Source organism: Microbacterium aquilitoris (assembly GCF_031932285.1).
Classification (GTDB): domain Bacteria; phylum Actinomycetota; class Actinomycetes; order Actinomycetales; family Microbacteriaceae; genus Microbacterium; species Microbacterium aquilitoris.
Genome location: NZ_JAUZVT010000002.1, coordinates 1 through 57,671, shown reverse-complemented (window position 1 = coordinate 57,671; position 57,671 = coordinate 1). Strand labels below are relative to the sequence as shown.

Here is a 57,671-nt window from a genome sequence, read left to right as displayed (position 1 = left end):
ATGACGGGGATCGCGATGCCGTCGCCCTGAGTTTTCCCGATCCGATCACCGAGCTCAGCCTCGAACACTGAAGGGTTGATCACGCGGATGAACCCCTCACCGAACGTGCCGTAGCCGTACTGCTCCCAGATCTCGACGATCTCCGAGGGAACTCGGTCGCGATACGCGGCTATGACTTCCTGCGAGACCGGCGAGTGCGCGACGAAATCTTCGATCTGGACCATGGTTTTCAACCTATCTGAAGGTGACATTCATGTAGACATCGGAGAGGTCCGCCCCCGGATGAGATTGGATGAACCGGACGACGGCGGCGTCGATGTCACCCACGCGAGACCGCCATTGAGACCCCAGCGACGAGTTGATGCGAGCGTCGCCGACACCGGAGATGTCAGTGACGTTGCCCCCCGCGATGCCGTCCAGCCTGTGAGTGGCAGCTTGCGTCGCAAGCCATGATGACGCATTCTCCGCAGCTTCGGATCGGCTCTGGCCCTGCTCACGAAGCTCCAAGATCTTTGCCTTGAGCGCAGCCGCGCGAGCGTTCTCCTGCGCCCGGAGCGAGTCGGGCGTGCGGCCGTTCTGCAGGTATTCGGTGCGGTTGCGGAGCCAGTCGGACAGCGGCATCTGCTGCAGGGCGTCCATCTGCTCGTTGTACTGGCGGTCGTACTCGACGGGGTCGTGCTTCCTGTTCCGCTTGAAGGGCCGCAGCGTGACATCGAACGTGTCGATGTCCTCGATCCCGTCGCGGTTGCGTCGCTGCTTGCCACGCAAGCCTCGCACCATGTCGCCGAGCTGCCGGCCGTGGACCGGGATGTCGTCCAGCGCCCGCAGCATCGGCTTGATGAGTTCGTCTCCGACTCGAGCCATGTGTCAGTCCCCCGTGATGTTCAGTCCGGCGAGGTCGGCCATGAGCCGGTCCATCAGCGATTCGATGTCGGCCGCGCGCAGATCGAGCTCCTCCTCGGATTGCTCGAGCGCCTGCAGGTCGGCGTAGAACTCGTCCGGGTTGCCGGCCACGGCCTCGACGACCGGAGCGTTCAGCGCGGCCATGACGACGGCGGGTAATTCATCGGCGAGCGGCTCGATGACGGTCGGCAGGATCTGGTTCAGCGCCTGCTCGATCGCGATGTCGACCGCGGCGTTCAGGAGCTTCTTCTTGATGATGAGCATAGGGCCGGCACCGACCGCGGTGACCGGGTTCGTGAGCATGCCGACCAGCGCGATCATCGTCGTCGTGACGTCGGCGATGACCTTGATCTTGAGTCCCAGCACGACGCCGGCGGCGATGTCCATCCCGGGCGGAACAGGCCCCAGCAGGTCGACGAGTTTCTGCAGATTCTGCGACCGGTTGGTGTTCCACGCCGACACGAACGCAGGCCCCGCCTGGCCCCGCATCGCCGCGGCCAGGTCCCCGTTCACCTTCCGGTCGATGGCCTGCAGGGAGTCCTCGAGGTCGTCCCGGAAGTGGGAGACGATCTGCGCACCGCGTCGCAGTTCGTCCTCGTCGACGTCGGGCCATTCGAATCCGAGCTTCTCCATCACCCAGATCAGTTCGTTCGGCAGCATCATGCCCACAGCGCATCACCTCCCTCTCGAGAGTAGAAAAGACTCGTCGCCACGTACATGGGGAGAAGTCCCCGTTTCGATCGAGGGTTATGCCCCCAGCGTCGCGCCCGCGGCATCCGCTGTCACCGCTTCGCGAGCCGCGGCACGCGTCGTCGGCACGCTGACGACCGGTTCCGCGGCAGGCGCGACGTCGGCGACGAGCGGCATCTGCACGGTGACGGCGCGACCCGCCTGCACGAAGATGCCGCGGCCGACGGGGAAGTCCGACCGCTTGACACGACCGAACGGCGTCTTGAAGATCGCCTCGCCGTCGTACGTGTCGGGCTTGAGCACGATGCCTTGCCTGCCGGCCTTCCACTCGCCGAGGACGCCGATGCTGCCGCTCGCGCGGGAGATCTCGGCCTCGCCGATCAGCATGTGCTCGCTGTCGTTCATGGCCTGCAGGAGCGCTCGCATGGGGCGGTCCGCCGGTCCGTCCGAGAGGTGGGGCATGTCCTCGATGACGATCAGGATGCGACCCTCCGACAGCTCCCGCGTGACGAGTTCCGTCAGCTCGGTCGCGAGCTCCTTCTCGTCGTCGGGGCGCGTGGCGCTCTTCACCCATGGACGGAAGTCCTTGAGCTCGGACCTGCGGCTGCCGAAGTGGTACATCTGCACGCCCGGGTCGAAGCGCTCCATCGCCATGACGAGCGACTTGAGGCCGTTGGTGCGACCGGATGCCGGGGGCCCGGAGATCACGAACGAACCGATCGGCTCGAAACCGTGCGCCGACAGCGTGTCGTCCGCGACGCCGAACACCGGCATCCCGTCGACCCGTGCCGGCATGTCGGACGCCGGCACCGCCGTCGGCAGCGCGCCGATCTCGGGCAGATCCCGCACGCCCTCGGCGCGGAGCTTCTCGCCCAGCAAACCGAGCGCCTTCGTCTGCTCCACCGCGTTCGAGGTGCCGCCGAGGACGGCGATCTGCGCTTCGTGGCCGTCGATCACCGCGCGACCGGGGGCGGACTGCTCGTCCAGCACGTCACGCGGCGTGCCCAGCAGCATGTACTGCGAGGGGTCGCCCATGCGCAGCACGACCTTGCGCGGGATGTTCGAGGCGACCGCGCTCGGTACCGCGTTGCCGCGGTCCGCCGTCAGCACCGTGTGGACGCCGAGCGTGCGGCCTTCGCCGAGGATCCGCATGAAGGTGCGGTAGAACGGCCCGCGCCCGGGGGCGACCTCCCAGTCCTTCTTGAACTCGGGGAAGTTGTCGATGAGGAGGATGATGCGCGGGAGGTTCGGATCCGCGATCTCGCGGTATTCCTGCAGCGTCGCCGCGCTCGCGGCCGAGAACGCCGTCGCCCGCCGGTCCATCTCGCTGTCGAGGGTGCGGAACAGACGCTGGATACGCTCCACGTCGGACCCGTCGACGACCGATCCGACGTGCGGCAGCGCCGACAGCGCGCCGAGGGCACCGGTGGCGAAGTCGAGGCAGTACACGTTCACGCGGCCGCGGTCGGGACGCATGCCCGCGGCGGTGCCGATCGTCTTGAGGACGGTCGACTTGCCGGACCCCGACGTGCCGTAGACGACGAGGGAGCCGTCGCGATCGGGGACGAAGGCCGCCGACTCCTGCATCTGCTTCTCGGGGACGTCCATGAGGGCGATCGGGATGCGGGTGTCGCCGCCGTTCTCGAGATCGGCCAGGTCGACGAGCGGAGAGAGGTCGTCGAGCCACGGACGTCGCGGGAGCGGCAGCTCGGCGAGCTCCCGCGCGGCGACGAGCGTCGAGACGATGCGCTTCTGGTCGTTGGGGCCGAGGTCCTCCTCGTGGGAGTCCGACTCGGCGGGGCGATCCGGCTCCCACTCGGGGGCCGCACCGAAACGCAGCTCGGCCACGCGCACCTCGGCGACCGTCGTCTCCTCCTGGCTGGTCCACCCGCCGGTGTACGCGGACTGGAAGGGGACGAGCCGGCCGGGACCGGTCTTCGCGATCGCACGACCGGGGACGGATGCCGGGAAGCTCGCCGCGACGTCGTCGTCGACCACGTCGCGCGAGTCGGCCTCATCCGCCATTCGGAGCGCGATGCGCAGGTTCGTGTTGGCGCGGAGGTTGTCCTTGATGACGCCGGCGGGACGCTGGGTCGCCATGATGAGGTGGATGCCGAGGGAGCGGCCGCGCTGGGCGATGTCGACCACGCCGTCCACGAACTCCGGCATCTCAGATGCGAGCGCGGCGAACTCGTCGATCACCAGGACGAGCGAGGGCGGGCATTCGGGGTCCTGGCGCTTCTCGAGTTCGAGGAGGTCCTTGGCCTTCTTGCGATTCAGCAGGTGCTCGCGGTGCTGCAGTTCGGCCCGGAGGCTGGTGAGCGCGCGTCGCACGAGGTGAGGGTTGAGGTCGGTCACGAGGCCGACGCAGTGCGGCAGGTCGACGCAGTCCGCGAATGCGGACCCGCCCTTGTAGTCGACGAAGAGGAACGTGACGCGGTCGGGGCTGTGCGCCGCCGCCATACCGAGCACCCACGCCTGCAGGAACTCGGACTTGCCCGAGCCGGTCGTCCCACCGACGAGGGCGTGCGGGCCCTGCGTCCGGAGGTCGAGCGCCATCGCGTCGCTCGGGCCCTGGCCGATGATGGCGCGGAGCGTGCCCGCCTTCTTGAGCCGTGGCCGCGGCGTGGGCGTGCGGTCGAGGATCGTGTTGTTCTGCCGCCAGCGCTCGATGGCGGCGTTCGGGTTCTCGGCGATGGCCGGGTCGATGAGCTGGAGGAACATGACCGCGTTCGGGATGTCGGATGCGTCGTGCACCACGGTGCTCGCATCGACGACCGGAGCCAGCCGCCGCGCGAACATCTCCATGTACGCGTTGGAGACGCCCTCCACGGCGACGTGCTCGAAGCTCTCGCCGTTGCGCACGAGACCGACCCGAGCGTCACCGAGATCCGACGTCAGTTCGATGAAGCTGCGGCAGACGGCGGGAAGGGATTCCACGGTCTCCGAGATGAAGATGGCGTGGACCCCGTGGTCGGCGCCCCTCTCGAGCACATCCGTCAGCCGACCGCGGTCGACCGGTGCATCCCCGGTGACGAACACGATGACGGACACGGGAGGTGTCTTGGTTCGATCCTCAGCGGCGCGAGCCACATCGGTGCCGTAGAGGAGCGGGTTCCAGTCGTCCTTGAAAGGTCCGCGGGGCGCTCCGGTGCCACCGCCTGCGGCGCGCCGCACGTACTCCTCGAGCGAGTTGAGAAGGGCCGCGCCGCTCGGGGCGGAATCGGCGAGCGCCGCACCGCGGAACGGGCTCCGCTCGGCGGATGTGTGCGGCAGCCATTTGAGCCATTCGAGCTCGGGGGTCCAGGAGGAATCCGAGAACGCCACCGTGACGACGTCGTTCGGGGCGTGCAGCCCGAAGACCTGCACGGCGACGCCGCGCATGACGTCGGCGACGAGGGCGCGTGGGCCGGCGATGCCGATGGATCCGGCAGTGGGGAAGGTCTCGAAGACGGGGACGTTGTCGACCGTCGCGTAGCGCAGCCGCAGCCGATCGACACGGTCGATGTACTCGGGGAGTCCGTCGGGGGTCTCGGCGTCGTCGATCCCGTTGCGAGCCGGAAGCGAGCAGGTGCCGAGACGCAGCGCGAGGAAGTTCCAGTGCTCGGGACGCCTGGTCCACAGGAGCGGACCGAGGCGCATGGCCTCTTCGAAGACGTCGGCCACGGCCGGCACCTCCGCGTCGCGCGCTGCTTCCTCCTCAGGCTTGCCGCGGAAGAGATCCTCTTCGAGCTGCTCGAATTGACGCTCGAACAGCAGCCGCTCGTGGTCCTCGCTCTTGCGGCTCTGCACCGACTGGTTGATCAGGTTGCCGAACGCCATGAGCGGGGTCATGACGATCAACAGCAGGGAGCGGGGGTTGCCGTTGAGCGCGAAGAGGGCAGCACCCATGAGGATGGGCGCGACCATGATCGGCCACGGGAAGATCTTGCCGATCTTCTCGGTGGGCAGGCGCGGGGGCTTGAAACGGGTCCCCGGGTACCGCACCTCGACGCGAGGGCTGCGGTTGAAGAGCAGGCCTCCGCCGCGCTCGATGACCGGATCCTCGGTCGCCGCCCCGTCCCACGAACGGGTCAGGTACACCGCGAGGGTCGTGTTGCCGATGACGAACGGACGACCGTCCTCGACGCGGACGCGCTGCACCTCGACGCCTTCGACGAGCACGCCGTTGGCGGAGTTCAGGTCGACGACCTCGGCGTACGTCCCGACCTCGAGGCGGGCATGCCGCTTGGAGACCAGCGGGTCGGCCAGTACGACGTCATTGCTCGGGTCGCGGCCGATGGACACGTGACCCGCTGACAGCGCGAACTCCTGCCCGGCGAGCGGCCCCGCGAGAGCTCTGAGGATGCCGACCGTCTCGCCGCGACCGGCCTTGATGTACCCGGCCCCGTAGTTGACGATGGATGCCGCGAATCCCGACCCGATGGGCGCTTCACCGATCGGCAGGTCGTGCGGCAGCTCCACGGCGCGCGAGGCCGTGGGCGGCGCGACCGACAGAGTGAGGACGTCGTCCTCTGCGAAGGTCGTGGTCCGCATCGGATCGGACGCCGCGATGTAGCGGGCGACGTCGCCGACCGTCGCGGTCGAGTCCGCCGTCACGACGATGTCGACGGGGTCGTTGCCCTGCCGGTGCAGGGTGAGCTTCAGCCGCATGAGTCTTCTCCGAAGGGATGGGGTCGCGTTCGTTCGACGGGGGCGGGCAAGACGATCACAACACGACGATCTCAGCGAGGCGGTCGCCGAGACGGACGGTGTCTCCGACGGCGGCAGGCAGGGCGACACCGGGGACCGCCGGCGTCTCCGCACCCGCATGGATGACGGCGCTGCCGTTGGTCGACCCGCGGTCGATGAGCTCGAGGCCGCCTCGCGTCGGGACGAGCAGTGCGTGGGTCTTCGACAGCGACCGGCTCTCGTCGGTCAGCCGGGTCGGTTCGGCCCCGGGGGTGGACGCGGGGTCGGGATCGCGTCCGACGAGGAGCGCCGCCGACAGGACGACGGTCTCCCCCGTGTCGAAGCGAAGGCCGATCCGGGACGCGGGCGCAGGCGCAGGTTCCGGCCGCGACGGCGATACGGGCGCAGGCGCGACAGCCGGAGCCGGGGCTTCGGCGGGGGCGGACGTCGGCACGGCGACAGCCGCCTCGGGACCACCGACCGGTTCCGCGGGTACGAAGGTCCCGCGATCCGGCAACGGGGTGCGTCGCGATTCGTCGACACCGGGGGCGGCGTCGATGACCGGGGCCGATCCTGCCGCAGGCGCAGGCGCGGCATCCTTCCCCGCATCGGGGGTGCCGTCCTTCGACCGAACGACGCCGAGGACACCGGCGCTGATGCGGTTGCCCGGCCGGTACTCGGGAGTGGTGCCGGGACGCGTCGAGGTGGCCAACGAGGGGCGCTCGGCGCGCTCGCGCACGGGTTCCGCCTTCACCGCCTTCCGGGCGATCCGCATCCGCTTCTCGTCGTACGGGTTCAGCCCGAGCTTGACGTCGACGAGCCACATCCGTGCAGCGCGGTCGTGGAAGCCCCGCCCGCGCTCCGTCGAATCGAAGGTCGGCGAGGCGAGGATGACGGCCGTGCCGATGACCGGGATGATGCCGGCCGCCCCGACGATGAGAGCACGGAGGAGGACAGGACCCGCGCCGGGTCGCTCCAGGGTGCGGACGTTGACGCTGCGAAGTCCCATGAACCCCTTGCCGATCGTCAGTCCGCGGCGCGCCTGCAGGATCCACTGGACGATCGTGAGCGCGAGCGAGAGAGCGACCGAGACGGCCGCCATGACAGCGGCCAGCACGAAGTCGGGATGGTTGACGAGGCCATAGGGCGAGATCGAGCCGGTCGCGAGCTTCATCAGCAGGGGCAGCGCCCCCAGCCACAGGGGAAGCTGCAGCACGACCCAGACGAGCATGTCGATGACGTACGCCATCGACCGACGGCCGAACGGGGCACGGATGAGCCCCAGGGCCGCGGCGTACGCCGGATCGGGCCGTCCGAGGGCGTCAACGCCGTCGGGTCGGTCCTCGGGCTGATCGATCTCCCAGATCATGCCTGCGAGGAGTCCGGTTCGTCACCCGGCACGAAGTAGCGAGCGGGTGACAGTCCGGTCCGGATCACCGCATCGCCGGCGGCGTCGAGGAACTCGGTCATCGTCGCGACGCTGAGGGTGCCGGCGGGGTCGGCGATGATGACGTTGTCGACCACGGGGAGCAGTGTCGCGGTGCCCTGCGGCCATGCCGCGAAGGTCGTCGTCACGCCGGACTCGAGGACCTGGATCTTCGCGGGAGCGATGTGAACGTCGGGTCGCTGCAACGCGGCCGTCTGCACGTCGTATGCGCGCACCGAGAACAGGCGCAGCACCCGCTCGAAACGCATCTCCAGCTCGGGCAGACGCTCGCGCCACGGGAACGGCGCCCAACCGTCGTCGGTCAGGACGATGGGGTGCGCGCTGACGAGCGGCTGCTCCGCTTCGTACAGCTGCTCGGCGACGTCGAGAACGCGCCCGATCGCGGTGTCGTCGTCCGCGCCCACGATGATGACGCGATCCCGCGCATAGGGGAACGCCACCGGCGCCCCGGACAGACCCGCACCCGCGAGTCGCGAGGGGTCGAGAAGCATGGCGGCGGCGAGCGCCTCCTCGGTGATGACGAGTGAGCTCGCTCCCTCGACGGGGCTGTCGCCCGCAGCGGAGATCGCCCAACGCACGGCATCGCGGAAGTCCGCATCCGCCCCGTCGGTCTCACCCTGGGTGACGGGGGCGTTGCCGTCGCGGTGATCGAGCCCGACGAACACCTCGCCGCCGACGTACTCCACGCGGGGGTGGGCGGCGCCGGGAGCGGTCTGCGACAGCACGCCGAGCTCGCTCGCACCGTAGATCCGAAGGGTCACATCGGTGGCGATTCCGTCGACAGCACTCATTGGTCCAGCCCTCTCATCAGCTTGCTCACAGACTAAATCCTCGGTCGTGCTCGAAAAGTCCGACGACGTCGTGCCACGACCATCGCACGTCGATGTTCTTCACCGGTTTGCCTGCACGCGGCTCGGACACCCACGACGCCGGGACGACGTGGAGCGCGAGCGATGCCGTGCCGGCATCCGCTCTCCCCGCCCAGACGAGCGAGAGCCCCACCTCATGCGAGTACGTCCAGCAATCCACCCGGGTCGCCCCCGCCGTGCGGAGGGCGTCGGCGTATGAGCCGATGCTGTCGCTTCGCCGCTCCACGAGCTCGAGCACGCGCCAGTTGCCGGCCCAGTGCATGCCGGCGGCGAGCATCTGCTCGGCGAGGGCATCGATCTCGGCCGTGTCGACGGTACGGACGGATGCCGTCGGGTCGCCGGACCACGCGAGCGGCAGGATCTTCGCTCGTCCGCGGACGAGGACCGGCGTGGACGGGGTCGCCCACCCGTCGACATCCGCGCGGAAGACCGCGGCCGGAAGCCCGTCGGGCGCCTGCAGTGCGGTTCTCCCCTCGTAAGGGAGAACCGCGCCGCCGACGGCGGACGCCGGCCCGAAAGCTTCGGACCGGCCCCGCCAGAGGTCGGTGTCATCACGCATGAGGGTGTCCGCCTACAGCTCGAAATGACGCGGGGTACCCGGCCAATAGGACGGGTCGAATCCGCCGTTGTTGAGGCCGGTGGCCGTCTCCGGGATATCGATCACGGCTTCGGGGATACCGCTGGGCAGGTAGCCCCCAGGAATCCACTTTTCGAGATCCGTTCCACCCTCGTTGCCCGTGGGGACCGTGAGTCCGTCGAGTTCGTGCGGCGCGAAATCGCGAAGCTCCACTTCCGCACCGACGAAGAAGTCCTTCGGCAATCCCAGCGCGTCGCTCAGCTTGACGGGGTCGCCATCGGCCGCGCGGATGACGTCGCCCAGCTTGTCGGTCGGGAACACGTAGGTCGTGTTCCTGCCGTCCGGCCCGGAGTTGTTACCCGGCCCATAGCCGTCGAGGCTGGGCTTCTTGTAGATGCGGGTCGCACCGTCGGAGAACTGATCGAGATGCTGACGGATGTACTCCGCGTCGAGGTACTCGGACGGATGCGGTCGCTGCCCCTGAGGCACTTTGACGACGTCGCTCGGCGTCCAGTCGCCCTTCCACCCGTTCCGGAGGGCCTCCGGGACATCGGTGGCATCGAGATCGGTCACGCGAGCGGTGTTGTCCCCCTGCCTCTGACCGTGCTTGCGGAACATCTCGGCGAGCTGCCGAACGTGAACGGGAACCCCGTCCAGCGAGTTCTTGAGCGGCCGGATGACTTCTCCGATTCCCATGTATCCCCCCTGCTGAAGATGCTAACCACGCCCGTTGGAGGGCACATAGGTCTTGCGTATCAACCGGCTGCCCGTCTAGAAGGGCCCGCTCCATCCGACATCGACCTCCGGCACCCGCCGTGCGGGCCGCGCGTCGGAGACCCAGCCCAGCGGAACGACGTGCAGGGCGGCAGCCGACACGGGCTCGGGAACGGGGGCACCGTGCACGACGAGGACGAGAGCCTTGCCCTCCGTCGCCCACCACCCGGCGAACCGCGCTCCCTGACGTCGGAGCTCTCGGAGGTAGGGGTTGGCGGGAGGAGCTTTCTCGAGGTCCGCGACGATCCCGAAACCGTAGCGGAACTCGCATGCCGATCGGATGCTCGAACGCAGGTCCTCGGAGCGGCGTCGCAGGGCGCTGCCAGGCGCACTGGCCGCGGGCGGCTGCCACGACAGCGGGATGATCCATGCTTCCCCTCGACGGATCACGGGCACTCCCGGGAGCAGTTCCCCCTCCTCGAGCTCCGCTCCAGGACGAACGAGAAGCTCCTCGGCGGCGCCGACGATGCGCTCGCCCGTCATCAGGACGCCGTCACCGTCAACCGCCACGCCGGCGGCCACGCGCGGGTGTCCGGTGATCCACCCGCTTCCTCCCGACGGGGCGGCGGTCACCCGGCGATCTCCGCCCGCGACCAGCGAAGATCGGCCGGCGCGCGCCCTGTCGGCGTCCCACTCCGCCCCGAGACCCACCTCGCCGGGACCAGATGGACGGCGAGCGCCAGGTCACCGGCATCCTCGTCGCCCGAACGCACGACCACGACACCTGTCTCGTTCAGCGTCCACCACTGGGCGGTTCGCGCATTCGCGTCACGAAGGGATGCCGCGTATTCCGCGACCGGGCCGTCGCCCCGCTGGTCGAGCGGGAAGGCGATCGGCCGTCCCGCCGCATACTCGAGCGCGCCGGCAAGGTCGGACGCCAGGTCGTCGACGCGCCGCTGCTCCTCGCGGGCGTCAAGGCCCGACTGCCGAGGGGATGCCCCCTGCACGAACACCGGGAGGATCTTCGCCGCGTCGCGCTCGATGACCGGCACGAGCGACGGCGTCGGCTCGAAGGCGGTGAGAGCGGTCACGGTGCCCAGGACCGTCGACGCGGAAGCGGGGAGACTCCACCGGCCGGGAACGGCGAGAGGTTCACCGGCGGCGATCGCGGCCCGCACGTACTCCTCCGCGGCCTCGATCGCGTCCAGATCGAAACGGCTCACATCGGTCGGAGCGGATGCCTCGATCAGCGCCGACCACGCACCGAACTCGGGGACGTCGATACGCTCCTGCTCGCTCACGGTGATCTCCGCGAACACATCCTCGTCGATCGGCGATGACCGCTCGATGCGCGCGACCCCGTCGGCGTACCCGTGCTGATCGACCGTCAGGAGCTGCGAGTACGGGACTCGACGCTTCGGGTCCCCTTCGGGGTAGAAGAGGTCGAGCGTGCGTCGCCGGAGAAGGCGGCCGGCCGTCGCCTCCCACACGACCTCGCGGATGGGGGTCTTGTAGGACGAGTAGAAGGTGACCGTGAACCGCTGCTGCCCCGGCAGGATGTCGAGGTACCAGGTCGGCGGGGAGCCGGCATCCGTCACGGCGAGCCGACGGCCCTGCTCGTACTGCTCCCGCGCGTCCTCGTCGGTGAAGAACGGGGCGTCGCCCAGGGCTTCCAACCGGAAGATCTCGAACCGACGGGGGTAGCGGACGTCGCCGGAGGCGGCTGCCACGCTCACAGCCCGAACGGCGTGTACGTGCCCCACGTCCCGCCGGCGGACGGGTCGCCCTTGACGGCGTCGGGGTGGGTGCTCAGCACCGCCTCGGGGATGCCTTCAGGCAGATAACCACCCGGGATCCACGCCTCGTTCGCGCCCGCCTCGTTCCCGCGCGGCATCCGGAGGTTGCCGTTGACGATCTCCTCGTAGTTGAAGTCCGCGCGGGTGATGTCGACCGCTTTACCGTCGGCGTCGACGAAGAAGTTCTCGCCGAGGCCGAGCATGACGCCGAGCTTCTTCGGGTCGCCGTCCGCCTGCGTGATGATGTTGTCGATCTCGGAGGTCGGGAAGACGAACGTCGTGCCCTGGTTGCCGGGGCCGTAATTGTTCAGGCTCTCGGTCCGGTAGAACCGGGTCGCACCGCCCTCGAACCGCTGCAGGTGCTGCTGGATGTAGTCCGCGTCGAGGTACTCCGCCGGATAGGGGCGGTTCGGCTTACCCGAACCGACCACGCGGTCCGGGGTGTGCCAGGAATCCTTCTTCCAGCCGTCGCGCAGCGGTTCGGGAACGTTCGTCGCGTCGAGGTCGTCGACCCGACTGGTGTTCCGGTTCTGCTTCTGCCCGTGCTTGCGGAACATATCCGACAGCTGCCGGACGTGCACCGGCACACCGTCCAGCGAGTCCTTCAGCGGACGGATGACTTCGCCCATCTTCATGATCTGTTCAATCCCGTCGAATCGTTCATCGCCAGTCGTCTGTGTGCGGCGGCATCCGGCTCGGAATGCGAGGTCACCGAATCCGGCACTGTCAATCGCCTCCGATGTTCAGGCTCGCGAGGTCGGACATGAGCCGGTCGGTGAGACCCTCGACGTCGGCCGCGTGCTGCTCCATCTCGCCCTGAGCGGATTCGAGCGCCTGAAGGTCGGCGTAGAACTCGTCGGGGTCGCCGGCGACCGCTTCGACGATCGGCGAGTCGAGCGCCGCCATGATGACGCCCGGGAGTTCGTTCGCCAGCGGCTCGATGACCATCGGCAGGACCTGGTTGAGCACCTGCTCCACCGCGATGTCGACGGCCGCGTTCAGCAGCTTCTTCTTGATGAGGAGCATGGGGCCGGCGCCGACGGCGGTCACGGGGTTCGTCAGCATGGCGACGAGGGTGATCATCGTAGAGGTCACGTCGGCTATGACCTTGATCTTGAGCGCGGTGACGCCGCCGGCCGCGATCTCGACACCCGGCGGGACGGGCCCGAGGATGTCCATGAGCTTCTGGAGGTTCTGGGAACGGTTCGTGTTCCAGGCGCTGACGTAGGCCGGGCCCGCCTGACCGCGCATAGCGCCGGCGATGTCGGTGTTGACCTTGCGGTCCATCACCTGGATCTTGTTCTCGAGCTCGTCCCGGAACGTCGAGATGATCTGGCCGCCGCGGCGCAGTTCGTCCTCGTCGATGTCGGGCCAATCGAACCCGAGCTTCTCCATCACCCAGATCAGCTCGTTCGGCAACATCATTCCCATAGCGGAACCTCCCGCCAAGAGAGTAGGTGATCAGAGCGATCGATTTCGATGGGGAGAACTGCCCTCCCCCTCACCCGCTATGATTCGTGGCCAACCGACCCGCTCAGTGGAAGAAGTGCCGCTCGCCCGTGAAGTACATCGTCACGCCGGCGGCCTGCGCGGCGTCGATGACCTCCTGGTCGCGCACGGATCCGCCCGGCTGGATGATCGTCGTGATGCCGGCATCCAGCAGAACCTGCGGTCCGTCGGCGAACGGGAAGAACGCATCGGATGCCGCGACCGACCCGGCGGCACGCTCGCCCGCACGCTCCACGGCCAGGCGGCACGAGTCGACGCGGTTGACCTGCCCCATGCCGATCCCGACCGTCGCCGAGTTCTTGGCGAGCACGATCGCGTTGGATTTCACGGCGCGGCAGCTCTTCCACGCGAACGAGAGGTTCTCCAGCTCGCTGTCCGCGGGGCGCTCCCCCGAGACGAGCTGCCACGAGTCCACGAGCGATTCGATCTCGTTCGGGAAGCGGTCGGCATCCTGCAGCAGGAGGCCGCCCGAGACGAGGCGGACGTCCATGGGCTCCTGACGCCAGTCGGCGGGGAGCTGCAGGACCCGGAGGTTCTTCTTCAGCCGGAACACCTCGAGCGCCTCGGGCTCGAAGTCGGGCGCGACGATGACCTCGGTGAAGATGTCGCGGAGGTTCTCGGCCATCTTGAGCGTGACGGTGCGGTTGGCGGCGATGACGCCACCGAAAGCCGACACGGGGTCGCACTCGTGCGCGCGCAGGTGCGCGGAGGCAATCGGGTCGAGCGCCTGGGGTGCGCCGATCGCGATGCCGCACGGGTTCGCGTGCTTGATGATGGCGACCGCCGGCTTGACGAGGTCGAACGCGGCGCGGAGCGCGGCATCCGCGTCGACGTAGTTGTTGTAGGACATCTCCTTGCCCTGCAGCTGCGTCGCCTGCGCGATGCCGTGACCGCCGACGCGCGAGTAGATCGCGGCGCGCTGGTGCGAGTTCTCGCCGTAACGGAGGGTCGCCAGGCGCTCGGCCTTGATCGTCAGGTGCTGCGGCAGGTCGCCCTCGGCGTCGAGCGTCTCCTCGGCGAACCAGGTCGCGACCGCGCGATCGTACGCTGCCGTGTGCGCGAACGCGCGGGCGGCGAGCTCGCGGCGCTGCGCGAGGGTCGTGCCGCCCTGCCCGAGGGCATCGACGATCGCGGGGTACGACTCGGGCGAGACGGCGATCGCGACGTTGGCGTAGTTCTTCGCCGAGGCGCGCACCATCGCGGGGCCGCCGATGTCGATCTGCTCGACGACGGCATCGCCCTGGGCGCCCGAGGCGACCGTCTCGACGAAGGGGTACAGGTTCACGACGACGAGCTCGAAGGGCAGGATGCCGAGCTCGCCCAGCTGGCTCTCGTGGTCCTCCAGGCGGAGGTCGGCCAGGAGCCCCGCGTGCACGCTGGGGTGCAGCGTCTTGACGCGTCCATCGAGCGACTCGGGGAAGCCGGTGACCTCGGACACGTCCTTGACGGCGATGCCGGCGTCGCGCAGGAGCGCTGCCGATCCGCCCGTCGAGACGATCTCGACATCGGCGGCTGCGAGAGCCTGACCGAGCTCGAGCAGCCCGGTCTTGTCGCTCACCGAGACGAGCGCGCGACGGACGGGCACGACGTCGCGTGCGCGGTAGAGGGACGGGTCGATCTGCGGGCCGGCCATGCGGGAACTCCTCGAGTCGGGGGCGTTCGGGTGTCGGTTCAGGGGGTGGTGCGGGTCAGGAGGTGAGGGCGAGTTCGCCGGTCGCGATGCGACGGACGACGTCGATGAGCAGGCGCCGCTCCACCGGCTTGATGCGCTCGTGCAGAGTGTGCTCGGTGTCGTCCGGGAGCACCGGGACCCGCTCCTGCGCGAGGATCGGACCTGTGTCGACGCCGTCGTCCACGACGATGACGCTTGCACCGGTCTGCGATGCTCCCGCGGCGAGCGCATCGCGGACGCCGTGGGCGCCGGGGAACTCCGGCAGGTACGCGGGGTGGGTGTTGATGAGCCGAGGAGCCCACGCGGCGACGACGGCGGCCGGCAACAGTCGCATGAGGCCGCTCAGCACGACGAGGTCGGGCTTCCACACGCCGAGGTGTGCGAGCAGTTCGTCGCCCCACGCCTCGCGACTGTCGAACTCCTGGAACGGGACCATGAACGTCGGTATGCCGTAGGCCTCGGCGTGGGCGAAGCCGTCGGCCTGCCGGTCGGCTCCGACGACGATCACGCGGGCGGGGAAGTCGGGCTCGCTCGCGGCGTCCAGGAGAGCACGCAGATTGGATCCCGTGCCCGAGATGAGAACGGCGACCGTGAGCACCGGGTCAGTCTAGCGGGGCGGTGGGGAACTCGTCGGGCGAGACCGCCCCGGCGGACTCACGACGCGTCTGCGCCGTCGACGTCGGCGTCGCGGGCGTGGACACCGCGGGCGCGTCGCGCGGGACGGATGCCGCAGCCGGCCGATCGGAATCCGCACGGCGCGGCGAGAGCAGCATGACGGCAGCACCCACTCCGACCTCGACCGCGGCGACGAGGGCGACGAGCCACGGTTCGGGTCCGACCTCGGCGAGCCGGCCGGGGCCGATCGAGCCGCGCGCGGCTCCGGCGAACACCCCGACGACGAGCCCGGTCCCGACGACCGTGACACCGAGGGCGACCAGGCGCGGGCGGAGGGGCTCGGCATCCGCCGTCGATCCGACCAGCAGCGAGGCGCGTGCGACGGACCCGGCGACGACGCCCAGTCCGACGACCGCCAGCGCCAGGAGCAGGAGCCAGGGCGAGGTCGAGTCGGGGATGACGCCGAGCACGGGGATCCCCGGCACGACTCCCAGGCTGGTGGCGGCCGGTGACACCGCCGTGCCGCTGCCGATCGCGAATCCGGGACCGACGGCGAACCCGGCGAACCACACGACGAGGGTGGGCAGATAGAAGAGGCTCCCGAGGGCGAGGACGATCACACCGGGCAGATCGACCTGGGCCGCCTGGGTGAGCGAGATCACCTCTCCGCCGCGGACGAAGAAGAGGACGGCGAGCACGAGGGCGCCGAGCCCCACGATGCCGGCCGCCGCCATCACGATGCCGCGGGCACCGGCATCCACCGCGTTCTGGACGTCGTCGGGAAGGCGCTCGCTGACGGCGTCGACGATGCCGTCGTCGCCCTCGCTCCATGCCCGGACCAGCGCGCCGAGCAGGGCGGGGACGGCGAAGACGAGCGTGGGCCCGGCGACCGCTGCGCCGAGATCGACCGCGGCGACACCGGTCCGCCCGGTGAGCGCGATGATCGTCGAGAGCACCGCGACGGCGACCGTTCCTGCGGCGACACCCGTCAGCCATGCCCCGGACCGCGCGGCACGACTGCCGGAGCGCCACGCCGAGATCGCGGTGAAGACGGCGAGCAGCGTCGGGGCGAGCGACACGGTGAAGTCGGCAGCGCCCGAGGGCAGGCCGCCGAGGGCGACGAGCTCCGCCGGAAGCGACACCGCGACGGGCGCGAAGTGGCCGAGCTGCCAGATCGTGGCGGCCGCCGGCCAGAGCGCCGCCCAGTCGGCATCCCCGCTCACTCCGAACACCCAGACGAGGGTCACCGGCGCGAGGACGACGCCGACACCGACCGCGACGGTCACGAGGGCGTCGACGGCGGCGAGGAGGGAGACGAGGAGGCGATTCACAACGAACCGACCTTACCCGCGGTCCGCCCGGGCGCCCGGCTCCCGCACCGGAGGCACGAGCGATCGGCCGCCCTCAGCGGGTGCCCCGGCGACCCACTACCCTCGGAGGGTGAACAGCACGACATCCCGCGCGTCCCGCGGTGCCGCAGCCCCGGCATCCCCCTCGTTCCTCGACCGCTACTTCGACATCACCGGCCGCGGCTCGACCGTCGGCACGGAGGTCCGCGGCGGCATCGTCACCTTCGTGACGATGGCCTACATCGTCATCCTCAACCCGATCATCCTGTCGACTCCCGACGTCGCCGGCACGGTCCTCGACGGCACCGCCGTCGCGACCTCGACCGCCCTGACCGCCGGTGTCATGACGATCCTCTTCGGTCTCGTCACGCGCCTGCCGTTCGCGTTCGCGGCGGGGCTCGGGATCAACGCCTTCCTCGCCTTTTCGGTCGTCGGCCAGGTCACGTGGGGCGAGGCCATGGCGCTCGTCGTCATCAACGGTCTGATCATCGTGCTGCTGGCCGCGACGGGCCTGCGGAAGATGATCTTCGATGCCGTCCCCGTCCAGCTGAAGCTCGCGATCACGGTCGGCATCGGCCTGTTCATCGCCTTCATCGGCTTCGTCAACGCCGGCTTCGTCACCGCGACGGGCAACGCCTCTCCCCCGCTCGACCTCGGCGTGGGCGGCTCGATCACGACGATCAGCACCGTCATGTTCGTCGTCACGCTCTTCCTCTCCGGCATCCTGATGGCCCTCCGCGTCAAGGGTGCGCTGCTGATCGGCCTCGTCGGCGGCACGGTCATCAGCTACATCGTCAACGCGATCTGGCCGACGGCGCTGGGCCTCAAGCTCGACGGGCTGAAGATCGTCGCCCTGCCCAACTTCGAGCTCGTCGGCAAGATCGACTTCGGCTTCGACTGGGCGAAGATCGGGATCGTGTCGGTCGTCATGATCGTCTTCACGCTCGTGTTCTCGAACTTCTTCGACGCGATGGGGACCATGACGGGCCTCGCGAAGGAGTCGGGTCTCGCGAACGACAAGGGCGACTTCCCGCGCATCAAGTCGGCGCTGATCGTCGAGGGCGTCGGCGCGATCGCCGGTGGTGCGACCTCGTCGTCGTCGGCGACCGTGTTCGTCGAGTCCGGCTCGGGCATCGGCGAGGGAGCGCGCACCGGGCTCGCGAACGTCGTGACGGGTGTGCTGTTCCTGCTGGCGATGTTCTTCACGCCGCTCACCTCGATCGTCCCCGGCTACGTCGCCGCGGCGGCGCTCGTGCTCGTCGGTGCGCTCATGCTCGCGCAGATCAAGAACATCGACCTGTCGGACTTCAGCGTCCTGCTGCCGGTGTTCCTCACCGCGACCGTCATGCCGCTGACCTACTCGATCGCCAACGGCATCGGGGCGGGCTTCATCAGCTGGGTCGTCGTGAACGTCTTCGCCCGCAAGGCCAAGCAGGTCCACTGGCTGCTGTGGATCGTCGCAGCCGGCTTCGTGATCTACTTCGCGCGCGGCCCGATCGAGGCGCTCATCGGCGCCTGACCGCGTTCGCTGCCCCGAGGTCCCGATCGGGCCGGTTATGCCTCGCGCATTCCCGGCCGGATCGGGACCTCGGTCGTTGCGATGGAGTTCCGGGGACGACGAAGGGGCGGATGCCGCAGCATCCGCCCCTTCGCTCTGTCTGGCTTAGAGCGCCTCGATGATGGCGCGCATCAGGTCGGCGGTCTCGGACGGGGTCTTCCCGACCTTGACGCCGGCGGCCTCGAGGGCCTCCTTCTTGGCCTGCGCGGTGCCCGCCGAGCCCGAGACGATGGCGCCGGCGTGGCCCATGGTCTTGCCCTCGGGAGCGGTGAAGCCGGCGACGTAGCCGACGACCGGCTTCGTCACGTGCGCCTTGATGTAGTCGGCCGCGCGCTCTTCGGCGTCGCCGCCGATCTCGCCGATCATGACGATGGCCTTGGTCTCGGGGTCGGCCTCGAACGCCTCGAGGGCGTCGATGTGCGTCGTGCCGATGACCGGGTCGCCGCCGATGCCGATGGCGGTCGAGAAGCCGAGGTCACGGAGCTCGAACATCATCTGGTACGTCAGGGTTCCCGACTTCGACACGAGGCCGATCGGTCCCTTGCCGGTGATGTTCGCGGGCGTGATGCCGACGAGCGCCTCACCGGGGGTGATGATGCCGGGGCAGTTCGGACCGATGATGCGGGTCTTGTTGCCCTTGCTCTTGGCGTAGGCCCAGGCCTCGGCGGTGTCGCCGACGGGGACGCCCTCGGTGATGACGACGAGCAGCGGGATCTCGGCGTCGATCGCCTCGATCATGGCGTCCTTCGTGAAGGCCGGCGGCACGAACGCGATGGAGACGTCAGCGCCGGTCTTCTCGATGGCCTCGGCGACCGAGCCGAAGACGGGGAGTTCGACCTCGCCCTCGTGCGGCTTCTCGTGGGTGACGGTCGTGCCGGCCTTGCGGGCGTTGACGCCGCCGACGACGTTCGTCCCGGCCTTCAGCATGAGGGCGGTGTGCTTGGTGCCCTCACCGCCGGTGATGCCCTGGACGATGACCTTGGAGTCCTTGTTGAGGTAGATAGACATGTCTGTTGTCCCTGTGTCTCGGTAATCTTCGCGCGGCTCAGGCGTTCGCCAGCTCGGCGGCCTTGTCGGCGCCCTCGTCCATACCGGCGGCGAGCGTGACGAGCGGGTGATTGGCCTCGGCGAGGATCGCACGACCCTCGTCGACCTGGTTGCCGTCGAGGCGGACGACGAGCGGCTTGGTGGCCGCGTCGCCGAGGATCTCGAGGGCCTTCACGATGCCTTCGGCGACGGCGACGCACGACGTGATGCCGCCGAAGACGTTGACGAAGACGCTCTTGACCTGCTCGTCGCCGAGGATGACGTCGAGACCCGACGCCATGACCTGCGCGTTCGCGCCGCCACCGATGTCGAGGAAGTTGGCGGGCGTGACGCCGCCGTGGTTCTCGCCGGCGTAGGCGACGACGTCGAGGGTCGACATGACGAGCCCGGCGCCGTTGCCGATGATGCCGACCTGGCCGTCGAGCTTGACGTAGTTGAGGCCGGATGCCTTCGCCTTCGCCTCGAGCGGATCTGCGGCACCCTTGTCCTCGAGCTCTTCGTGCTCGGGGTGGCGGACCTCGCTGGCGTTCTCGTCGAGCGAGACCTTGCCGTCGAGGGCGACGATGTCGCCGGCGCCCGTGCGGACGAGCGGGTTCACCTCGACGAGGGTCGCACCCTCGCCCTTGTAGACGTCGTAGAGCTTGACGAACACATCCGAGACCTTCTCGACGAGGTCCTCGGGGAAGTTCGCGGCCTTCGCGATCTCGACGGCCTTGGCCTTGTCGATGCCCTGCAGCGGGTCGACCTCGACGCGCGCGAGCGCCTCGGGGCGCTCGACGGCGAGCTCCTCGATCTCCATGCCGCCCTCGACCGAGCAGAGGCTCAGGTAGGAGCGGTTCGAGCGGTCGAGCAGCACCGAGAAGTAGAACTCCTCGGCGATGTCGGCGCCCTGGGCGACCATGACGCGCTGGACGACGTGGCCCTTGATGTCGAGGCCGAGGATGGCCTCGGCTGCCGCGTAGGCCTCGTCGGGGGTCTTGGCGACCTTGACGCCGCCGGCCTTGCCGCGACCTCCGGTCTTGACCTGAGCCTTGACGACGACCACGCCGCCGATCTTCTCGGCAGCCGCCTTCGCCTCCTCAGGGGTGTCGGCGATGATGCCGGCGAGCACCGGCACCTCGTACTTCTCGAACAGGTCTCGTGCCTGGTACTCGTAAAGGTCCACTGCAATCCTTCGCTGGGCGACGGCGGGGTTACGGGCGCGGAATTATCTCGATGTCGAGAGATCGCCCGGTCGAAAAGCCTACTACCCGCGCCTGAGTGCCCCGCGCTCCGATCCCCTCGTTCGGCAGGGTCGGGCTCACTCCCGCAGCACCCTCGCCCAGATCTCGCGATGGCGCTCGACGTACGCGGTGACCCTCCGCCAGTGGTCCCCGTGCCCCTGCACGAACATCGACGACCACGGCTCCGTTCCGGTCCCGTGGGAACGGCGGAGGAGCTCGTGCATGGCCGCCGTGCGCTCGACCATCGCCTCCGGCAGCCCGTGACGCAGCGCGGTACCGGCGCCGTACCCGTCCACGAGGGCAGCCAATCCCCGGGCGGCGTCGTCCGGCGGCACCGAGGTGTCGTTGAGCGCGAAGGACTGCGCGGCGTACGCGAGGTCCCACAGCCGGGTGCTGGGGGCTGCGGCATCCCAGTCGATGAACACCCACCGCTCCCCCTGCACGAGATTCCACGGTGCGAGGTCGTTGTGGCAGACGAGCTCGGCCCCCGGGGCAGCGATCGCGCTCTGCCACACGCTCCCCGCGGGGACGACGTAGGCGGCGCTCGCATCGTGGATCGCGCGCACCATCATCCCCACGCGGTAGAGGTCGTCCGGCGGCATCGGCCCCCGCTCGATCGCGAGCTCGCCGGGGACGAACTCGATCACCTGGCGTCCCCCCTCGTCGCGTCCCCGCGGCTCGGGCGCATCGATCCCGGCGTCGCGGAGTGCGCGGACGTATGCCGTGACGCTCGCCGTCGACGCCGTCCAGGGCTTGCGGACGGTGTCGCCGATCCGGACGACGGCACCGCTCGCGTTGCCGCCGGACAGTGCTTCCTCGTGCGGTGCTTCCTCGTGCGGCATCCGTCAGATCCAGCCGCGTTCGCGCGCCGCGATCGCCGCCTGCTGCCGTGTCGCGAGCCCGAGCTTGCCGAGGATCGACGACACGTGGTTGCGGACCGTCCCAGAGGACAGATGGAGGGATGCCGCGATGTCGGCGATCGTCTCGCCGCGGGCTCCGGCGCGCAGGACGTCGAGCTCGCGGTCGGTCAGCGGCGAGCGCTCGTCGCTGAGCGCATCCGCGGCGATCTCGGGGTCGACGTAGCGGCGCCCGGCGGCGACCTCGCGGATCACGGCGGCGACGTCGCCGGCGGGACGGGACTTCGGCACGAAGCCGTCGACGCCGGCGCTGAGGGCGCGCCGCAGGACTCCGGGGCGTGCGTGCCGGGTGACGACGACGCAACGGGCAGGGATCCGCTGGCGGATACGAGCGGCCGCCTCGACCCCGTCGATCCCGGGCATCTCAAGGTCGAGCAGGCAGACGTCCGGGCGCAGTTCGAGCGCACGGGAGACGGCCGTCTCGCCGTCGGCGCACTCGGCGACGACCTCGAGGTCCTCCTCGAGCGCGAGGAGCGTCGCCAGAGCCGTCCGGATCATGTCCTCGTCGTCGGCGATGAGCACCCGGATCATCCTGTCCCCTCCCTCACCGATGCCACCTCGGCCGGAACCGTGACGACGACGTCGAACCGATCGTCGCCCCGACGCGATGCGACGTCACCGCCGGCCACGCCGACCCGGTGCGCGATGCCCTCGAGCCCCGCGCCCGACCCGATCGTCGACCCCGCCCCGGGGTCGTTCGCCATCGTCAGACGCCACACGTCGCCGACCCGCTCGAGCCCGAGCCACGCCCAGGTCCCACCGCCGTGCTTGAGCACGTTCGTCGTGCACTCTCGGATCACGGGTCCCAACAGATCGGCGGGCGCGGATGCCGCGTCTGCCGCGACGTCGAGCGTGACCGTCAGCCCGGCGGCGCGCAACAGGTCGGCCGCGTTCGCGAGCTCGTCGGGCAGTGGCACGCCACGAAAGCGTCCGGCGAGCGCGCGCGTGCCGTCGCGGGCCTCGTCGACGGATGTCCGCGCCAGCGCGATCTGGCGGGCGGCGGCATCCGGATCGCGGTGGATCATGCGCTCGGCGAGTTCGAGCTGCAGTGCGATGACCTGCAGGTGGTGCCCCTGCAGATCGTGGAGTTCGCCGGCGAGCCGCAGCCGCTCCTGCACGGCGGCGAGGCGGGCTTCGGTGCGGCGTGCGCTGTCGAGCTCGAGGACGACGTCCCACGACCAGAGCGACAGCGCCTGCGTCATCGGGAGCGCGACGGAAAAGAACACGAGCACGAACGCGTCGCTCCGAGGCATCGGCCCGGCCTGCTCGAGCAGCCAGAGCACGACGAGGGCGACTTCGAGCAGCACGACACCGCGCCACCGGATGCCGGGGCCCCAGCGGACGAGGCAGAGGGTGGCGCCGACCAGCGCGGCGCCGAGCAGCGGCGACCCGGCCACGACGCCGAGGACGGCCGAGGCGAGGACCGCCGCGACGACCGGGAGCGAGAGGAACCGGCGCCGCCAGGACGGGCGGTCGCCGTCGTCGAGGTCGCCGTCCCTGCGATAGCGCGTGAGGAGCAGGATCGTGCAGGTCACGACGATCACCGCCGCACCGACGTAGGCGATGAGAGCGACGGGGCTCCGCCATCCCTCGCGGGCGACGAGGACGACGAGCCCCCACACGACGACGGTGCCGAGGAGGAAGAAGACCATCGACGTGGCGATGTACCACCCGGTCGCCGTCACGCCTCGTGCGAGCGACGCGGCGGTCCGCGTCGGGGTCGGGTCGGGCGTGGTCACACGGCCACAGTACGACCATGACGAATGTCACCCCTCGGCCCGTCGAACCTCCCGCAGGAAGGTGACGGGGCGGCACTGCCGCGCTCCGGCCCGGGACGGTGGACTGGGGTCACGGCGATACGAGATCCGGTCGCCGACTCCGAGAGGACACCATGTCGAACCCCGTCTCCGACCTCGTCGCCGGCTTCCAGGACCTGGTGGCGCAGATGCCCGACCTCGTGCAGCCGCTCGTCGTGGCCCTCGCCGGTGCGGTCCCCTTCATCGAGGGCGAGGGCGCCGCGGCGATCGGGATCGTCGGCGGCATCCATCCCGTCGTCGCCGCCGTCGCCGGCGCCGCGGGCAACTTCCTCTGCGTCGCGATCGTCGTCCTCGCGACCGCCCGCGTCCGCACGGCCGTGACCTCCCGCGCGGGGGCACCCGAGAAGACACCGTCGGCGCGCTCGGAGAAGTTCCAGAAGGCGTACCACCGCTACGGGACGCCCGGCGTCAGCCTCCTCGGTCCCCTCATCCTGCCGACCCAGTTCACGGCGGCGGCGCTCAAGGGGACGGGCGTGCCGACCCGGACGGTGCTGTTCTGGCAGGGCACGGCGATCGTGCTGTGGACGACCGTCGTGACGCTCATCATCACGGGCGTCATCGCCGCGGCATCCTGATTCAGTCGACCGGCCGGAGGCCTCTGGTCGCGGGGCCTTCGATGCGTTCTCCGGATGCCGTGAAGCGCGACGCGTGCAGTGGGCAGTCCCACGTGCACTCGAGGTCGTTCCACTCGAGGATCCCGCCGAGGTGCGGGCAGACGGCGCTCACAGCGCGCGTCTCGCCGTCGGTGGTCGAGATGGCGACGGGCCGGCCCGCGCGCTGCGCGACGACGCCCTCCCCCTCGGCAGGCTGCGGCACCGGCACGGCCTGCGCTTCGGCGCCCGCCCACCCCTTCGCGGCGGCGAGGCCGACCTTCGCGTTCTCCGCCGCTCCCTGCGCGATGTCGGCGGGCATCGTGAGACGTGTGCCGATCTGCGTCATCCACCGCGGGCGTTCGCTCATCTTCTCGCCGCGCAGCTCGCTGACGATGCGCAGCGCGGCCGCCGGCGCGTTCGTGAGTCCCCACTTCGCATAGCCCGTCGCGAAGCGCACGCGCCCGAGCGTCCGGGGCATCGTGCCGATGAAGGGGATGCGGTTGTGCGACGTGTAGTCCTGCGCCGACCAGCGGTGGGTCTCCTCCCCCACGGGCAGCGTCTGCTGCGCCCAGCGCGACAGCTCGTCGAGCATCGCGCGCTCCGACTCGGCCCGCCCGACGGGGTGCCCCGCGCCTCCGACGACGATCTGCGCGACATCGGCCGGGCCGTCCTCGGGGAGGATCGTGCGCACCGAGCGAGTGGGCTCGTCGGCTGAGAGGTACATGCCATCAGGCAGCGGCGCGGTGAGGGTGAACGAGACGCAGGCCGACCGCATCCCGCTCACCTTCGCCCAGTAGAGGCCGCGGTCGAGGATCGGGATGCCGGTGGCCGCCACGACCCGCGACGCGAAGATCGGCCCCCGATCGGTCTCGACGCGCGGCTCGGGGAAGACCTTGACGCCGCTGACCTCGACGCCCAGATGCAGCGTGCCGCCGGCGGCGACGAACGCGTCGGCGAGCGCTGCGAGCATCCGCATCGGGTCGACCGCGCGCTGGCCGTCGAGCGCGACGGCTGCCGCCATGGGCACGGCTGCGACGCGCAGCTCGTCCTCGCCGACGAGGCGTACGGCGAGCCCGGCTTCGCGGGCCGCCTCGTACTCCTGCGCGACGGAACGCCGCCCCTCGCCGGCCTGGGCGTAGGTGTAGGCGGTGCGCGAGGTGAGCGGCACGCCGAGGTGCTCTGCGGTGTCCGTCATCCACGCGAAGCCGTCGCGGTTGGCGTCGACGTAGGCGCGGACGAGGGATGCCGGGTGCCCCGACCGCAGCGTCGAGAGCGTCGTCCCCTGCAGGAGCGACACCTTGCCGGTGTTCGATCCCGAGGCGAGCTCGCCGATGCCGCCGCGCTCGAGGAGGGCGACGTCGACCCCGGTCCGCGCCAGTTCGTAGGCCGTCGCGAGGCCGGTGAGTCCGGCGCCGATCACGACGACGTCGTGACGTGCGCCGGGCTCGAACGGGGTGTCAGCGGACTCGGTCGGGTGCTGCTTCCACAGGGAGGACATGGGGCGAGTCAAGGCGAGCCGACCGGATCAGGCACAGGCCTTGACAGGACGACCTTCGCATTAGGCTTCCCTCCATGGCCGACGACCTCCGTCCCACGGGCAGCACAGTGGTGGCCGCCGCGCTCGCGCTGTTCGCGGAGCACGGCTACGAGCAGACCTCGGTCGAGCAGATCGCCCAGTCCGCGGGGGTGTCGCGGTCGACGTTCTTCCGGCAGTTCGGCGGCAAGGACGACGTCGTCTTCGCCGACCACGAGCTGCTCCTCGACCGACTGCGGGCCTACCTCTCCGAGGCGCACGAGAACCCGTGGGCGGCGGTGTGCGAGGCGTCGGTGCAGATCTACCGCCACTTCGCATCCGATCCCGAGATCGCTCGCCGTCGATACGCCGTCGTACGCCAGGTGCCGTCGCTTCGCGACCGCGAGATCGTGACGGTCTTCCGCTACGAGCGCGCCTTCGACGAGTACCTGCGCCGCTCGGTCCCGGGGCTCGACCCCGTCGACGCAGTGGCGTTCGCCGCCGCCGTGACCGCGGTGCACAACCACGTGCTGCGCCGCCTGCTGCGCGGTTCCACGCGGGTCCCCGCCGCCGTCCTCGAGACCGCCTACGACGAACTGCTGCGCCGTTTCGGCGTGCACCCCGACCCGGAACCCGCCGCCGACGACGACATCGTCGTGGCGACCTTCCCCCGGCGGATGCCGCCCGCCGAGGTCGCCCGTCGGCTCGGCGCCCTGCGCGACTAGCCTGGAACGGCGTTCCACCTCGAGTGGAACCGAATCCCAACCGGGCGTATCCTGGCGCGATGACCTCTGACCTGCCCGGCGGCGCGTCCGGCCGCTACGACGTGCTCGGACGGCTCGACACCGACTACTACGCCGTCTTCTCCGACATCCCCGACGCCGACCGCGACGTGTGGCAGCGGACGCAGGGCTTCGTGGACGAGGTCGGCGACCGGATGCGGGACGCGTGGGATGCCGCGGAGTACCCGCTCGACATCGCCCGACGCTTCGGCGAGCTCGACCTGCTGAACGACGGCATCGACCACCCGCGACTCACGCGCTTCTCCCCCCTGGCCGCGGGCCTCGTGAACATGGAGATCTCGCGCGGCGACGGGTCGCTGGGCACCGTCCTCGCCGTCCAGGGCGGACTGGCGCTGCGCACCCTCGCCCTCTTCGGCAGCGACGCCCAGCAGGAGCGCTGGCTGACCCCGGTCGCGCGCTTCGAGGTCCCGGCCGCGTTCGCCCTCACCGAGCCGGACCACGGCTCGGACTCGGTCTCGCTCGAGACCTTCGCGCGCCGCGACGGCGACGAGTGGGTGCTGCGCGGGGCCAAGAAGTGGATCGGCAACGGCGCCTCCGGCGGCATCACCTTCGTCTGGGCCCGCGTCGACGACGAGGGCGACGAGCACCACGGCAACGTCCGCTGCTTCCTCGTCGAGCAGGACCGCCCCGGCTACACCGGGACCGTCATCGGCGGCAAGGCGTCGTTGCGCGGCATCCACCAGGCCCACATCGCCCTCGACGACGTGCGCGTTCCCATCGACGCGGTCCTGCCGGGGACGCGGACCTTCAAGGATGCCTCGACCGTCCTCTACGCGACCCGTTCCGGTGTCGCGTGGTCGGCGCTCGGCCACGCGACCGCCTGCTACGAGGCGGCGCTGCAGTACGCGCAGCAGCGCGTGCAGTTCGGCAAACCGCTCGCCCGTTTCCAGATGGTGCAGGAGCGCCTCGCGCACATGCTCGAGGACCTCACCGCGATGCAACTGTACTGCCGTCGCCTGGCCGACCTCGAGGCATCCGGCGGACTGCGCCCGACGCAGGCGTCGCTCGCGAAGTTCCACAACACCCGCGCCGCGCGCCGCGTCGCGGCGACCGCGCGCGACCTGCTGGGCGGCAACGGCATCCTGCTCGAGAACGGCGTCATGCAGCACATGGCCGACATCGAGGCGATCCACACGTACGAGGGGACCGAGTCGGTGCAGGCCCTCCTGCTCGGGCGGGACATCACCGGCGTGAGCGCCTTCACCTGACCCGCAAGCCCGTTCCGCAGCGCCTGACCGGCGGGCAGGATGGGCGCATGTACGAGATCCCCGCGCCGATGCTCGCGAAATCCGTCCCCGCCGTCCCCGATCCGGCCAAGACGGCCGGCGGACTGCTGTACGAACCGAAGTGGGACGGGTTCCGCGCGCTGATCGGGTGGGACGGCTCGGAGGTCGAGATCGGGTCCCGCGGGTCGAAGCCCCTCACCCGGTACTTCCCCGAGCTGGTCGACGCGATCTCGCGTCTCGTGCCCGAACCGTCCCTGCTCGACGGTGAGATCGTCGTCGCCGACGGCGAGCCCGGGTCGCAGCGGCTGCAGTGGGAGCAGCTGTCGCAGCGCATCCACCCCGCGGCATCCCGCGTCGCCCTCCTGAGCGAGACCACCCCCGCGATGTTCGTGGCGTTCGACCTGCTCGCGCGGGGCGATCGCGACCTGCGCGACGAGCCCTTCTCAGAGCGGCGCGCACAGCTCGAGGATCTGCTGCGCGATGTGCCGCATCCGATCCATCTGACCCGGACGACGACCGATGCCGCCCTCGCCGAGCAGTGGCTCGCCGAGTTCGAGGGGGCCGGGCTCGACGGCGTCGTCGCCAAACCGCTCGCCCTCCCCTACGCCCCGGGGAAGCGCACGATGTTCAAGATCAAGCACGCGCGGACCGCCGACGTCGTGGCGGTGGGCTACCGCGTCCACAAGAGCGGTGAGGGCGTCGGGTCGCTCCTGGTCGGCCTCCACGACGACGACGGGAACCTCCGCCAGGTCGGCGGGGTCGCCGCGTGGAGCAACGCGCGGCGACTCGAACTGATCGACGAGCTCGCGCCGCTGGTCGTCCGGGGCGACGACGGCGACGCGGTCACGGGGCAGTCGGACCGCTCCCGGTTCACCGCGTCGAAGGACACCTCGTTCGTGCGCCTCCGCCCCGAGCGGGTCCTCGAAGTCGCCTACGACCAGCTCGAGGGCGACCGGTTCCGCCACACGGTGCAGTTCCAGCGATGGCGTCCGGACCGGGATGCCGCGTCCTGCACCTTCGACCAGCTCGAGACCGTGTCGGCCTACGACCTGGCCGACGTGCTCGACTGAGTCAAGGGGCCTCGCCCGGAAAGGCGGATCGGTAGGGTCGCAGCATGGGCCTCTTCTCGTCATCTCCCCGCTCGGTGCGTCTCGACGACGGACGGCCCGTCCGCATGGCCGCGACGGGCAAGCCCGCGAGCATGTGGTCCGACGGCTTCGGCACCCTCGCGACTCGGTCGTTGCAGGTGATCATCGTCGCCGTCATCGTGACGGCCCTCATTCTCGGGATGCTGCAACTCACCGTCGTCGTGATCCCGGTCCTGCTCGCGCTCATCATCGCCTCGGCCGCCGCGCCGCTCATGGCATGGCAGCGCCGCCATGGCATCCCGTCCGTGTTCGCGACCGTCCTGACGCTGCTGGCGTTCGTCGTCGTGCTGGGCGGAATCGGCTGGCTCGTGGTCAACGCCGTCCGCGATCAGTTCGACGACCTCTCCACGAAGGCGCAGGCCGGGTTCCAGAGCGTGCTCGCGTGGGCGGAATCCCTGCCGTTCGACATCGACCAGAAGCAGATCGACGAGTGGGTCGGCACAGCGACCGACTTCCTCACCAGCGCACAGTTCGGTTCCGGCGCCCTGGCCGGCGTGAGCGCGGTCGCGAACTTCCTGACGGGGCTCGTCCTCATGATCGTGACGCTGTTCTTCTTCCTGAAGGACGGCCCGAATCTGTGGGAGTTCCTCATCCGTCCGTTCCGCGGATCGGACTACGACCGCGCCGTGCGCGTCGGCCATAAAGCCGTCCAGACCTTCGGGGCCTACCTCCGTGGCACCGCGGCCGTGGCGGCCGTGGACGCGATCGGCATCACGATCGGTCTGCTCATCCTGCAGATTCCGCTCGCCCTCCCGCTCGGCGCCCTCGTGTTCGTGCTGGCGTTCATCCCCATCGTGGGCGCGACCGTCGCGGGCATCCTGGCTGCGTTGGTCGCCCTCGTGACGAACGGTCTGGTCGCGGCGATCTGGGTGGTCGTGATCGTCGTGGCGGTCAATCAGCTCGAAGGCAACTTCCTGCAGCCGTTCCTCATGGGTCGGTCGATGAAGCTGCACGCGTTCGCGGTGCTGATCGCCCTGACGATCGGCACCGTCCTCGGCGGCATCGTCGGCGCGATCCTCGCGGTTCCCCTCACGGCGGCGGCCTGGGGCATCATCCAGGTGTGGGACGGACCGAATACGCCCGCCCGCTGGGCTCGACGTCGTCCCCCCGTTGAGGAGAAGGTCGACACCGTCACGGCCGGCTGACGGCGCTCAGTCCTTCTTCGCCCTCGACGGCTGCACACGCGGCGGCTCCCCCGGCATCTTGGGGAACTCCGGCGGGAACGGCAGTTCGCCGAAGCCTGCGTCGAGGTCGCGCTGCCACCACTCCAGCAGGGTGTCGATGCGTCCCGGGACGGCTTGCAGCTGCTCCCAGGGGTCGCCGATCGTCGCGAGTCGATCCGGCACCGTCCGCACCGTGAACGCGGCAGGGTCGACGCCGTCGGCGAGTTCGTCCCACGTGATCGGGGTGGCGACCGTCGCGCCCGGAAGTGCCCGCGGACTGTAGGCGCCGGCCATCGTGCGGTCCCGGTTCGCCTGGTTGAAGTCGATGAAGATGCGCTCACCGCGTTCTTCCTTCCACCAGTTCGTGGTGACCTTGTCCGGCATCCGTCGCTCGAGCTCGCGTCCCGCGGCGATCACCGCGTGCCGCACGTCGAGGAACTCGTGCGACGGCTCGATCGGGCAGAAGACATGGATGCCGCGATTGCCGCTCGTTTTGAGCCACGACTCCAGCCCCGCCTCGCGGAGGACCTCCCGCAGCGCGGGCGCGACCGCAGCGGCATCCGAGAAATCCGTGCCGGGCTGAGGGTCGAGGTCGATGCGCAGCTCGACGGGGTTGTCGGTGTCGGCGGCGAGAGACGCCCACGGATGGAAGACGACCGTGTTCATCTGCACTGCCCAGACGATCGCGGCGGCCTCGTTCAGGACGACCTGGGGATGCCGCCGGCCGCTGTTGTACGTGCAGACGACCTCGTCGACGAAGTCGGGCGTGCCCTTGGGTGGGTTCTTCGAGAAGAAGCTCTCGCCGTCGACTGTCGCAGGGAACCGCTCGAGCGAGACGGGCCGGTGACCGTTGGCGCGCAGGAACGGGTCTGCGACGGCGAGGACGTACTCGGCGAGCTCGTGCTTGGTGATCCCGGGCTCGGGGAACACGACGCGGTTGGGGCTCGAGAGCGAGAGCTCTCTGCCTCCCGGCAATTGCAGGGTGATCCGCTCCGACGCCATGCGCCCACCCTAGGGGCGGGCCACCGGCACGACCAGGGGCTTGCCCCGCGCGGGCTCAGTCCTCGTCGGCGGCCGCCGCGGCGTCGACGGTCTCCGCGGCATCGGCGATCGTGACGAGCGGCTCGAGCTGCTCGCGTTCGAGCCGGATCCACGGGCCTGCGGCGTCGACGAGGAAGCCGCTGAGCTCGGGCTCGCTCCTGAGCGCCTCCCCCAGCTGCGCCGCCGTCAGCGGCATCGGCTGATCCTCCCGGCGGAGCGTGAGGATCTCGAGCGGGTGCGAGAAGACCTGGAGGTAGCGGGTCCCCTCGGCGGACCGTGCCTCGGCGACGCCCATGCTGCCGTCCGGTCGGGTGCCGGCTGCGATCCACGCGCCGCGGGTGACGAGCGCATCGACGACGGCGCGAGCGGTCTCATCGGTCCGCGGGCCGGCGAGGAGGTTCTTGATGGTGAACTCGGGGTCGGCCTGATCCATCGCGCGCGAGATGAGACCCGTCGGCAGGACGATGCGCCGGCCGGGGCCTGCGTGGTCGAAGACGATGCCGTCGTAGCCCGCGTCGACGACGTTGCGGAGCACGTTCTGAGCGGGCTGGCCGAGGACCGACGTGTTCGCCGCCTCGGGGTCATCGCTGAGACCCGCTTGGATCGCCGCAGCACCCGTGTACGCGAGCAGGAACTTCTTGTCGTTCATGATCGAGATCGCCAGGCGCAGCGGCTCGCCCGCAGCGACCTGCGCCTGCGCGTCGCCCATGATGCGCAGGTACAGCGTGCCCTGCAGCGCCTGGCGCGTCACGCCCAGGATCGCGGCATTATCGGGCTCTTCGGGCGCCTCCACGAGCGCCGCGAGCAGAAGCGTGTTGTCCGGCATCCCGGGTCGACCCTCGGTCCGCTCGGGGGCGGTCTCCTCGACCTGCGGCAGGCGGGGCTGCTCGGGCCGCGGGGCGGGCTGCCCGTAGGTCGACATCGAGATCGGCACGAACGGCACGTCCTCGGCATCCGCCTGCTCGGCGGCGACCGCCGCGCTCGCGTCCTGCTGGACGTCGGCGAGATCCGCCTGCGCGTCGACGGGAACCTCATCGGACCCGTCGGAGTTCTTCTTCGGACGGCGGGAGAACAGAGCCATGCCCTCAGCGTACGCGCGATACGACGCGGGTCGCGCGACGCTCAGAGCTTCGTGATCGGGGCGACCTTGATGAGCAGCTTCTTCGGGCCTGCGGTGTCGAAGCGGACGTGGGCGACGCGCTTCGCGCCCTCACCGGTCACCATGTCGACCTTGCCCTCGCCGAAGTCGTCGTGACGGATGCGGTCGCCCGCCGCGAGCTCCATGTCACCGTTGTCGCGGATCTTCGCCGGGATGCGGTTGGCGAACTTCGCGAGGGCATCGGACTTCTCGCGCTTCGGCAGCGGGACGAGGTCGTCGCCGTACCGATTCGATCCGGATCCGCCGAACCGGGAGCCGCCTCCGGGCCGGCCGTTCAGCGCGCGCGACGGCATCCCGCCGCGCGAGTTCACGTCGCCGGGCGACTGGCGCCAGTCGATCAGCTCGTGCGGGATCTCCTGCAGGAAGCGGCTCGGCATCGCGGCCGAGACCTCGCCGAACTGCGCACGGGTCATCGCGAGCGAGAGGTGCAGACGCTTGCGCGCCCGGGTGAGCGCCACGTAGAACAGACGCCGCTCCTCCTGCGGTCCGCCCGGCTCCCCCGCCGAGATGCGGTGCGGGATGAGGTCCTCTTCGACGCCGGTCACGAAGACGGCGTCGAACTCGAGGCCCTTGGCCGTGTGCATCGTCATGAGCGAGACCGAACCGCTGGCGTCGTCGAGGTCGTCGGCATCCGACACCAGCGTCACTTCGGTGAGGAAGTCCAGCAGCGTGCCGTCGGGGTTGTTGCGGGCGAACTCGCGCGTCACGGCGACCAGCTCGTCGAGGTTCTCGACGCGCGCCTCGTCCTGCGGGTCCTTCGAGATCCGCAGCGCGTCGTAGTAACCGGACTTGTTGAGCAGGACGCGGAGCCCGTCGGTCACCGACGTCGACGGCGCGATCTCCCCCGAGCTGGGCAGCATGATCTCGGATGCCTCGACGAGGACGGCATCCAGTTCGGCGATGGCCTTCTGCACCTTCGCTCCGACACCGAGCGCCGATGCGTTCGCGAGGGCGTCGCGGAAGGTGATGCCCTCGGATGCCGCGTACCGGGCGATCGCGGTCTCGGTGACGTCGCCGATGCCGCGACGGGGCCGGTTCAGAATGCGGCGCACCGCCATCTCGTCGGCGGGGTTCGCCACCGCGATGAGGTACGCCATGGCGTCCTTGATCTCGGCACGGTCGTAGAACTTCGTGCCGCCCATGATCTTGTAGGGCACGGCCGAGCGGATGAAGATCTCCTCCAGCGCGCGGGACTGCGAGTTCGTCCGATAGAACACCGCCACCTGCGAGTAGTCGACGCCCTTGCGGTGCAGAGCCTCGATCTCGTCGGCCACGAACTGCGCCTCGTCGTGCTGCGAGTACCCGGTGAACCCGATGATCGGGTCGCCGTCGCCGACGTCGGTCCAGAGCTTCTTGTCCTTGCGGTCGAAGTTGTGGCCGATGACGGCGTTGGCCGCCGACAGGATGTTCTGGGTCGAGCGGTAGTTCTGCTCGAGGAGCACGACCTTCGCCCCCGGGAAGTCCCGCTCGAACTCGCTGATGTTGCGGATGTCGGCGCCGCGGAACGCGTAGATCGACTGGTCGGAGTCGCCGACCACGGTGAGCGACGCGCCCTCGATCTCGGGCGCCTCGTCGGGCTCGAAGATCATCATCCCGCCGCTCGAGAACGCGTCGCCCGCCTTGCTCACGACGGGCCGGGTCAGCTCGTGGATGAGGGCGTACTGGGCGTGGTTGGTGTCCTGGTACTCGTCGACGAGGACGTGGCGGAACCGCTTGCGGTACACGTCGGCGACGTGCGGGAAGGCGCGGAAGAGGTAGACGGTCTGCGCGATGAGGTCGTCGAAGTCGAAGGCGTTCGCCTTCTGGAGCGAGCGCTGGTAGTCCGCGAAGATGTCGACGAAGACCCGCTCGGCGGGATCGCTCATGTTCGCCTGCCGGGCGTAGGACTCGGCATCCGCCAGCTCGTTCTTGAGTTTGGAGATACGCCCCTGCACGGCAGCGGGGGTGAACCCGAACGAGTCGCCCTCATGCTCCTTGACGAGACGCTTGATGAGCGCGCGCGAGTCGCCGGAGTCGTAGATCGTGAAGCTCTTCGTGAACCCGAACTGGTCGGCCTCGCGGCGAAGGATGCGCACGCACGCGGAGTGGAACGTCGAGATCCACATGCCCTGGGCGTTGTCGCCGACGAGCTGACGCACGCGTTCGCGCATCTCGCCCGCGGCCTTGTTGGTGAAGGTGATCGCGAGGATCTGGCTCGGGTAGGCCTCGCGCGTGCGCATCAGTGACGCGATGCGCCGGGTCAGCACGCTCGTCTTGCCCGACCCCGCACCCGCGACGATCAGCAGGGCGGGCCCCCGATGCGTGACCGCTTCGCGCTGCGGCGGGTTGAGGCCGGCGAGGAGGTCCTCGTCGGGGCGGGAATCGCCCGCGGGACGGGGCGCTCCGGCGCCGACGATGACGGGCTTGATGGAGTCGCTCATGTCCCCACGAGTCTACGTTCGACTGCCGACATCGACTCCCGGCATCCGTCCGCAGCGCGATCAGGCGAGCGCGTCGGACACCCGTCGCGAGATGTCGGTGATGCGCCCGAGCGTGGCGGCGACCCACAGACCGGGCTGATCATGCGGGTCCTCGGCGGCATCGGGGGCGGGTAGGGATGCCGCATAGGCGTCGACGGCGCGCCACGCGGCATCCGTTCTCGCGGTCATCTCGTCGTCGACGGGTGGGGTCGCCATCAGCTCCGCGACCCGGCGGAGCGCGTCCTCGAGCCGAGCGGGGTCGCCGTGGCGCGCGTCGAGCCGCTCGTGCTGGGCGAGCACGTCGAGCAGGTCGCGGGTCAGGTACGTCGCCCGTTCGAGCCCCCACCACCGCTGCGCGTTCTCGTCGTGCACACCGCCCACGCCGCGGGCGCGGAGGTTCGCCCGCTCGGAGCGGGATGCCTCGTCCACATCCGCCGCGACGGCGATGGCCATCTCGGCCAGCGCCTCGCCATCCTCCTTCAGACTCTCCGCGTCCGGCGCCCCTTTCGCCGCGGAGTCCGCCGCGCGGTCGAGTGCGGCGGTGACGGCGGCGCGCAGCTCGGACAGCCGGTCGCGCGCCGACTGCAGGTACAGCGGCGGCACGAGGACGAAGTTCGCCACGACGCCGATCAGGACGCCGAAGGCCATCGTCGCGAGGTAGGACGTCGAGAAGCCGTCCGGGTCGTTCTTGCTCAGCAGCAGCACGAACAGCCCGGCGAGGGCCACCCAGTCCCGGCCGACGCCGAGGGCACGGATGCCGCCGAGCGCCACACCGACCAGGACCACGACGCCGAGCGCGACGATGCCGGGCGCTCCCGCCGCCACGATGGCGAGGCCGCCGAAGCCGATCGCGATGCCGCACGCGAGTCCGATGAGGGACTGGATGCCGGCGCGCGCCGAGTCCGCGACGGTCGGGTACATGCTGACCAGGACGCCGAGGGGCGCGTAGTAGGAGTAGTCGGCGTCGGCGAAGGGCACGATGGGCGCGAAGAACCAGGCGATCGCCGCCGCGACCGCCGTCTTCAGCGCGAGGATCAGCCGTCGCGACGTGAAGACGTCACCGCCGGCCCTGCGGAGGCGCAGTGCCAGCTGCGCGGCGGTCAGTCGCGGGGTGGTGCGGGGCATCCCGGCACGGTAGCCGCGGCGAGGTCGTGCGCGCCGCCCCCTTGCATCCGCGCGTGCGAGCTCGTACGACGCGGGTCAGCTGGCGAGGGTGCGCGACCGCGTCGGGAGCGCCGGTCGCGGTGCGGCCGACAGCGTACGGTGCGGCACGGCCGCCAGGTGACGCGCCGACACGATCGGGGCGAGGGTGCGGTCCGCGCGGGAGCGGGGCCGCAGCATCCCCACCGCGAAGACCGCGGCGAGCGCGGCGGGACCGATCGGACCGGCGACCGCGACGAGCGATCCCGAGACGAGGACGGCGCTGACCGCGAGGAGCGGGACGAGGACGAGCTCATCGCGCAGCAGGCCCGCCGTCGCGCCGACGCCCCGCTGCGAGGTCGTCTTCGGCGTGACCCAGAAGGTCGCGCGCCGGCCGAGGGCGGTGCGGATCACGGCGCCGAGCACGACGAACGTGGTCGAGGCGTAGAGGAGACCTGCGGTCAGGGCGAAGGCGACGCCGGCAGCGACCCGTTGCGCGCGGGCGCGGCGGACCGCCTCGGGAAGGAGCGGAGCGGATGCCGCGAACGCCGACACGAGCATCACCCAGAGCGGCGGGGGCGTGCCGGTGCCGGCGAGCGCGGCGCCGGTGACGAGGGTCGCGGCTCCCGCCAGGGCGGTCACCGGGACGAGGGCCGTCTCGAGCGCGAGGTCGAGGCCTTCCCGGATGCGGAGCCCCCGCATCCGGCCGGGGCGGCGCAGGAACTCGACCGCCCCCTCGGCGGTCTTCCGCATCTGCACACGGAACGCGGCGTAGTCGATCGGGTAGTCCTCCGTGAACGCGACATCGGCGTCGACGATCCGCCACCCGCGGCGGCGGAGCCGCACGGTCATCGCGAGGTCTTCCGCGACGGCCTCGGGGAACCCGCCGACATCCTCGACGGCCTCCGCACGCACGAGCGCACCGCGCCCGAGGAAGGCGGTCACCCCGTGCGCTCCTCGACCGCGCCGGGTGACACCGAGGTGGGTGGCCAGCAGCGGCCCGAAGTAGCGGGCGAACCGGGTCCGACCGACGGATGCCGCCGGTGACGCCTGCGCGACGGCCACCGTGGGGTCGGCGAGCGCGGCTCCGCAGACCCGCGCCACCCCGGCGTCGAGGACGACGTCGCTGTCGCAGATCAGGTACGCGTCGTAGCGGCCACGCAGGCGCGCGAGCCCGGCGTTCAGGTTGCCCGCCTTGAAGCCGGAGCGCTCGGTGCGGCGGATCACGTGCCAGCCGTGAGTCGCGGCGAGCGCATCGACGCGCGCCACCGTCGCGGCATCCCTCGAGTCGTCGAGGAGGACGACGTCGACCGGGACGTCCTGGCGGGAGCTGCGGACGACCGCCCGCTCGTCGAGGTCGTCGCAGATGCAGACCAGCAGGGCGATGCGCTCCGCCCCCCGCCCGGTCGCGGGCGGCGGGATCAGCGCGGGCGGCGATGAGCGCAGCCACAGCGCGACCGCTCGCCCGCCCGCGATCCAGGTGAGGGCGCTCGCGGCCGCGAACGCGATCGACAGGGGGGTCCCCTGGCCGACGGCCCAGAGGAAGAGCGGCACGCCGAGCCCGATCCACACCGCCACGACCAGCGCTGTCGATGCGCGACTGCGGAGACGAGAAATCACATACGGAGTATATGTATACGAAGCATTGATTTCCCCAGGAGTTTCCGCGAACCGTCGCATCCGGTCGGAGACGTGCACGGGGAAATACATGACCACATCCCATCATCGGGGACATCCGGCCGGCATCATCCGAAAGAGGTATCAAGAAACGAAGCACCAAACCCCGCCGGAGTCAACCCGCCAGACCTGAGACTCTCGGAGCCCTACGTTCGACGGTGTCGTCGTACCCGGGCGACGTGTGGACGGACGCGCAGCGTCCGCAGTAGCAGCAGGAGTCGCCGTGACCGAACCCTCCGACGAGCCTGTGACCACGGGCATGCTGGATGGGCGGTACGTCCTCGGTCCGTGCGTCGGTCAGGGCGGGATGGCCCGTGTGTATCGAGCCGAGGACGTGATCCTCGGCCGCACCGTCGCGATCAAGATCATGCGCACCGAAGCCGAGAACCCGGCGATCCTGCCGCGAGCCCGCACCGAGATGTCTCTGCTCGCCTCGTTGAACCACCCCTCGCTCGTGACCCTGTACGACGCGAAGATCGTGCCCGGCCAGCCGGAGTACCTCGTGATGGAGTTCGTCGAGGGCGAGTCGCTCGCCGCTGCTCTGCACGATGGTCCGCTGGATGCCGCCGAGACCGCCGGCCTCGTCGGCGAGCTCGCCTCGGCGCTCGACGTCGTGCACCACTCAGGCATCGTCCATCGCGACGTGAAGCCGTCGAACGTCCTCCTCGCACCGTCGCCCGTGCCCGGCCGCAGGCACTGGGCGAAGCTCGCCGACTTCGGCGTCGCCTACCTCGCCGACAGCACGCGCCACACGACCCCCGGCACGGTCATCGGGACGGCCGCCTATCTCGCCCCCGAGCAGGTCCGCGGTGAACCGGCCGGCCCGCCGGCCGACGTGTACGCGCTGGGCCTGCTCACCCTCGAGACGATCACGGGCGAACGGGCGTTCCCCGAGGCGTCGGGGATCGGCCGGGTCATGGCCCGCCTCGTGCAGACGCCCGAGATCCCCTCGTGGCTCGGTCCCGACTGGTCCGGCCTCCTGGGCGACATGATCGCGCGGGACCCCGCCGATCGTCCGACGGCGGGACAGGTGGCGTATCGCGCCCGGTCCCTGCCGACCGACATCGTCCGGATGCCGCGGGCCGCCCTCCCCACGATCGATCAGGAGACGCAGGCCCTCGACGTCGCTCCGGTCGCCGCCGTCGGCGCGGTTCGGCCCCTCGAGCCCTCTGCCGTCACGGTCGCGGCACCGGCGGCATCCGATGTCGTCACCCGTTCCGCCGCGCGTCGTTCGGCCAAGGCCGCGCGGCGTCCACGCCGCGCGCGGGTCTGGATCCTCGCCGGCGCAGCGGCCGCCATCGCCGTCATCCACCTCATCGCCTTCGGGGCGTGGTGGGCGGACGGCACGCCGGGCGGTCGCCCCGCCCCCGAGGAGACGATCAGCGAGCCGACTGCGCCCGCTCCCGCTGAACTCGTCTCGGACGAGGGCGAGACCGCGGTCGTCACCCTCGACGCGACAGATGAGGTGATCCCGCAGGCCACGCCTGCGGCGACCGATCCTGCCACGGCGACCACCGAGACGACGACAGACACGACGACGACGACCTCCGAGACGTCCGGCTCGGCGAAGGGCAACTCCGGCTCGGCGAAGAAGTCACCCGGGCAGGCCGCTCAGGAGAACGCGAACCCGAAGGCCAAAGAGCACGCGAACGAGAACTCCGCGGTCCACGGCGGGAAGACGAAGGACAAGGGTAAGAAGGACTGACCGCCGTCACGCGACGACACGTCGCGTCATCTCCGGTCATCGGCCGGAGGGATGTCCGCCGTCCGGGATAGCGTGACGTCATCGCGACGGTCCGGGTGGTCCCGGGCACCGGGTCATACCGGATGTGCAGCGGGTTCGACTCCCGCCGTCGCGTCTGCACGCGAGAGGGGCCATGTCGGTCCCGGCCTCGCTACGCTCGATCCGTGAGTGCACCGAGAACGATCACCCGTCTGCTGCTCGGGGCGGGGCTGGTCTTCACCGGCACCGCTCACCTGACCTTCGCGCGCGACGACTTCGTCGCCCAGGTCCCGCAGTGGCTGCCGCTCGCCACGGACTTCGTCGTCGTCGCCTCCGGGATCGTCGAGATCGCGCTCGGTCTCGCCCTGCTGATCGGACGGTATCGCGTCGCGGTCGGATGGATCGTCGCAGCGTTCTTCATTGCGATCTTCCCCGGGAACATCGAGCAGTTCGTCCGGGGCACCGATGCCTTCGGGCTCGACACCGACCTCGCCCGCGGCATCCGCCTGCTCTTCCAACCGCTCCTCGTCCTCGCCGCCCTGTGGTCGACCGGCGCGTGGGCAGCCTGGCGCGCCCGACGCCGAGGTCCGGACGACCGGGATCAGACGCCCGCGTAGCGTTCGCCGACCGGGACCTCGACCGCCAGGACGTTGCCGGGCTGAGCGAGCGGGCAGGCCCACGCCGGGTCGTAGGCGCAGGACGGGTTGTAGGCGAAGTTGAGGTCGAGCACGATCGTGCCGGCCTCGGCATCCGTACCGAGGTCGGCTCCCTTGATCGTGTCGATCAGGTACCGACCTCCGCCATAGGTGCCGTCCGGCTTGCCCGCCAGCGCGTCACGCACAGGGATGAACAGCCCGCCGCCGTATGTCGTCAGGCGCCAGACGTCGAGCGTCCCCACGTCGGGCAGGTCGACGACGGCGACCCGCTCGAAGGGAACCACCCCGTCCGTCCCGGTTGCGAACTCGAACCCGCCGGGCTCCGTGGGCAGCAGAGGCAGCTCGAACCGCCACGCCGGGTCGTAAGGGGCGACCGGGACGGAGTCGAAGTCCGCCCGGTGCTCCGGCAGGATCGGCGTCGCGGGGTGGTGCGCGAGCAGCTCGTTACGCCCGTGCTGCCACAGTTCGTGGCCCGCCTCGGGATGTGGCGCTGCCCGGACGTCTGCGTAGAGGGCGAAGACGCGTCGGCGCCAGTCGACGACGTCCAGGGCGGTCCGAGCGGCCGAAGGGATCATCGGCTCAGGTTACGCGCATCACAGGAACAGGCGACCCCCTCCCCCGAACCGGGGGAGGCGCGTAGCCTCGCCGCAGGAGGTCCCCTCATGCGCACATCTCGCTCAGCCGCCGCGGTCACCCTCCTGTGGGCAGCCCTCATGCTCGCCGCGTGCGCGACGGAAGGACCCGCCATGCCCGCCCCCGGCGAGAACCCGACCTCGAGCCGCCCGCCGTTCCGCACGGCGAGCCCCGCCCCTCTCGGGCCGACCGGTTCGGCCGCGGACCTGCCGCCGGCGAAATGGGACGCCCTCCTGGCCGATCTCTCGGCCCGCGGCGTGACGGGCGAGCCGGACGTCGTCTCCGCCGAGCGCGTCCAGTTCTCGAGCGGCGCCCTGGGCTGCCCCGCCCCCGGCATGTCCTACACGCAGGCGCTCGTGGACGGGTACCGCGTCGTCGTCCGAGTGGACGACCGCACTTTCGACTACCGTTTCGGCACCGGCGACGAGCCTCGACTCTGCGAGCGCTGACGACGGATGCCGAAGAGGGCGGCGCGTCCATCGACGCACCGCCCCCTCCGTGACCTTCGCGATCGCTACTGGGTCTTCACCAGCAGCGCCTCGTCGGCGCCCGACTCGTTGTCGACCACGACCACCATCGCGCCGAGCGGCTTCTGCGCGGCGTAGGCGCCCGCATTCGTCCGCACCGTCACCGAGGCGGTGCCGCCCTTCGGCACGACCTCGTACTGGCCGTTGCTGATGGCGGGCTTGCTCGGGTCGTACGTGGCCGTTCCGGCGAACGAGTCGCTGCCGTCGGTCGTCCCGCTGAAGGACTGCACCGTGTAGGCGAACGGCCCCGTGATGCCGAGGTCGGCGAGGTTCACCGGCAGCAGGATCGTGCTGCTGTCGGTCGGAGCCTGCGCGAGGTACCCGCTGGGTGCCAGCTCGCCGGTCTTGACGTTCTGGACGAACACCTCGGCCACCCCGTCGACGTCTCCGGCGCGGACCGCGCCCGAGTCGTATGACAGGACCACCCAGTCGGGCTTGCCGTCGCGGTCGGAATCGATCACGACGTCGAACTCGTTGGATGCCGCATTCGACCAGCGCGAGTGCGTGTTGATCGCGAAGACGGCCAACTGGTCGCCACCCGCCGTCGCGAACGACTGCACGCCGGCGGCCCGGAGGTCGTACCCGGTGTCGGCGATCGCCTTCGGGGCATCCTTCTTGTCCGACAGGCCCCACGTGTAGACGTCGGCCGCCGCATCCAGAGCACCCTTCGCGTTGCGCAGCTCGAGGGTCCGGTCGGCGTCGGTGACGCGACCGCGCGACGTGAGCGAACCCTTCACCGACACGTCGCTGTTGGAGCGCGGGACGAGCAGGTACGGCACGCGGAGGGTCGAGCCGGGCGCCGTCAGGACGACGTCACCGGAGACCTCCGAGAACGAGAACTGGTCGTCGCCCGAGAGCGAACCCGGGATCGAGGATGCCGGGATCGAGACCGCGACGCGGACAGACGCCGTCTTGCCTGCGGCGACGGTGACCTTCTTCGAGCTCACCGTGAGCTTCGCCTTCAGCGACTGCGCGGACGGCGCGGTCGAGACGGCGAACGTCACCGGCTTCTTGCCGTCGTTGCGGACCGTGACCCGCTTCGAGCCGGTGATGGTGCCGTCCGACTCGTCGAAACCGAAGCTCAGCGCCGCCTCGCGGACCTTGCCGCTCTCGGTCGTGAAGCTGTCTCCGGTCGCCGTGACCTTCGTGGCGACCGCCTGCGCCGTGTCGACGAGGCCCACGCCGCCGCGGGTCGGGTCGATGCCGTCGACACCCTCCGGGTTCGCGGTCGACACGAGCGCTGCCGAGATCTGCTCGGAGTTCCAGCTCGGGTGCGCCTGCACGGTGAGCGCGGCGACGCCGGCCACATGCGGGGCAGCCATCGACGTGCCCGACAGGACGCTGGGGGCGCTTCCGGTGCCGACGGCGACCGACGAGATCGACACGCCGGGGGCCGCCACGTCGGGGCTGATCGAGCTGTCGCCGCTGCGCGGACCCGACGAGCTGAACGACGCGTAATTGCGGAAGGCCGGGTTCGCGATCGTCTTGCCCTTGATCGTCACGGCTGCGCCGTTGACGAAGGCCGCGCCGCTGGAGGAACGGACACCCAGGAACGGGATCGTCACGTCGTAGGGCGTGCCGTCGTCCGGGTTCTCGTCGATCGTTCCTTCGTAGGGCGGGAGGTCGTCGGTCGAGTTGACCATGACAGCCGCCTTCGCACCCGCCTGCTGGGCGAAGATCGCCTTCGCCGCACGCGCACACGTGCCGCGCTGGGAGACCGCGATCTGGTTGCCGCCGCTCTTCACGCCGACGCGGGTGTAGTCGGATGCCGCGCACCCGAGCGCCTCGTTGGCCGTGGTCGCGGGGTCGTCGGTGAGTCGGACGACGGTCAGTGTGCCGAGACCCTTGAGCGAGGCGCCGTTGGCGTTGATCGCCTCGACTGCCTTGCCGCCGACGGTCAGCTGCGCGCCGGGGAAGGTCGCGGTGCTGTCGACCGCCGAGACGGCGATCACACCGTCGCCGCTGCCGGGCGAGCCGGTGAGGTACGGGCTCGGGCCGGAGTTGCCGGCCGAGGCCACCACGACGACGCCGGCGCCGACGGCGTTGGCCGCAGCCACCGCGCTCGGGTCGTCGCCGCGTCCGAACGAGGAGCCGAGCGACATGTTGATGACGTCCATGCCGTTGTCCACGGCCCAGTCGATGGCCTGGATGGTCATGTCCGTCGAGCCGTCGCAGCCGAAGACGCGCACGGCGTAAAGGTCGGCCTGGGGGGCGACGCCGGGGCCGATGCCGAAGTCGACGGACGGGGTCGACGCGTCGTACGGGCCCTTGTAGGTGGACCCGTCGGGCAGAACGCCCGAGCCGGCGGTGGTGCCGGCGACGTGCGAACCGTGGCCCTCGCAGTCGAGGGGGTTCGCGTCGGGCTTGGGGACGAGCGCGTCGCCCGTGCCGCCGGCGTCGTAGGCGTCGCCGACGAGGTCGATGCCGCCCTTGACGCGGGGAGCCTTGGGACCGAACAGGGCCGGGTCGGCCGGCTTGTCGGATGCCGCTGCCGCTGCCTTGTACGCGTCGACCGTCCCCGGGCCGCCGAAGCCGGCGTGGGTGTAGTCGATGCCGGTGTCGATGATGGCGACCTTGACGCGCTTGCCCGTGTAGCCGGTGCTCTCCCACACCTGGGGAACGCCGAGGAACGGCACGGAGACGGCGTTGTCGAGTTCGTGCGTGACGACGGGGTGGACGGCGACGACGCCGGGGAGCGCAGCGACGTCATCGAGCTGCGCGGTGGGCACGGTGGCCTGGATGCCGTTGTAAGCGGACTGCATCTGCGCGCGGATCTTCCCGCCGCGCTCGGTGATCCCGGAACGGATCTTGTCCTGGGCAGCCTTGAGGTCCTTCTTGACGTCGGTGCGCTCGCTCTTGCTCAGCGAACGGCCTTCCTCGGCCTCGACGACGGCGACGGGATCGCCCTCCATCTCGATGACGACCGAGACCTGGCGATCGGGATCGATCGAAGCAGCACGGAAGGAGCTGTCGATCGCTCCCGCCGACGTGCTGCGGTCGAAGCGTGCAGTGGGGTCTTCATCGGGGGTCGCGGCGAGAGCCGCGGTCGCGGGCAGCGAGAGCGCGAGGACGCCCGCGACTGCCAAGATGCGTCGGTGCAAAAGGGGACCGCCTTTCCTTCTGGGAAGAGCGCTCGGCGGGGCTGTCGCGGAACATCCCAGTCGGATGCCGCAGCCGAGGCTGATTGGAGGCTATGCACCCCCTGACGATCTCCCAAGAAGAATGTGCGCAGATGAGAGGATCCTCACGCGCGGCTCAGGCGATGCGCGTCCCCGGGGGCAGACGCCGCGCCGGCGTGCGGGTCCGCGAGACCGCCCACCACAGCAGGAGGGTCGCGACGATGACCTGACCGCCCAGCCCGATGAACCAGCTGGGCACGGTCGAAGCGACGACCTCCTCCGCCGTCGGTCCGTTTTGCTCGGGGTCGCACTCGTCGTACACGTAGTCGAGATCCGGGGCGACCTGGGCCTGCCGGACGGCGTACTTCGTCTGACCGAACAGGTCGTCGGGATACCCGTCGACGGTGAACCCGCTCGGTGTCGCGTCGGCGAGGATGACGAAGGGGTTCGCGGCGAGGATCCACCACACGTAGTCGAAGCGGGGGATCCGAGAAGTCGTCGGCGGCCCCTCCTCCTCGCAGACCTGCTGCGACAGGTCGCTGGCGCAGTTCGTGGTTCCGTCCTCGCAGACGGGCGCGCCGGTCGTCGGATCGTACTGCGCCGTCAGGTAGCGCTCCGTGCGCTCGGAGGCGATGCTCGAGCCGATCAGCCCGAAGGCGATCGGGGTCCCGATGGTGAGGGCGGCGACGACGAGGTAGGTGGCCGCGACCGAGAAGAGCGGGCGGGCGAGGACGCCGCTGAGCGCCGTGCCGAACGCGGCGACGACACCGGTCTCGGCGACGAGGATGGCGGTCGATGCGAGGACCGTGATCGGTTCGACTCCGCCGCCGAACGTCGCGATGACGAGGAAGGGAACGGCGACGGCGGCGAACGTCAGTCCCGTGAGCCAGGCCGCCAGGAACTTCCCGAGCACGATCTCGGTGGTCGTGGCCTGGGTTACCTGCAGGGGCGCGAGCGTCGCGGCATCCCGGTCGCCGTTGATCGAGTTCCCGCTGAGGGTCGGCGAGACGAGGACGATGAGCAGCAGCGTGACGAGGACGACGACGGAGTAGACGCCGGGCCCGGAATCGTCCAGATACGAGAAGGAGAGGAACGAGAGCGCCGTCGTTCCGACGAGGACGACGGCGAAGACGCCGAGCAGGACGTACCAGGAGATCGTCCGGATGCGCTGCGTGAGGTCGAGGCGGGCGATGGTCCACAGGCGAGAGGTGTTCATCGCGCACCTCCTTCGAGGTCGAGGAAGGTGTGTTCCAGGATGCCGCTGGCCGCCGAGAACTCCGCGACCGGGAGCCCCGCCGACACGAGGGCGGTGAGACCGGCCGCCGCCGCGGCATCCCCCTCGAAGCTGACGAGTACGTCGCGCCGATCGACCGGCAGCGTCGCCACGTCGAGTCCCAGCGCCTGAGCGACGGGGAGGGCTGCGGAGACGCCGTCCCGGTCGGCGAGGCGGATCCGCCACGTCCGCGCGCGACCCGCGGCTTCGGCGACGCGCTCGGAGCTGACCGTCTCGCCCTGCATCATGAAGACCGCGTCGTCGACGACCTCTTCGAGCTCGGAGAGGATGTGGCTCGACACGAGCACGGTGCGGCCTTCCGCGGCGAGGGCGCGCAGGAGGAGTCGCAGGTCGATGCGCGCCTGCGGATCGAGACCGGATGCCGGCTCGTCGAGGAGCAGCACCTGCGGGTCGTGGACGAGGGCCCGCGCGAGTCCGAGCCGCTGCTTCTGGCCGCGCGAGAGGACTCGGGCAGGAGCGTCGCCGAGCGTCTCGAGCCCCACCGTCGTCAGCAGCTCCGTGGCTCGGGAGGTCGCCGCGGCCGGGCTCAGTCCGGACAGCCGCCCGGTCACCGAGATCGTCTCCCGCGCCGAGAGGGACGGCCAGGCACCGAGACTGTCGGGCATCCAGCCGAGCTTCGCGCGGGCGGCAGCCGGCTCTGCGACGGGATCCACTCCCCCGATGCGGATCGTGCCGGCGTCGGGAGCGAGGAGGGAGGCGAGCATGAGCAGCAGCGTCGTCTTGCCCGCGCCGTTGGGCCCCACGAGCCCCGTGACCGCGCCCTCGGGCGCCTGGAAGGTGACGCCCCGGACGGCATGCACGTTCCCGAAGGACCGTCGCACCCCCTCGGCGACGATGCCAGCTGTTGTCATGCGCTCACCCTAGGGGGTGGCGGTGTCCGATCAGGGGCGGATCCGACCGACCCGGAAGTTCAGAAGGCCGAACACCAGCAGGAGGACGACGGCGACGACGGGTGCCCACAGCGCGACCGAGGGGCCCGCCGACTCGGCCAGCGAGCCCACGATCATGCTCGCGAGCGCCTGACCGACGACGACCGACGACCCGAGGACGGCCATGACGGTGGCCTCGCGCCCGCGCGGCGAGCGGGCGGCGGCGAGCGCGTAGAGCGTCGCAAGGGTGGGGCCGATGCCGCACCCGGCGAGCGCCAGTGCCCATCCCATCGACAGGACTCCCGTCGCACCGGCGGCGAGGACGGCGCCGACGAGCAGGATCGTCGTGAAGGCGATCCACCGCCACGCGAGCGCGAACCGGCGCGGCAGGAGCCCGACCCCGAGCGCGAGGATCGCCGACCCGATGCCCATGATCCCGTAGAGGATGCCGGTCTGCTCGGGGAATCCGCCGGCCTTGGCGAAAGCGGTCAGCGACGTGAGCATGGCCCCGAAGAAGAGCCCGGTCGCGAGGGTGCCGCCGGCGGCGAGCAGGATGCCGGGACGCGCGATGCGCCGCGCAGGTTCGCGGTCGCCCGCCTCGGACGCGTGACCGGCGGTGCGTGCCGTCGGATGCAACGCGAACGCGGTGACGAAGACGAGCGTCAGCGCCGCGGCCGCGAGCACGGGCGCGGCCGGAGTCGCGGCGATGGCGACGACGCCGACGAGGACGGGACCGAAGACGAAGACGATCTCATCGACGGCGGACTCGTAGCCCATCGTCGACTCCTGCAGCCGGCCGTGCGCACCCCGCGCCAACCGCATCCGGCCGATCGCGCCGACCAGGCGGGCGCGCGACATCGGCGACACCTGCGGTGCGGTCGCACCGGCGAGCACCGACACGAGCAGGAGCATCCCCTCGGGGGTGTCCCCGTAGGCGACGGCCACGAGCGCGACGAGGACGAGGCTCTGGACGAGTGCCGCGAGCAGAAGCACGGGGCGCTGGCCCCAGCGGTCTGCGGCGGCGCCGATGAGCGGGCCGGTGGCGATCGTGCCGAGCCCGACCATCGCCGAGGTGAGCCCGCCGACGGCGAGGGACCCGCGGGCGTCGACGACCATCGTCAGGACGCCGACGACGATCATCGCGTACGGCAGGCGTGCGATCAGGGCGATGGCGAAGTAGCCGATGCCGATGCTCGCCGCGAGGGTGCGGATCGGGCTGTCGCGTTCCACCGGGCGCACCGGCGTCGAATCGGTGAGGGGCAATGTGTGACCTCCGTGCAGACGAGGCGTCGTGCCGCCTTGACTCTCCACGGATCAGGTAGTTACACGGGGTGCTGACGCACCGGCATCCATTCTACCGATCGGCACCTGAGCGTCCGAAGAACGCGACCCCCAGGTCCGGGTGGTCGACGAAGACCCCGTCGACGCCGGCATCCGCGATGCGCCGCCACTCCCCCTCCCAGTCCCCGAACGCCGCATCGGTGGTCCCGCACCGGAAGGACGGTGAGAGGAACGCGTTCTCGGGTCGACACGTCCACGTGTAGACGTCGAGCCCGCGGCGATGGGCTTCGGCCACGACACCGTCATCGCCGCGCGGATCGTCGAGGATGAGGCGCTTGTCGAGGCTGATGCCGTCGACCTCCCGCGCCAGCCGGTCGAGGCCCGCCCCGGTGAGCTGCTCCGCGTACGTCGGCGCGTCGGGCCCCTGGGCGGCGAGGAGATCGTGCGCGCTGCCCTCCGCCTCGAGCAGATAGATGAAATGAGCCCGGATGCCGCGGTCCCGCATCCGCTGCAGGATGTGCTGTTCGAACGACTCGATCACGAGCGGCCGCACACCGCTGTCCCACCCCGCGCTCCGCAGTTCCGCCGCGAGGAGGGCCGCTACGTCGTGCCCGAGCGAGGCGAAGTAGGTCGCGTGCTTGATCTCGAGGACGACCCCGATGGCCCGTCCCTCGCGGTCGCCCGCCGTGGCGACCAGGTCGAGGAGCGTCCGCAGCCGAAGGATCGGATATCGGTCGTCGAAGTCGGCGCTGCGTGTCCGGAGCTTCGGCAGACGTTCCCGACATCGCAGAGCTGCGAGCTCCTCCCAGGTGAAATCCTCGACGAACCAGCCGGTGTGGTCGCTGCCGTCGACCCGCTTGGTGGTCCGGCGGGACGCGAACTCGGGATGGTCGGCGACGTCCGTCGTCGAGCCGATCTCGTTCTCGTGACGGATGACGGCCACGCCGTCCTTCGTGAACACGACGTCCGGTTCCACGGCGTCGACGCCCAGGTCGAGGGCGAGCTCGTACGAGGCGAGGGAATGCTCGGGACGATAGCCGGGGGCTCCGCGGTGGCCGATGATGAGCGGACGGCTGCGCGACATGCGCCCAGGCTAGCGAGCGGACCGGGATCGGCCGCTGTCGTGCGCCGTCACCAGATGACCCTCATAGTCCTCTCACAGCGGGGGTCCCCACCCGCGGAATGACGGTCCGATACGCTGGATCGACAGCACAGCGCTGTGAGTCGACTTTTGGAGTGAGACACACAATGGCAGCGTCCGGCAATTTTGCCTTCAACAATCCGGTCTTCCAGGAGCAGCGCCCCGGCCTGACTCCCCCGGCAGCCCAGACGAACTACGCGGCAGCCTCGCACCAGGCCGCCGACGTCGCGTCGAACGCCCAGCTCGAGGGGATGTACGCGGCTCCGACCGCCTCGTCCGCCGCCACGGGCCGCATGACGGTTGAGGACACCGTCCTCAAGACCCTCATGCTCTTCGGAATCCTTCTGGTCACCGCCGTCGTCGGCTGGGTCTGGACGCTGGCTCCGGTGAGCGTCGAGAACCCGGTTCCGACGATGATGCCCTGGATCATCGGCGCCCTGGGTGGCTTCGTCCTCGCCCTCGTCATCTCGTTCACGTCGCGCAAGAAGGTCCGGCCCGCCCTGATCTTCGCCTACGCGGCCTTCGAGGGACTTTTCGTCGGTGGCATCTCGGCGTTCTTCGAGTTCATCTGGCCCGGCATCGTCATGCAGGCGACGCTGGCCACGGTCGCCGTCGTCGGAACGACGCTGGCACTGTTCGCGAGCGGAAAGATCCGTGCCTCTGCGAAGGCGACGAAGATCTTCATGATCGCGATGGTCGGCTACATGGTCTTCTCGCTGCTCAACCTCGTCCTCATGTGGACGAATGTCCTCCCCCAGGACATGATGTTCGGTCTGCACAGCGCGAAGATCGGGCCGTTCCCGGTGGGCCTCGTCATCGGCGTCCTCGTCGTCATCATGGCGGCGTACTCGCTGGTGCTCGACTTCGACCTCGTCCAGCAGGGCGCCCGCAACGGCGCTCCCCGCCAGTTCGGGTGGGTCGGCGCCTTCGGCATCATGGTCACCGTCGTGTGGCTGTACGTCGAGATCCTCCGCATGATCGCCATCCTGCGGGGCAACAACTGACCTCACGCAACGCGTAACGACGAAGGCCGTCCGGGTGACCGGGCGGCCTTCGTCGTTTCGGCGCACACCTCTCTCCGCGAGACTGCACGTGGGCCTCGAGACTGCGGCCCCGCACCGCGGTCTCGTCATACACGTCCAGTCTCGCCGCCCAGTGGTCGCTCCCCCGGTGCCGCCCGTCTGCGCGCGCCCGCCTCTCGTACACCGCGAGACTGCACGCGGCGCGCGAGACAGCTGCCCCGAGCCGCGGTCTCGGCGCGGGCGTGCAGTCTCGGTGATCGTGCGCCGCCCCCAGCGCGCGCCGCCCCGCGCGGCGACCCCGCCCGCCGGCACGCCGCGAGTCAGGACGGCAGCCGCAGGACCGCGACGGTGCCGCGCGGCGTGTGGGGCTCGAGCGAGACGCTCGCCCCATACGCCTCGGCGAGGGATGCCGCGTTGGAGAGGCCGATGCCCGTCCCCGGGATCGCTGCATCGTGGGCATAGGGGGCCCGGTAGAACCGTTCGAAGGCGTGGACGCGCTCCTGCTCCGTCATCCCGACGCCCTCATCAGCGACGGTCACGACGATGTCGCGTCCGTCCTCGTGCGCCGAGACGACGACGTCCCCGCCGTCGACCCGAGTGAACTCGACCGCGTTCCGCAGCAGTTCCTCGAGGATCGAGGCGAGATCGCGCACGGCGATCCGGGCGGCACGCTCGGGCATCGCTCCGATCTGGATGCCGATCCCACGCTCCTTCGCGCGGGCCGCCACCTCCGTCACGGCATGCTTGACGACCGGTCCGACGTGCGAGGCACCGGAGCGGGCCTCGACGTCCCGCGTCGTTTGACCCGCGGCGATGAGACGTTCGACGAGGCGCAGCAGGCGCTCCGCGGAGCGTTCCACCGCCTCCCAGCGCTCGGTCTCAGGGGAACCGTTCATCAGAGCGATGTCGGTATGACCCAGGATGACGGTGAGTGGCGTGCGGAACTCGTGGCCGACGGTGCTCAGGAATCGGTCGCGGACTTCGACGGCGTTGACGAGTTCGGTGACGTCCTGACCGACGATGACGATGCCGACCTCGTCGCCACCCGCGACGACCGGACGGACGATGACCTGCATGACGCGACGCGGATCGCCGCCGAACTCGACGGTGCGGGGCGCCGCGAAGTCGCCGGAGCGGACGCGCTCGACGAAGTCCGCCGACGTCGCTTCGAGCGGCATCGAGGGATCCGCCCGCCAGATGAGCGACGCGAAGCCGTCCCGGTCGACGTCGTCGATCCCGGACCTGCCACTGATCTCGGCGGCGACGGCGTTCAGAAGGATGGGCCGCCCGTCCGATCCGAAGACCGCGACGGCGTTGTCCGTCGCGTCGAGCGTCGCCCGCAGCATGGCGGTGTCGCGCCCCGACAGACGCATCGCATGCTCCAGCTCCGTCGAGACGCCCTGCATCGTCTCCCGCATTCGGGCCAGGTGCCGCGCGATGATGCCGACGGTGACGGCGACGAAGGCCGAGAGGATCGGCAAGGCCAGGATCGACACGATGTCCTGGACACCTTGGATGCCGCTGGTGGCCAGCACCTGCACGAGGGGTCCGAGCGCGGTCAGCAGGACGCCTGCTGCGGCGAGGGCAGGGGGGAACGCGAAGGCGAGCCACCCGAGCGGGAAGATGATGAGCATCGACGCCGAGGGCAGCACATCGACGCCGGCGTCCCTCACCGGCACGCAGGCCACGATCTGCAGCAGCGGCACCACCGCGAGCCATCCGGTGTGCCGCGACGGCTGCACGAGCCAGATCGCGGTCATCGCCGCCGTGCTGAGCACGATGACGCCGAATCCGGCGAGCAGTAACGGAGTGACCCGCTCGCTGTCGATGGTCCCGAGGATGAGCACCACGATGAGGCTGGCGGCGGCCAGGACGAACTGCGCGTACGGCTGCGTGCGCGAACGCTCGATCAACGCCTCACCCCCTCCTCAGACGGTGGTGCAGAAAGGGGCTGGGTCCCGCGCTCACTCTGATGGTGAGGGACGGGCTGTGTCAAGAGGCGGCGGAGTGCACCGTCACGGGGGTGACCCCCGTGACTCACTCCCACTCGATGGTCCCCGGGGGCTTCGACGTGACGTCGAGCACCACCCGGTTGACCTCGCGCACCTCGTTCGTGATGCGGTTGCTGATCTTCGAGAGCACGTCGTAGGGCAGTCGCGTCCAGTCCGCCGTCATGGCGTCCTCGCTCGACACCGGACGGAGGACGATCGGATGCCCGTAGGTCCGGCCGTCGCCCTGAACACCGACGGAGCGGACGTCGGCGAGCAGCACCACGGGGCACTGCCAGATCTCGCCGTCGAGGCCCGCCTTCGTCAGCTCGGCACGGGCGATGGCGTCGGCGTCACGCAGGATCTCGAGACGGTCAGCGGTGACCTCGCCCACGATGCGGATTCCGAGGCCGGGCCCCGGAAACGGCTGGCGGCCGACGATCGCTTCGGGCAGCCCGAGCTCACGACCGATCGCACGGACCTCGTCCTTGAAGAGGGTCCGGAGCGGCTCGACGAGTTCGAACTGGAGGTCCTCCGGCAGGCCGCCGACGTTGTGGTGGCTCTTGATGTTCGCCGTGCCGGCGCCGCCGCCGGACTCGACGACGTCGGGGTACAGCGTGCCCTGCACGAGGAACCCGATGGGATCGCCGTCCGCGGCAGCCTCGGCGATGAGATCGGACTGCACCTTCTCGAAGGCGCGGATGAACTCGCGGCCGATGATCTTGCGCTTCTGCTCGGGGTCGCTGACGCCGGCGAGGGCATCCAGGAACGTCTCCCGGGCGTCGACGGTGATCAGACGCACGCCGGTCGACGCGACGTAATCGTTCTCGACCTGCTCGCGCTCGCCCTTGCGGAGGAGACCGTGGTCGATGAAGACGGCCGTCAGCTGATCGCCGACCGCCTTGTGGACGAGCGCCGTCGAGACCGCGGAGTCCACGCCGCCGGAGAGCGCCGAGATGACGCGGCCGGTGCCGACCTGCGCACGGATCTTCTGGATCTGCTCGGCGATGACGTTGTCGCTGTTCCAGTCCGCGGGGAGGCCTGCGGCCTTGTGCAGGAAGTTCTCGATCACGCGCTGGCCGTGGTCGGAGTGCTTGACCTCGGGGTGCCACTGCACGCCGTAGAACTTGCGCACGTCATCGGCGAAGGCGGCGACGGGGGTTGCGGCGGTCCGGGCGAGCACCTGGAAGCCGTCGGGTGCGGCGCTGACCTGGTCGCCGTGGCTCATCCAGACGTTCTGGTCGACCGGCTGTCCGTCGATGAGCACGTTGTCGGTGACGATCGTGGCATCCGTCGCACCGTATTCGCGCAGTCCCGTGTTGGCGACGTCACCGCCGAGCGTCTTCGCCATGACCTGGAAGCCGTAGCAGATGCCGAGGGTCGGGATGCCGAGGTCGAAGACGCCGGCATCGAGCTGCGGCGCGCCCTCCTCGTACACCGAGGACGGGCCGCCCGAGAGGATGATGCCCACCGGGTTCTTCTCGGCGATCTCCGAGGCCGTCGCGGTGTGCGGGACCAGCTCGCTGTAGACGCCGGCTTCGCGGACGCGACGGGCGATCAGCTGCGCGTACTGGGCGCCGAAGTCGACGACCAGGACGGGGCGCTGGGAGGTTTCGGTCTGCTCTGTCACCGGGTCTCCGTGGGGGTCTCGAGGGGGGTGGATGCCGCGGCTTCACGCGTGGCCAGGTACTCCCTGACCTCGCGCGCGACCTTCGACTCCATGAAGAAGGACAGGAGGGGCACGATGCCCCCGAGGGCCAGGACGATGAAGCGCGGGAAGCGCCAGCGCATCAGGCTCCAGACGCGGAAGCACGCGAAGAGGTACACGACGTAGAACCAGCCGTGGACGATGAGGATCGCGAGCGAGATGTTCACGCCGTCGCCCGTCGACACGATGTCGCACGTGCTGCTTCCCGGGACGAACAGCGAGTACCACTCGCAGTCCGGGCTCGGGATCGCGGTGGCGAACCACAGCAACCCGCCCGACCCACCCGCGAAGAGCTCGACGTGCAGGGGCGTGTACTTGAGGACCATCTCGGTGACCAGCAGGAGCAGGCCCACACCGGTGATGATCGAGGCGATCTGGTAGAACTTCAGGGCGCCGCGGATCGCCGGAAAAGAGGCGAGTTTGGGCTGAACGGGCATGGCTTCCAGTCTACGGGCGCGAAGGGAGCTGCTCAGCCGCGTCGGAGTCGGGATCGCCCTCGGTGAGAAGTTCGACTTCCTTCTCCCACGCATCGCGCGCGAGTCGGTACCACATGTAGAACGCGAAGCCGGCGAACACCGCCCACTCGATGGCGTAGAAGATGTTGAGCCAGTTGACCGAGGACAGCTCCGTCGGAGCGGGCGAGTGGATCTCCTGCAATCCCCCGAAGGCCTCGGACGACACGAGGTACGGACGGTAGACGTCGATCCCCTGCGCATCGCTCCACTGCGAGAGCAGCGCAGCGGGCGACATCGCCGCGATCTCGAAGGGGCTGCCGCTCCGCGGCGGTTCCTTCGCGCCCTCGTCCGAGATGAGCCGGCCCGTCAGGTCGACCTTCTGCGGGGCATCCTCGTTCAGAGCGGATGCCGCAGCATCCGCCGCCGATCGATCCGCGGTGAACCCGACGGCCACCGCCAGCGACGTCGGACCGTCCACACCCGGCGTGGCCGGGTCGACACGGAACTGACCAGCCACCCAGAAGCCGGGCTCGCCGTCGTCGTAGCGCGACGTGACGACGCGGAAGTCTCCCGCGACGAAGGATCCGGACACGTCGACGCGCTGCCCGACGAGGGGTTCCGCTAGATAGACGCCGGGGGCGACGACGTCGCCCAGGGGGCGGACCTTCTCCGTCGCGCCGGCGGCGGGAGGGTTCGTGTCGATCGCGTTGCCGAGCTGCCACTGCCCGAGCCACGCGAAGATCCCGGCGACGAGCAGGGCGAGGCCCAGCATCCCGATCCAGAAGGGTCGGACCATGACTTCCCGCAGCGTCGGCGGGAAGACGTCGGGGACGTCGTCGACGGCGGGAGTGGTGGTCATCAGTGGGACGACGCGTACGGCGCGACAACGACCTCGACGCGCTGGAACTCCTTGAGATCGGAGTATCCGGTCGTCGCCATCGACTTCCGCAGTGCGCCGATGAGGTTGGCCGTTCCGTCGGCGACGGGGGCCGGGCCGTACAGGATCTCCTCGAGCGGCGAGACCTGTCCGACCTCGACGCGCGTGCCGCGCGGCAGCTTCGCGTGGTGCGATTCGGGTCCCCAGTGGTAGCCGCGTCCGGGGGCGTCGGTGGCGCGGGCGAGGGCGACGCCGAGCATGACGGCGTCCGCGCCCATCGCGAGCGCCTTCACGATGTCGCCCGAGGTGCCCACCCCGCCGTCGGCGATGACGTGGACGTAGCGCCCGCCGGACTCGTCGAGGTAGTCGCGACGCGCACCCGCGACATCCGCAACGGCCGTGGCCATCGGCGCGTGCAGGCCGAGCGTCGCACGGGTGGTGGATGCCGCTCCCCCACCGAATCCGACGAGGACACCCGCCGCGCCGGTGCGCATGAGGTGCAGGGCGGCGGTGTAGGTCGCCGCGCCTCCGACGATCACGGGGACGTCGAGGTCGTAGATGAACTTCTTGAGGTTGAGGGGCTCATCGACGCTCGAGACGTGCTCCGCCGAGACGGTGGTGCCGCGGATGACGAAAAGGTCGACGCCCGCCGCGACGACGGTCTCGTAGAGATCCTGCGTGCGCTGGGGGGTGAGCGCGCCGGCGACGGTCACGCCGGCGGCGCGGATCTCCGCAAGACGATCGCGCACGAGCTCGGGCTTGATCGGCGCCGAGTACAGCTCCTGCATGCGACGCGTCGCTCCGTCCGCCGGCAGCGCAGCGATCTCGGCCAGGAGCGGTTCTGGGTCGTCGTACCGGGTCCAGAGCCCCTCGAGGTCGAGCACACCGAGTCCGCCGAGCTGGCCGAGCATGATGGCCGTCCGAGGGCTCATGACCGAATCCATCGGTGCGCCCAGGACAGGGATGCCGAAGCTGTAGGCATCGATCGACCAGGAGGTCGAGACGTCCTCGGGGTTGCGCGTGCGCCGCGAGGGCACCACAGCGATGTCGTCGAAGGCGTACGCGCGACGCGCGCGCTTGGCGCGGCCGAGCTCGATTTCCATGGTCACCATCCCAGCCTACCGTCGAGCCCTCTCCCCTGCCCCGCCCGTCAGCGGACTCGGCTCACGCGCTGCTCGTCCCAGACCGGCGCGTCCGATTCGTACACCTCTCCGTCGGAACCGAAGACGACGAAGCGATCGAAGGATCGCGCGAACCAGCGGTCGTGTGTCACGGCGAGCACGGTGCCCTCGAACGACGCCAGGGCGCTCTCCAGTGCTTCGGCGGACACGAGGTCGAGGTTGTCCGTCGGCTCGTCCAGCATGAGCAATGTCGCCCCCGAGAGCTCGAGCAGGAGGATCTGGAAGCGCGCCTGCTGGCCTCCGGACAGCTGATCGAAGGCCTGTTCCGCCTGCGCGACGAGCCCGTAGCGGTCGAGTGCCGAACTGGCGGCGTCCCGCGGCATCCCGTTCCGATCGCTGTCCCCGCGGTGCAGGATGTCGAGCAGGGTCCGGCCCGTGTATTCGGGATGCTGGTGGGTCTGCGCGAACCAGCCGGGCACGACGCGGGCCCCGAGGCTGACACGGCCGGCGTGCTCCACTCGCTGGAGGGCCGATCCCGCGTCGGTCACATGGCCCAACAGCGCATCGGGGTCGGTGCCGCCGCCGGCGAGGAGGCGAAGGAAGTGGGACTTCCCCGACCCGTTGGAGCCGAGGACGGCGACCCTGTCGCCGAACCACACCTCCAGATCGAACGGCTTCATCAATCCGCTCAGCTCGAGGGATTCGGCGACCACGGCCCGCTTTCCGGTCCGGGCGCCTCGCAACCGCAGGTCGAGACGCTGCTCGATCGGGCGGGCTTCGGGCGGTCCCGCATCCTCGAACCTCCGCAGCCGCGTCTGAGCAGCGCGGTAGCGAGACGCGAACTCGTCGCTCGCTGCCGCTTTCACCTTCATGTCCGCGACGAACTTCTTCAGGGCGGCGTGCTGCTCATCCCACCGTCGGCGCAACTCGTCGAGCCGCGACATCCGTTCCTCGCGGGCTCGGTGGTACGTGCCGAAGCCGCCGCCGTGCACCCACGCGGAACTGCCTGCCGGGCCGGCCTCGAGGGTGACGATGCGGTCCGCCGCACGGGCGAGGAGTTCGCGATCGTGCGAGATCAGGAGCACGGTCTTCGCTGTTTCGCGGAGGCGCGCCTCGAGCCAACGCTTACCGGGTACGTCGAGGTAGTTGTCGGGCTCATCGAGCAGCAGCACCTGATCCGTGCCACGCAACAACGCCTCGAGCGCCAGGCGCTTCTGTTCTCCGCCCGAGAGGGTGACGAGCTCCCGGTAGCGAGCACGATCGAACGGGATGCCGAGGGCTGCGATCGTGCAGGTGTCCCACACGGTCTCGTACTCGTAACCACCGGCATCGGCATAGTCGGCGATGGCGCCGGCATACCGCATCTGTGACTCGAGGGAGTCGTCCATGATGACGGCGTTCTCGGCGTCCTCGAGTTCTCTCGCCGCCTGGGAGATGCGAGCGGGCGCAACCGCGACCAGCAGATCGTGGACGGTGCTGCCCGCAGCGCCGTGGCCGATGAACTGGTCCATGACTCCGAGTGCACCATCGATCGTGACGACGCCCGCATGCGGGGACACGTCGCCCCGGACGATTCTCATCAGGGTGGACTTTCCGGCACCGTTCTGGCCGATGAGGGCCGTCGTCTTCCCCGACGGCACCCGAAAGGTGACGTCGTCGAGGAGTGGGCGCCCGTCGGGCAGAGAGAGTGAGACGTTCTGAACGTCGATGTGCGACACGAGATGGTCCTTCCGCTCCGAGAGCGGAGCCGACCAGTTTATCGGAATGTCGCTGTCCCCGAAAGGAAAAGTGCACGTTAACCACGAAAGCCCCGACCAGCATTGGTCGGGGCTTTCGATCGAAAGAAGTCCGGCGGTGTCCTACTCTCCCACAGGGTCCCCCCTGCAGTACCATCGGCGCTGTGAGGCTTAGCTTCCGGGTTCGGAATGTAACCGGGCGTTTCCCTCACGCTATGGCCGCCG

The 57,671-nt window shown here is 70.1% G+C and carries 48 protein-coding genes and 1 rRNA gene (1 of these 49 running past the window's edge); 10 read left to right on the top strand and 39 right to left on the bottom strand.

Annotation, left to right across the window (positions count from 1 at the left end):
- The 15 genes from Q9S78_RS07045 to Q9S78_RS06975 all read right to left on the bottom strand — a co-directional run.
- Positions 1–224, bottom strand: the beginning of a protein-coding gene (locus Q9S78_RS07045; RefSeq protein ID WP_018188876.1) for a GAD-like domain-containing protein. Its footprint begins 337 nt before the window's first position; 224 of the gene's 561 nt are visible here — the first part of the coding sequence; the start codon lies at positions 222–224; the stop codon falls past the left edge of the window.
- 10 nt (positions 225–234) lie between these two features.
- Positions 235–831, bottom strand: a complete 597-nt coding sequence (locus Q9S78_RS07040; protein WP_256335311.1) for a polymorphic toxin type 15 domain-containing protein — start codon at positions 829–831, stop codon at positions 235–237.
- 36 nt (positions 832–867) lie between these two features.
- Positions 868–1,566, bottom strand: coding sequence for a WXG100 family type VII secretion target (locus tag Q9S78_RS07035; protein ID WP_018188878.1), 699 nt, complete (start codon positions 1,564–1,566; stop codon positions 868–870).
- 84 nt (positions 1,567–1,650) lie between these two features.
- Complete coding sequence (locus Q9S78_RS07030) at positions 1,651–6,246, bottom strand: type VII secretion EssC family protein (RefSeq protein ID WP_311857789.1); 4,596 nt, start codon at positions 6,244–6,246, stop codon at positions 1,651–1,653.
- Positions 6,247–6,301: 55 nt separating this feature from the next.
- Entirely contained in the window at positions 6,302–7,633 is a 1,332-nt protein-coding gene (locus Q9S78_RS07025; protein ID WP_311857792.1) for an RDD family protein, read from the bottom strand.
- The gene (locus Q9S78_RS07020; protein ID WP_311857794.1) at positions 7,630–8,502 is read right to left on the bottom strand and encodes a hypothetical protein; all 873 of its coding nucleotides are present in this window, start codon (positions 8,500–8,502) and stop codon (positions 7,630–7,632) included. The genes Q9S78_RS07025 and Q9S78_RS07020 overlap by 4 nt, the downstream gene beginning before the upstream one ends.
- A gap of 25 nt (positions 8,503–8,527) precedes the next feature.
- Positions 8,528–9,139 carry a hypothetical protein gene (locus tag Q9S78_RS07015; RefSeq protein ID WP_116228519.1) on the bottom strand — a complete coding sequence of 204 codons (612 nt, stop codon included), beginning with the start codon at positions 9,137–9,139 and terminating at the stop codon, positions 8,528–8,530.
- A gap of 12 nt (positions 9,140–9,151) precedes the next feature.
- Positions 9,152–9,853 carry a hypothetical protein gene (locus tag Q9S78_RS07010; protein ID WP_018188882.1) on the bottom strand — a complete coding sequence of 234 codons (702 nt, stop codon included), beginning with the start codon at positions 9,851–9,853 and terminating at the stop codon, positions 9,152–9,154.
- A gap of 75 nt (positions 9,854–9,928) precedes the next feature.
- Positions 9,929–10,504: a hypothetical protein gene (locus tag Q9S78_RS07005; protein WP_155900274.1), complete on the bottom strand. Its 576-nt coding sequence runs from the start codon at positions 10,502–10,504 to the stop codon at positions 9,929–9,931.
- On the bottom strand, positions 10,501–11,601 hold the full coding sequence (locus tag Q9S78_RS07000; RefSeq protein ID WP_311869769.1) for a hypothetical protein: 1,101 nt from the start codon (positions 11,599–11,601) through the stop codon (positions 10,501–10,503). Before Q9S78_RS07000 ends, Q9S78_RS07005 begins: the two co-directional genes overlap by 4 nt.
- A 2-nt stretch (positions 11,602–11,603) precedes the next feature.
- Complete coding sequence (locus Q9S78_RS06995) at positions 11,604–12,296, bottom strand: hypothetical protein (protein ID WP_231370859.1); 693 nt, start codon at positions 12,294–12,296, stop codon at positions 11,604–11,606.
- A 97-nt stretch (positions 12,297–12,393) separates the two neighbouring features.
- Positions 12,394–13,092: a WXG100-like domain-containing protein gene (locus Q9S78_RS06990; RefSeq protein WP_020096643.1), complete on the bottom strand. Its 699-nt coding sequence runs from the start codon at positions 13,090–13,092 to the stop codon at positions 12,394–12,396.
- A gap of 109 nt (positions 13,093–13,201) precedes the next feature.
- Positions 13,202–14,809, bottom strand: coding sequence for a bifunctional phosphoribosylaminoimidazolecarboxamide formyltransferase/IMP cyclohydrolase (gene purH, locus Q9S78_RS06985; RefSeq protein ID WP_018188887.1), 1,608 nt, complete (start codon positions 14,807–14,809; stop codon positions 13,202–13,204).
- A 55-nt stretch (positions 14,810–14,864) separates the two neighbouring features.
- Positions 14,865–15,446, bottom strand: a complete 582-nt coding sequence (gene purN / locus Q9S78_RS06980; RefSeq protein ID WP_020096641.1) for a phosphoribosylglycinamide formyltransferase — start codon at positions 15,444–15,446, stop codon at positions 14,865–14,867.
- A gap of 4 nt (positions 15,447–15,450) precedes the next feature.
- Complete coding sequence (locus Q9S78_RS06975; protein ID WP_311869767.1) at positions 15,451–16,794, bottom strand: cell division protein PerM; 1,344 nt, start codon at positions 16,792–16,794, stop codon at positions 15,451–15,453.
- A gap of 109 nt (positions 16,795–16,903) precedes the next feature.
- Between Q9S78_RS06975 and Q9S78_RS06970 the strand changes: the two genes are divergently transcribed.
- On the top strand, positions 16,904–18,331 hold the full coding sequence (locus Q9S78_RS06970; RefSeq protein WP_020096639.1) for an NCS2 family permease: 1,428 nt from the start codon (positions 16,904–16,906) through the stop codon (positions 18,329–18,331).
- Positions 18,332–18,475: 144 nt separating this feature from the next.
- Here the strand turns inward: Q9S78_RS06970 and sucD are convergent, their stop codons facing one another.
- The 5 genes from sucD to Q9S78_RS06945 form a co-directional block, all read right to left on the bottom strand.
- Positions 18,476–19,378 (bottom strand): succinate--CoA ligase subunit alpha, encoded by a 903-nt coding sequence (sucD, locus tag Q9S78_RS06965; protein ID WP_018188891.1) that lies wholly within the window; start codon positions 19,376–19,378, stop codon positions 18,476–18,478.
- A 37-nt stretch (positions 19,379–19,415) separates the two neighbouring features.
- Complete coding sequence (sucC, locus tag Q9S78_RS06960) at positions 19,416–20,582, bottom strand: ADP-forming succinate--CoA ligase subunit beta (protein ID WP_020096637.1); 1,167 nt, start codon at positions 20,580–20,582, stop codon at positions 19,416–19,418.
- A gap of 135 nt (positions 20,583–20,717) precedes the next feature.
- Complete coding sequence (locus Q9S78_RS06955; RefSeq protein WP_311869764.1) at positions 20,718–21,482, bottom strand: phosphotransferase; 765 nt, start codon at positions 21,480–21,482, stop codon at positions 20,718–20,720.
- 3 nt (positions 21,483–21,485) lie between these two features.
- Positions 21,486–22,088 (bottom strand): response regulator, encoded by a 603-nt coding sequence (locus tag Q9S78_RS06950; protein ID WP_311869762.1) that lies wholly within the window; start codon positions 22,086–22,088, stop codon positions 21,486–21,488.
- Positions 22,085–23,296, bottom strand: coding sequence for a sensor histidine kinase (locus Q9S78_RS06945; RefSeq protein WP_311869759.1), 1,212 nt, complete (start codon positions 23,294–23,296; stop codon positions 22,085–22,087). The genes Q9S78_RS06950 and Q9S78_RS06945 overlap by 4 nt, the downstream gene beginning before the upstream one ends.
- A gap of 152 nt (positions 23,297–23,448) precedes the next feature.
- Between Q9S78_RS06945 and Q9S78_RS06940 the strand changes: the two genes are divergently transcribed.
- Positions 23,449–23,949 (top strand): small multidrug efflux protein, encoded by a 501-nt coding sequence (locus tag Q9S78_RS06940; protein ID WP_311869757.1) that lies wholly within the window; start codon positions 23,449–23,451, stop codon positions 23,947–23,949.
- 1 nt (position 23,950) lies between these two features.
- Here Q9S78_RS06940 and Q9S78_RS06935 read toward each other — a convergent pair whose 3' ends face one another.
- Positions 23,951–25,465, bottom strand: coding sequence for an FAD-dependent oxidoreductase (locus Q9S78_RS06935; protein WP_311869756.1), 1,515 nt, complete (start codon positions 25,463–25,465; stop codon positions 23,951–23,953).
- A gap of 74 nt (positions 25,466–25,539) precedes the next feature.
- Between Q9S78_RS06935 and Q9S78_RS06930 the strand changes: the two genes are divergently transcribed.
- The 4 genes from Q9S78_RS06930 to Q9S78_RS06915 are packed head-to-tail and all read left to right on the top strand — an operon-like array spanning position 25,540 to position 29,802.
- Positions 25,540–26,205, top strand: coding sequence for a TetR/AcrR family transcriptional regulator (locus tag Q9S78_RS06930; protein ID WP_311869755.1), 666 nt, complete (start codon positions 25,540–25,542; stop codon positions 26,203–26,205).
- A 59-nt stretch (positions 26,206–26,264) separates the two neighbouring features.
- Positions 26,265–27,491 carry an acyl-CoA dehydrogenase family protein gene (locus Q9S78_RS06925; protein ID WP_311869753.1) on the top strand — a complete coding sequence of 409 codons (1,227 nt, stop codon included), beginning with the start codon at positions 26,265–26,267 and terminating at the stop codon, positions 27,489–27,491.
- A gap of 47 nt (positions 27,492–27,538) precedes the next feature.
- On the top strand, positions 27,539–28,579 hold the full coding sequence (locus Q9S78_RS06920; protein WP_311857827.1) for an ATP-dependent DNA ligase: 1,041 nt from the start codon (positions 27,539–27,541) through the stop codon (positions 28,577–28,579).
- 44 nt (positions 28,580–28,623) lie between these two features.
- Positions 28,624–29,802, top strand: coding sequence for an AI-2E family transporter (locus Q9S78_RS06915; RefSeq protein WP_311869751.1), 1,179 nt, complete (start codon positions 28,624–28,626; stop codon positions 29,800–29,802).
- A 6-nt stretch (positions 29,803–29,808) separates the two neighbouring features.
- On the opposite strand, the gene ligD is transcribed toward Q9S78_RS06915, so the two are convergent.
- The 5 genes from ligD to Q9S78_RS06890 all read right to left on the bottom strand — a co-directional run bounded on the left by ligD (position 29,809) and on the right by Q9S78_RS06890 (position 37,239).
- Entirely contained in the window at positions 29,809–30,822 is a 1,014-nt protein-coding gene (gene ligD / locus Q9S78_RS06910) for a non-homologous end-joining DNA ligase (RefSeq protein WP_311869750.1), read from the bottom strand.
- 55 nt (positions 30,823–30,877) lie between these two features.
- A complete protein-coding gene (locus Q9S78_RS06905) occupies positions 30,878–31,942 on the bottom strand; it encodes a hypothetical protein (protein WP_311869749.1) in 1,065 nt (354 codons plus the stop codon).
- A gap of 41 nt (positions 31,943–31,983) precedes the next feature.
- Complete coding sequence (locus Q9S78_RS06900) at positions 31,984–34,440, bottom strand: ATP-dependent helicase (RefSeq protein ID WP_311869747.1); 2,457 nt, start codon at positions 34,438–34,440, stop codon at positions 31,984–31,986.
- 60 nt (positions 34,441–34,500) lie between these two features.
- Positions 34,501–35,604, bottom strand: coding sequence for an FUSC family protein (locus Q9S78_RS06895; protein ID WP_311869744.1), 1,104 nt, complete (start codon positions 35,602–35,604; stop codon positions 34,501–34,503).
- Between the two features lie 75 nt (positions 35,605–35,679).
- The gene (locus Q9S78_RS06890) at positions 35,680–37,239 is read right to left on the bottom strand and encodes a glycosyltransferase family 2 protein (protein WP_311869742.1); all 1,560 of its coding nucleotides are present in this window, start codon (positions 37,237–37,239) and stop codon (positions 35,680–35,682) included.
- Positions 37,240–37,519: 280 nt separating this feature from the next.
- Here Q9S78_RS06890 and Q9S78_RS06885 point away from each other — a divergent pair, with 280 nt between their 5' ends.
- On the top strand, positions 37,520–39,001 hold the full coding sequence (locus tag Q9S78_RS06885; RefSeq protein WP_311869739.1) for a serine/threonine-protein kinase: 1,482 nt from the start codon (positions 37,520–37,522) through the stop codon (positions 38,999–39,001).
- A 203-nt stretch (positions 39,002–39,204) separates the two neighbouring features.
- Complete coding sequence (locus Q9S78_RS06880) at positions 39,205–39,636, top strand: DoxX-related protein (RefSeq protein WP_116228494.1); 432 nt, start codon at positions 39,205–39,207, stop codon at positions 39,634–39,636.
- Here the strand turns inward: Q9S78_RS06880 and Q9S78_RS06875 are convergent.
- Complete coding sequence (locus tag Q9S78_RS06875; protein ID WP_311869735.1) at positions 39,621–40,250, bottom strand: DUF1684 domain-containing protein; 630 nt, start codon at positions 40,248–40,250, stop codon at positions 39,621–39,623. The two genes, Q9S78_RS06880 and Q9S78_RS06875, sit on opposite strands and share 16 nt — an antisense overlap.
- An 87-nt stretch (positions 40,251–40,337) precedes the next feature.
- Here Q9S78_RS06875 and Q9S78_RS06870 point away from each other — a divergent pair, with 87 nt between their 5' ends.
- Positions 40,338–40,757, top strand: a complete 420-nt coding sequence (locus tag Q9S78_RS06870; protein WP_020096620.1) for a DUF8738 domain-containing protein — start codon at positions 40,338–40,340, stop codon at positions 40,755–40,757.
- A gap of 65 nt (positions 40,758–40,822) precedes the next feature.
- On the opposite strand, the gene Q9S78_RS06865 is transcribed toward Q9S78_RS06870, so the two are convergent.
- From Q9S78_RS06865 to Q9S78_RS06845, 5 genes are all read right to left on the bottom strand, one after another.
- Positions 40,823–43,921, bottom strand: coding sequence for a S8 family peptidase (locus Q9S78_RS06865; protein WP_311869733.1), 3,099 nt, complete (start codon positions 43,919–43,921; stop codon positions 40,823–40,825).
- Between the two features lie 169 nt (positions 43,922–44,090).
- The gene (locus Q9S78_RS06860; protein WP_311869730.1) at positions 44,091–45,170 is read right to left on the bottom strand and encodes an ABC transporter permease; all 1,080 of its coding nucleotides are present in this window, start codon (positions 45,168–45,170) and stop codon (positions 44,091–44,093) included.
- A complete protein-coding gene (locus Q9S78_RS06855) occupies positions 45,167–46,099 on the bottom strand; it encodes an ABC transporter ATP-binding protein (RefSeq protein ID WP_311869728.1) in 933 nt (310 codons plus the stop codon). The genes Q9S78_RS06860 and Q9S78_RS06855 overlap by 4 nt, the downstream gene beginning before the upstream one ends.
- Positions 46,100–46,129: 30 nt before the next feature.
- Positions 46,130–47,380, bottom strand: coding sequence for an MFS transporter (locus tag Q9S78_RS06850; protein ID WP_020096616.1), 1,251 nt, complete (start codon positions 47,378–47,380; stop codon positions 46,130–46,132).
- A gap of 91 nt (positions 47,381–47,471) precedes the next feature.
- A complete protein-coding gene (locus tag Q9S78_RS06845) occupies positions 47,472–48,482 on the bottom strand; it encodes a glycerophosphodiester phosphodiesterase family protein (protein WP_311869724.1) in 1,011 nt (336 codons plus the stop codon).
- 164 nt (positions 48,483–48,646) lie between these two features.
- On the opposite strand from Q9S78_RS06845, the gene Q9S78_RS06840 reads away from it, so the two are divergent.
- Entirely contained in the window at positions 48,647–49,543 is an 897-nt protein-coding gene (locus Q9S78_RS06840; protein WP_020096614.1) for a Bax inhibitor-1/YccA family protein, read from the top strand.
- 338 nt (positions 49,544–49,881) lie between these two features.
- On the opposite strand, the gene Q9S78_RS06835 is transcribed toward Q9S78_RS06840, so the two are convergent.
- From Q9S78_RS06835 to rrf, 7 genes are all read right to left on the bottom strand, one after another.
- Complete coding sequence (locus tag Q9S78_RS06835) at positions 49,882–51,474, bottom strand: sensor histidine kinase (RefSeq protein WP_311869721.1); 1,593 nt, start codon at positions 51,472–51,474, stop codon at positions 49,882–49,884.
- 124 nt (positions 51,475–51,598) lie between these two features.
- Positions 51,599–53,179, bottom strand: coding sequence for a glutamine-hydrolyzing GMP synthase (guaA, locus tag Q9S78_RS06830; protein ID WP_311869718.1), 1,581 nt, complete (start codon positions 53,177–53,179; stop codon positions 51,599–51,601).
- Positions 53,176–53,694, bottom strand: a complete 519-nt coding sequence (locus Q9S78_RS06825; protein ID WP_018188922.1) for a DUF3817 domain-containing protein — start codon at positions 53,692–53,694, stop codon at positions 53,176–53,178. The genes guaA and Q9S78_RS06825 overlap by 4 nt, the downstream gene beginning before the upstream one ends.
- A gap of 10 nt (positions 53,695–53,704) precedes the next feature.
- Positions 53,705–54,571 (bottom strand): SURF1 family cytochrome oxidase biogenesis protein, encoded by an 867-nt coding sequence (locus Q9S78_RS06820; RefSeq protein WP_116228485.1) that lies wholly within the window; start codon positions 54,569–54,571, stop codon positions 53,705–53,707.
- Entirely contained in the window at positions 54,571–55,692 is a 1,122-nt protein-coding gene (locus Q9S78_RS06815; RefSeq protein ID WP_018188924.1) for a GuaB3 family IMP dehydrogenase-related protein, read from the bottom strand. The genes Q9S78_RS06820 and Q9S78_RS06815 overlap by 1 nt, the downstream gene beginning before the upstream one ends.
- Before the next feature lie 47 nt (positions 55,693–55,739).
- Positions 55,740–57,428 (bottom strand): ABC-F family ATP-binding cassette domain-containing protein, encoded by a 1,689-nt coding sequence (locus Q9S78_RS06810; protein ID WP_311869714.1) that lies wholly within the window; start codon positions 57,426–57,428, stop codon positions 55,740–55,742.
- 128 nt (positions 57,429–57,556) lie between these two features.
- A 5S ribosomal RNA gene (rrf, locus tag Q9S78_RS06805) occupies positions 57,557–57,671 on the bottom strand; the annotation flags it as partial.

Coding starts and splice junctions, on each gene's coding strand:
- Q9S78_RS07040 (WP_256335311.1), bottom strand. CDS start 831: ATGCTGCGGGCGCTGGACGACATCCCGGTCCACGGCCGGCAGCTCGGC.
- Q9S78_RS07035 (WP_018188878.1), bottom strand. CDS start 1,566: ATGATGCTGCCGAACGAACTGATCTGGGTGATGGAGAAGCTCGGATTC.
- Q9S78_RS07030 (WP_311857789.1), bottom strand. CDS start 6,246: ATGCGGCTGAAGCTCACCCTGCACCGGCAGGGCAACGACCCCGTCGAC.
- Q9S78_RS07025 (WP_311857792.1), bottom strand. CDS start 7,633: ATGATCTGGGAGATCGATCAGCCCGAGGACCGACCCGACGGCGTTGAC.
- Q9S78_RS07020 (WP_311857794.1), bottom strand. CDS start 8,502: ATGAGTGCTGTCGACGGAATCGCCACCGATGTGACCCTTCGGATCTAC.
- Q9S78_RS07015 (WP_116228519.1), bottom strand. CDS start 9,139: ATGCGTGATGACACCGACCTCTGGCGGGGCCGGTCCGAAGCTTTCGGG.
- Q9S78_RS07010 (WP_018188882.1), bottom strand. CDS start 9,853: ATGGGAATCGGAGAAGTCATCCGGCCGCTCAAGAACTCGCTGGACGGG.
- Q9S78_RS06995 (WP_231370859.1), bottom strand. CDS start 12,296: ATGGGCGAAGTCATCCGTCCGCTGAAGGACTCGCTGGACGGTGTGCCG.
- Q9S78_RS06990 (WP_020096643.1), bottom strand. CDS start 13,092: ATGATGTTGCCGAACGAGCTGATCTGGGTGATGGAGAAGCTCGGGTTC.
- purH (WP_018188887.1), bottom strand. CDS start 14,809: ATGGCCGGCCCGCAGATCGACCCGTCCCTCTACCGCGCACGCGACGTC.
- sucD (WP_018188891.1), bottom strand. CDS start 19,378: ATGTCTATCTACCTCAACAAGGACTCCAAGGTCATCGTCCAGGGCATC.
- Q9S78_RS06955 (WP_311869764.1), bottom strand. CDS start 21,482: ATGCCGCACGAGGAAGCACCGCACGAGGAAGCACTGTCCGGCGGCAAC.
- Q9S78_RS06950 (WP_311869762.1), bottom strand. CDS start 22,088: ATGATCCGGGTGCTCATCGCCGACGACGAGGACATGATCCGGACGGCT.
- Q9S78_RS06940 (WP_311869757.1), top strand. CDS start 23,449: ATGTCGAACCCCGTCTCCGACCTCGTCGCCGGCTTCCAGGACCTGGTG.
- Q9S78_RS06935 (WP_311869756.1), bottom strand. CDS start 25,465: ATGTCCTCCCTGTGGAAGCAGCACCCGACCGAGTCCGCTGACACCCCG.
- Q9S78_RS06930 (WP_311869755.1), top strand. CDS start 25,540: ATGGCCGACGACCTCCGTCCCACGGGCAGCACAGTGGTGGCCGCCGCG.
- Q9S78_RS06925 (WP_311869753.1), top strand. CDS start 26,265: ATGACCTCTGACCTGCCCGGCGGCGCGTCCGGCCGCTACGACGTGCTC.
- Q9S78_RS06920 (WP_311857827.1), top strand. CDS start 27,539: ATGTACGAGATCCCCGCGCCGATGCTCGCGAAATCCGTCCCCGCCGTC.
- Q9S78_RS06915 (WP_311869751.1), top strand. CDS start 28,624: ATGGGCCTCTTCTCGTCATCTCCCCGCTCGGTGCGTCTCGACGACGGA.
- ligD (WP_311869750.1), bottom strand. CDS start 30,822: ATGGCGTCGGAGCGGATCACCCTGCAATTGCCGGGAGGCAGAGAGCTC.
- Q9S78_RS06905 (WP_311869749.1), bottom strand. CDS start 31,942: ATGGCTCTGTTCTCCCGCCGTCCGAAGAAGAACTCCGACGGGTCCGAT.
- Q9S78_RS06900 (WP_311869747.1), bottom strand. CDS start 34,440: ATGAGCGACTCCATCAAGCCCGTCATCGTCGGCGCCGGAGCGCCCCGT.
- Q9S78_RS06895 (WP_311869744.1), bottom strand. CDS start 35,604: ATGCCCCGCACCACCCCGCGACTGACCGCCGCGCAGCTGGCACTGCGC.
- Q9S78_RS06875 (WP_311869735.1), bottom strand. CDS start 40,250: ATGATCCCTTCGGCCGCTCGGACCGCCCTGGACGTCGTCGACTGGCGC.
- Q9S78_RS06870 (WP_020096620.1), top strand. CDS start 40,338: ATGCGCACATCTCGCTCAGCCGCCGCGGTCACCCTCCTGTGGGCAGCC.
- Q9S78_RS06860 (WP_311869730.1), bottom strand. CDS start 45,170: ATGAACACCTCTCGCCTGTGGACCATCGCCCGCCTCGACCTCACGCAG.
- Q9S78_RS06855 (WP_311869728.1), bottom strand. CDS start 46,099: ATGACAACAGCTGGCATCGTCGCCGAGGGGGTGCGACGGTCCTTCGGG.
- Q9S78_RS06845 (WP_311869724.1), bottom strand. CDS start 48,482: ATGTCGCGCAGCCGTCCGCTCATCATCGGCCACCGCGGAGCCCCCGGC.
- Q9S78_RS06840 (WP_020096614.1), top strand. CDS start 48,647: ATGGCAGCGTCCGGCAATTTTGCCTTCAACAATCCGGTCTTCCAGGAG.
- Q9S78_RS06825 (WP_018188922.1), bottom strand. CDS start 53,694: ATGCCCGTTCAGCCCAAACTCGCCTCTTTTCCGGCGATCCGCGGCGCC.
- Q9S78_RS06820 (WP_116228485.1), bottom strand. CDS start 54,571: ATGACCACCACTCCCGCCGTCGACGACGTCCCCGACGTCTTCCCGCCG.
- Q9S78_RS06815 (WP_018188924.1), bottom strand. CDS start 55,692: ATGGAAATCGAGCTCGGCCGCGCCAAGCGCGCGCGTCGCGCGTACGCC.